Annotated in this window: 53 protein-coding genes and 1 pseudogene (2 of these 54 running past the window's edge); 10 read left to right on the forward strand and 44 right to left on the reverse strand. The window is 57.1% G+C overall.

From position 1 onward, the window contains the following. Together NH14_RS27635 and NH14_RS34175 are read left to right on the forward strand one after the other, a co-directional pair. Positions 1-472, forward strand: partial view of a flavin reductase gene (locus NH14_RS27635; protein WP_035530742.1) — the 3' end only. 509 nt of this gene lie to the left of the window's left edge; 472 of the gene's 981 nt are visible here — the last part of the coding sequence; its start codon lies off the left edge, out of view; its stop codon occupies positions 470-472. A gap of 15 nt (positions 473-487) precedes the next feature. After that, positions 488-982 carry a nuclear transport factor 2 family protein gene (locus tag NH14_RS34175; protein ID WP_084225792.1) on the forward strand — a complete coding sequence of 165 codons (495 nt, stop codon included), beginning with the start codon at positions 488-490 and terminating at the stop codon, positions 980-982. A gap of 220 nt (positions 983-1,202) precedes the next feature. On the opposite strand, the gene NH14_RS27645 is transcribed toward NH14_RS34175, so the two are convergent. The 28 genes from NH14_RS27645 to NH14_RS27775 all read right to left on the reverse strand — a co-directional run bounded on the left by NH14_RS27645 (position 1,203) and on the right by NH14_RS27775 (position 32,799). Then, positions 1,203-2,591 carry an FAD/NAD(P)-binding protein gene (locus tag NH14_RS27645; RefSeq protein WP_035530740.1) on the reverse strand — a complete coding sequence of 463 codons (1,389 nt, stop codon included), beginning with the start codon at positions 2,589-2,591 and terminating at the stop codon, positions 1,203-1,205. Then, positions 2,588-3,214 (reverse strand): transferase hexapeptide repeat family protein, encoded by a 627-nt coding sequence (locus NH14_RS27650; RefSeq protein ID WP_035530738.1) that lies wholly within the window; start codon positions 3,212-3,214, stop codon positions 2,588-2,590. Before NH14_RS27650 ends, NH14_RS27645 begins: the two co-directional genes overlap by 4 nt. A gap of 13 nt (positions 3,215-3,227) precedes the next feature. Beyond that, positions 3,228-3,689, reverse strand: coding sequence for a nuclear transport factor 2 family protein (locus NH14_RS27655; protein ID WP_052148337.1), 462 nt, complete (start codon positions 3,687-3,689; stop codon positions 3,228-3,230). A 12-nt stretch (positions 3,690-3,701) separates the two neighbouring features. Continuing rightward, positions 3,702-5,834 (reverse strand): oxidoreductase, encoded by a 2,133-nt coding sequence (locus tag NH14_RS27660; protein ID WP_035530736.1) that lies wholly within the window; start codon positions 5,832-5,834, stop codon positions 3,702-3,704. Positions 5,835-5,875: 41 nt separating this feature from the next. After that, a complete protein-coding gene (locus NH14_RS27665; protein ID WP_035530734.1) occupies positions 5,876-6,631 on the reverse strand; it encodes an SDR family NAD(P)-dependent oxidoreductase in 756 nt (251 codons plus the stop codon). A gap of 552 nt (positions 6,632-7,183) precedes the next feature. Then, on the reverse strand, positions 7,184-9,094 hold the full coding sequence (cysN, locus tag NH14_RS27670; RefSeq protein ID WP_035530732.1) for a sulfate adenylyltransferase subunit CysN: 1,911 nt from the start codon (positions 9,092-9,094) through the stop codon (positions 7,184-7,186). Then, positions 9,094-10,059: a sulfate adenylyltransferase subunit CysD gene (cysD, locus tag NH14_RS27675; RefSeq protein ID WP_084225791.1), complete on the reverse strand. Its 966-nt coding sequence runs from the start codon at positions 10,057-10,059 to the stop codon at positions 9,094-9,096. Before cysD ends, cysN begins: the two co-directional genes overlap by 1 nt. A gap of 480 nt (positions 10,060-10,539) precedes the next feature. Then, the gene (locus NH14_RS27680; protein WP_035530731.1) at positions 10,540-10,998 is read right to left on the reverse strand and encodes a MaoC family dehydratase; all 459 of its coding nucleotides are present in this window, start codon (positions 10,996-10,998) and stop codon (positions 10,540-10,542) included. 12 nt (positions 10,999-11,010) lie between these two features. Continuing rightward, entirely contained in the window at positions 11,011-11,802 is a 792-nt protein-coding gene (locus NH14_RS27685; RefSeq protein ID WP_035530729.1) for an SDR family oxidoreductase, read from the reverse strand. A 19-nt stretch (positions 11,803-11,821) separates the two neighbouring features. Then, on the reverse strand, positions 11,822-13,012 hold the full coding sequence (locus tag NH14_RS33250) for an acyl-CoA dehydrogenase family protein (protein WP_035530726.1): 1,191 nt from the start codon (positions 13,010-13,012) through the stop codon (positions 11,822-11,824). A 45-nt stretch (positions 13,013-13,057) separates the two neighbouring features. Beyond that, on the reverse strand, positions 13,058-14,206 hold the full coding sequence (locus NH14_RS33255; RefSeq protein ID WP_084225790.1) for an acyl-CoA dehydrogenase family protein: 1,149 nt from the start codon (positions 14,204-14,206) through the stop codon (positions 13,058-13,060). Beyond that, complete coding sequence (locus NH14_RS27695) at positions 14,203-15,081, reverse strand: SDR family oxidoreductase (RefSeq protein WP_035530724.1); 879 nt, start codon at positions 15,079-15,081, stop codon at positions 14,203-14,205. Before NH14_RS27695 ends, NH14_RS33255 begins: the two co-directional genes overlap by 4 nt. Before the next feature lie 11 nt (positions 15,082-15,092). Further along, on the reverse strand, positions 15,093-16,247 hold the full coding sequence (locus NH14_RS27700) for an acetyl-CoA C-acetyltransferase (protein ID WP_035530723.1): 1,155 nt from the start codon (positions 16,245-16,247) through the stop codon (positions 15,093-15,095). 7 nt (positions 16,248-16,254) lie between these two features. After that, positions 16,255-17,316, reverse strand: a complete 1,062-nt coding sequence (locus tag NH14_RS27705) for an acyl-CoA dehydrogenase family protein (RefSeq protein WP_035530721.1) — start codon at positions 17,314-17,316, stop codon at positions 16,255-16,257. A gap of 10 nt (positions 17,317-17,326) precedes the next feature. Then, positions 17,327-18,493 (reverse strand): acyl-CoA dehydrogenase, encoded by a 1,167-nt coding sequence (locus NH14_RS27710; protein ID WP_035530719.1) that lies wholly within the window; start codon positions 18,491-18,493, stop codon positions 17,327-17,329. Between the two features lie 18 nt (positions 18,494-18,511). After that, positions 18,512-19,321, reverse strand: a complete 810-nt coding sequence (locus NH14_RS27715) for an enoyl-CoA hydratase family protein (RefSeq protein WP_237179789.1) — start codon at positions 19,319-19,321, stop codon at positions 18,512-18,514. After that, positions 19,288-20,382 carry an NAD(P)H-dependent flavin oxidoreductase gene (locus tag NH14_RS27720; protein ID WP_407947193.1) on the reverse strand — a complete coding sequence of 365 codons (1,095 nt, stop codon included), beginning with the start codon at positions 20,380-20,382 and terminating at the stop codon, positions 19,288-19,290. Before NH14_RS27720 ends, NH14_RS27715 begins: the two co-directional genes overlap by 34 nt. Positions 20,383-20,390: 8 nt before the next feature. Next, positions 20,391-21,260 (reverse strand): enoyl-CoA hydratase, encoded by an 870-nt coding sequence (locus NH14_RS27725; protein ID WP_035530717.1) that lies wholly within the window; start codon positions 21,258-21,260, stop codon positions 20,391-20,393. A 42-nt stretch (positions 21,261-21,302) separates the two neighbouring features. After that, complete coding sequence (locus NH14_RS27730) at positions 21,303-22,124, reverse strand: CoA-transferase subunit beta (RefSeq protein WP_052148333.1); 822 nt, start codon at positions 22,122-22,124, stop codon at positions 21,303-21,305. A 13-nt stretch (positions 22,125-22,137) separates the two neighbouring features. Then, the gene (locus NH14_RS27735) at positions 22,138-23,013 is read right to left on the reverse strand and encodes a CoA transferase subunit A (RefSeq protein ID WP_035530715.1); all 876 of its coding nucleotides are present in this window, start codon (positions 23,011-23,013) and stop codon (positions 22,138-22,140) included. Positions 23,014-23,028: 15 nt separating this feature from the next. Continuing rightward, on the reverse strand, positions 23,029-23,934 hold the full coding sequence (locus tag NH14_RS27740) for a VOC family protein (protein ID WP_035530713.1): 906 nt from the start codon (positions 23,932-23,934) through the stop codon (positions 23,029-23,031). Between the two features lie 150 nt (positions 23,935-24,084). After that, positions 24,085-25,197 (reverse strand): 3-ketosteroid-9-alpha-monooxygenase, oxygenase component, encoded by a 1,113-nt coding sequence (locus NH14_RS27745; protein WP_052148332.1) that lies wholly within the window; start codon positions 25,195-25,197, stop codon positions 24,085-24,087. Positions 25,198-25,546: 349 nt separating this feature from the next. Beyond that, positions 25,547-27,121: a FadD3 family acyl-CoA ligase gene (locus NH14_RS27750; protein WP_035530711.1), complete on the reverse strand. Its 1,575-nt coding sequence runs from the start codon at positions 27,119-27,121 to the stop codon at positions 25,547-25,549. Between the two features lie 33 nt (positions 27,122-27,154). Then, positions 27,155-28,189: a ferredoxin--NADP reductase gene (locus NH14_RS27755; RefSeq protein WP_035530709.1), complete on the reverse strand. Its 1,035-nt coding sequence runs from the start codon at positions 28,187-28,189 to the stop codon at positions 27,155-27,157. A gap of 12 nt (positions 28,190-28,201) precedes the next feature. Beyond that, entirely contained in the window at positions 28,202-28,957 is a 756-nt protein-coding gene (locus tag NH14_RS27760) for an SDR family oxidoreductase (protein ID WP_035530707.1), read from the reverse strand. 74 nt (positions 28,958-29,031) lie between these two features. Continuing rightward, the gene (locus NH14_RS27765) at positions 29,032-29,889 is read right to left on the reverse strand and encodes an SDR family NAD(P)-dependent oxidoreductase (RefSeq protein ID WP_035530705.1); all 858 of its coding nucleotides are present in this window, start codon (positions 29,887-29,889) and stop codon (positions 29,032-29,034) included. 1 nt (position 29,890) lies between these two features. Continuing rightward, entirely contained in the window at positions 29,891-31,585 is a 1,695-nt protein-coding gene (locus NH14_RS27770) for an FAD-binding protein (RefSeq protein WP_035530703.1), read from the reverse strand. A gap of 11 nt (positions 31,586-31,596) precedes the next feature. Further along, positions 31,597-32,799, reverse strand: coding sequence for an acyl-CoA dehydrogenase family protein (locus tag NH14_RS27775; RefSeq protein ID WP_052148331.1), 1,203 nt, complete (start codon positions 32,797-32,799; stop codon positions 31,597-31,599). Between the two features lie 384 nt (positions 32,800-33,183). On the opposite strand from NH14_RS27775, the gene NH14_RS27780 reads away from it, so the two are divergent. Together NH14_RS27780 and lipP1 are read left to right on the forward strand one after the other, a co-directional pair. Then, entirely contained in the window at positions 33,184-33,972 is a 789-nt protein-coding gene (locus NH14_RS27780) for an SDR family NAD(P)-dependent oxidoreductase (protein ID WP_035530701.1), read from the forward strand. Positions 33,973-34,054: 82 nt separating this feature from the next. Continuing rightward, on the forward strand, positions 34,055-34,990 hold the full coding sequence (lipP1, locus tag NH14_RS27785; protein ID WP_035530699.1) for a LipP1 family hormone-sensitive lipase: 936 nt from the start codon (positions 34,055-34,057) through the stop codon (positions 34,988-34,990). 518 nt (positions 34,991-35,508) lie between these two features. Here lipP1 and NH14_RS27790 read toward each other — a convergent pair. The 10 genes from NH14_RS27790 to NH14_RS27835 all read right to left on the reverse strand — a co-directional run bounded on the left by NH14_RS27790 (position 35,509) and on the right by NH14_RS27835 (position 45,055). After that, on the reverse strand, positions 35,509-37,446 hold the full coding sequence (locus tag NH14_RS27790; protein WP_176329295.1) for a flavin-containing monooxygenase: 1,938 nt from the start codon (positions 37,444-37,446) through the stop codon (positions 35,509-35,511). A 237-nt stretch (positions 37,447-37,683) separates the two neighbouring features. Next, positions 37,684-38,469, reverse strand: a complete 786-nt coding sequence (locus NH14_RS27795) for an SDR family oxidoreductase (protein ID WP_035530698.1) — start codon at positions 38,467-38,469, stop codon at positions 37,684-37,686. Positions 38,470-38,589: 120 nt separating this feature from the next. After that, a complete protein-coding gene (locus NH14_RS27800; RefSeq protein WP_152617233.1) occupies positions 38,590-38,805 on the reverse strand; it encodes a hypothetical protein in 216 nt (71 codons plus the stop codon). Between the two features lie 9 nt (positions 38,806-38,814). Further along, positions 38,815-40,269, reverse strand: a complete 1,455-nt coding sequence (locus NH14_RS27805; RefSeq protein ID WP_035530857.1) for an NAD(P)(+) transhydrogenase (Re/Si-specific) subunit beta — start codon at positions 40,267-40,269, stop codon at positions 38,815-38,817. Between the two features lie 14 nt (positions 40,270-40,283). Continuing rightward, entirely contained in the window at positions 40,284-40,604 is a 321-nt protein-coding gene (locus tag NH14_RS27810; RefSeq protein WP_035530697.1) for an NAD(P) transhydrogenase subunit alpha part 2, read from the reverse strand. Positions 40,605-40,617: 13 nt separating this feature from the next. Next, on the reverse strand, positions 40,618-41,772 hold the full coding sequence (locus tag NH14_RS27815) for a Re/Si-specific NAD(P)(+) transhydrogenase subunit alpha (RefSeq protein WP_035530695.1): 1,155 nt from the start codon (positions 41,770-41,772) through the stop codon (positions 40,618-40,620). Between the two features lie 273 nt (positions 41,773-42,045). Further along, positions 42,046-42,867: an enoyl-CoA hydratase/isomerase family protein gene (locus tag NH14_RS27820; protein WP_052148330.1), complete on the reverse strand. Its 822-nt coding sequence runs from the start codon at positions 42,865-42,867 to the stop codon at positions 42,046-42,048. Positions 42,868-42,875: 8 nt separating this feature from the next. Then, positions 42,876-43,301, reverse strand: a complete 426-nt coding sequence (locus NH14_RS27825; RefSeq protein ID WP_084225788.1) for a MaoC family dehydratase — start codon at positions 43,299-43,301, stop codon at positions 42,876-42,878. Then, positions 43,298-43,840: an FAS1-like dehydratase domain-containing protein gene (locus NH14_RS27830; protein WP_084225787.1), complete on the reverse strand. Its 543-nt coding sequence runs from the start codon at positions 43,838-43,840 to the stop codon at positions 43,298-43,300. Before NH14_RS27830 ends, NH14_RS27825 begins: the two co-directional genes overlap by 4 nt. Before the next feature lie 12 nt (positions 43,841-43,852). Next, the gene (locus tag NH14_RS27835; protein ID WP_035530692.1) at positions 43,853-45,055 is read right to left on the reverse strand and encodes an acetyl-CoA C-acyltransferase; all 1,203 of its coding nucleotides are present in this window, start codon (positions 45,053-45,055) and stop codon (positions 43,853-43,855) included. Between the two features lie 549 nt (positions 45,056-45,604). Here NH14_RS27835 and NH14_RS27840 point away from each other — a divergent pair. Continuing rightward, positions 45,605-46,872: pseudogene (locus NH14_RS27840) on the forward strand (IS256 family transposase). A 130-nt stretch (positions 46,873-47,002) separates the two neighbouring features. Here NH14_RS27840 and NH14_RS27845 read toward each other — a convergent pair. Then, entirely contained in the window at positions 47,003-47,290 is a 288-nt protein-coding gene (locus tag NH14_RS27845; protein WP_152617232.1) for a hypothetical protein, read from the reverse strand. Positions 47,291-47,519: 229 nt separating this feature from the next. After that, positions 47,520-48,701 carry an MFS transporter gene (locus tag NH14_RS27850; protein ID WP_035530688.1) on the reverse strand — a complete coding sequence of 394 codons (1,182 nt, stop codon included), beginning with the start codon at positions 48,699-48,701 and terminating at the stop codon, positions 47,520-47,522. A gap of 505 nt (positions 48,702-49,206) precedes the next feature. On the opposite strand from NH14_RS27850, the gene NH14_RS27855 reads away from it, so the two are divergent. From NH14_RS27855 to NH14_RS27865, 3 genes are all read left to right on the forward strand, one after another. Continuing rightward, positions 49,207-49,956, forward strand: coding sequence for an electron transfer flavoprotein subunit beta/FixA family protein (locus NH14_RS27855; protein WP_035530686.1), 750 nt, complete (start codon positions 49,207-49,209; stop codon positions 49,954-49,956). A 23-nt stretch (positions 49,957-49,979) separates the two neighbouring features. Further along, positions 49,980-50,918, forward strand: a complete 939-nt coding sequence (locus NH14_RS27860; RefSeq protein ID WP_035530853.1) for an electron transfer flavoprotein subunit alpha/FixB family protein — start codon at positions 49,980-49,982, stop codon at positions 50,916-50,918. A 379-nt stretch (positions 50,919-51,297) separates the two neighbouring features. Continuing rightward, entirely contained in the window at positions 51,298-52,020 is a 723-nt protein-coding gene (locus NH14_RS27865; protein WP_168727162.1) for a TetR family transcriptional regulator, read from the forward strand. A 57-nt stretch (positions 52,021-52,077) separates the two neighbouring features. On the opposite strand, the gene NH14_RS27870 is transcribed toward NH14_RS27865, so the two are convergent. Continuing rightward, a complete protein-coding gene (locus NH14_RS27870; RefSeq protein ID WP_152617231.1) occupies positions 52,078-53,067 on the reverse strand; it encodes a helix-turn-helix domain-containing protein in 990 nt (329 codons plus the stop codon). 162 nt (positions 53,068-53,229) lie between these two features. Between NH14_RS27870 and NH14_RS27875 the strand changes: the two genes are divergently transcribed. Together NH14_RS27875 and NH14_RS27880 are read left to right on the forward strand one after the other, a co-directional pair. Beyond that, complete coding sequence (locus NH14_RS27875; RefSeq protein ID WP_052148329.1) at positions 53,230-54,096, forward strand: phytanoyl-CoA dioxygenase family protein; 867 nt, start codon at positions 53,230-53,232, stop codon at positions 54,094-54,096. A 39-nt stretch (positions 54,097-54,135) separates the two neighbouring features. Beyond that, positions 54,136-54,885, forward strand: coding sequence for an SDR family NAD(P)-dependent oxidoreductase (locus NH14_RS27880; protein WP_035530683.1), 750 nt, complete (start codon positions 54,136-54,138; stop codon positions 54,883-54,885). Positions 54,886-55,081: 196 nt separating this feature from the next. Here NH14_RS27880 and NH14_RS27885 read toward each other — a convergent pair whose 3' ends face one another. The 3 genes from NH14_RS27885 to NH14_RS27895 all read right to left on the reverse strand — a co-directional run. Next, on the reverse strand, positions 55,082-56,269 hold the full coding sequence (locus NH14_RS27885) for an acetyl-CoA C-acyltransferase family protein (protein ID WP_035530681.1): 1,188 nt from the start codon (positions 56,267-56,269) through the stop codon (positions 55,082-55,084). Positions 56,270-56,367: 98 nt separating this feature from the next. Then, the gene (locus tag NH14_RS27890) at positions 56,368-56,970 is read right to left on the reverse strand and encodes a lytic transglycosylase domain-containing protein (protein WP_052148328.1); all 603 of its coding nucleotides are present in this window, start codon (positions 56,968-56,970) and stop codon (positions 56,368-56,370) included. Between the two features lie 224 nt (positions 56,971-57,194). Then, positions 57,195-57,671, reverse strand: partial view of an SDR family NAD(P)-dependent oxidoreductase gene (locus NH14_RS27895; RefSeq protein WP_035530679.1) — the 3' portion only. The gene runs 312 nt beyond the window's last position; the window shows 477 of its 789 coding nt (coding positions 313-789); its start codon lies beyond the right edge, outside the window — the gene reads right to left on this strand; it ends in the stop codon at positions 57,195-57,197.

Here is a 57,671-nt window from a genome sequence, read left to right on the forward strand (position 1 = left end):
GTCAATGCAGCATGATGAGCCCGAGCTTACGTTCGGGGAAGACTTCATCGGCTATCTTTTGGCACGCGCCCACTTCCAGTTCTACGCGCAGGTGATGCAGCATGCGGCCGCCTACGGTCTGACTGATTCGGAATATTTCCTCCTGACTATCCTCGCGATGCGAGATACGCAAACTATCGAGGAAGTAAGCGCACTGTTCTCATACACGGGCTATCACATCACAAGGGCGATGGCAACCGATCTCCAGCAGCGCGGGCTGTTGGCCGCGCATGAACGGGACTCAAACGTAGAATACGGCCTCACCGATGCGGGACGTGAGGTGACCCTTCGCGTGTTGTCTGCAGCAAAGGCGTTGGAGATCGATATTGAGAGCAAGCTCGGTGCGAACGAATCATTCGCGCTTAAGCATCTCCTCAAGACGCTGATTGCAAAGACCGACCCTGGTTTTGCGCATCCGTGGAATCGCGCATAATCGATAGAGGAACGAATGTGCCGGCAAGATCAACTTGCCATACCAAACAGGAGGGACACAGTGACACAAGACTCATCGTCTGCCGAGCGCGAGATTGCTCGAGCCCATTACGGCTACGCGTACGCCCTTGACACTCGTGACTGGGCGCAGCTCGACGCGGTCTTTGACGAATCAGCGCAGGCGCACTACGGCCCGGGAATCGACCTTAGCGGCCGCGAAGCGATTGTGAGGAGCATACGCAGCTTTCTGGACCACTGCGGGCCCACGCAACATTTGATTGGCAATCTCGATATTAATATCCAAGGCGAACGAGCCAACGCGCGCTGTTACATCCGTGCTCATCATCTAGAACGGGATAGCGCATCTCCGAAATCATACGAAGCATTTGGACGTTATGAGAGCGTTTGGCTTCAAGGGCCAGCGGGATGGCGAGTCACTGACTGGACGATGACCGTTACGCACGAAGTCGGTAGCCGCGAGGTGCTTGGGCTGCGAGCGACCGAAGCGTAGCCACCAACAGTTTCACTTGCTTCTCGAAATAGCGTTCGGGGCGTATCGCCTCGAACGCCAGCCCACCGTAGAACGTCGCCTACCTCAGAGAGCGCCATCGCTGACGCGAACTCGTCGCGATCCGCGTGTTGGCGTGCTATCGTTGCATCGACGCACCGCGCAATCGAAATCCGCTTCAACGCTCGACCACGGCGTTGTAAAAATCGGGCGGTAGGGCATTTTACGGTAGTAGGAATTCCGCCAGTTTGCGCGCGTGTACTCGAAGCTCAGGCACCGCAGTGGCTTCCCAATACGTCGCACGAAGCAAGGGGCCAATGTATCGTAGCGATTCATTAGCACGCCCCGCCCCGTCAACCACCCGATATTGTGCGTCCACTTCGATTCCGAGTCCGAGCGGATCCACGCGTAACATTCCCTCTTCCAGAAGGCGCCGGGGGAACACTTCGTTTACTCGATGAAGGTTTGCCCCTGGGCCGGTACAGTTGACTACACGATCAACTTCGAGCGTCGTGATCTCATCGGCGCTCCGCTTACGCACGTCCACCTCGATGGCATCGCTCGTGCGAAGCGCGACAAGCCTGCCAGCGAGAATCTGAAGTGTCCCTGCGCTTAGGAGGCCGTGAAGATACAAATTCGCCTCAGGGGCCAGCCGGTGACGGTGGACGTCCCAGTAGGGCTGAATATGTCGCAGAAAGCGCCGGCGCTCACGCTGATTCAGGCGCCGCCAGAGTTCTGGAATATGAGGGCGGAGTAAGGAGATTACGTCTCGCCAATCTTTTCCCGCCTCCGCTTGACTACGCGCGCACCTCCGCAGCACACGAACATACCTTCGTACGTTACGTCCCATTTGGTCCAGAATGCCACGGACATCGATGTGGGTCGGCTGCTCCGTGCGAGTGCAACGATGCGGCTGCGGCAATAGCCCGCGCCTCGAAACAGCGATACATTGCCGTTCGGGATTATTCACGGCAAGCGTCGCTGCGACGTCGATCGCCGTTAGGCCTGACCCTATCAGTAGAACGCGTTCGCTCCCCCCAATCTGGTCCAATGCTCCAGGCGCCCAAGGATCGCGAATGTAACGGTTTTCCGAAAACGACAAGCTACCGGGCACCGCCGGGTCAAGCGGCGAAAAATGTCCGAATGCAAGGACAGCGCGATCAGCAATGATGGCCGCACCGCCGCGCATCTGAATCGTCACGTTTGAGGAGGCATCGTCCGAGAGCCCACCGAAGTCAATTCCGATCACCTCGGCATCGACTCTAGTTAGCCGTTTTTTCTCACCGCTCTCTTCTTCAGCTTGCTCTAGCAAGTAGTCGAGATAGCGCCCATAGAGATGTCTGGATACGAATGACGAGGGCGTAACGAGCGGATTATGCCAGCGACAAAAGCGCACGAAATGGTCAACATCCTCGGGAAAAACGCTCATATTCCCGGCAGGAACGTTGAGGATATGCCTATTGCTGCGCGTTCCGTATGCAACCCCTCTAGCCATGCGACCCGAGCGATTGATCAGAATGACATGCAGGCCATTCGGTGCTGGTCGACGCAGGAGCTGAAGCACGGTAGCTGTTCCGCTGAAACCGCTCCCGATAACCGCAATCGTCTTCAAAACGACTCCCCGCTTCTTCGCATCGCCCGGATAAGGTGAAGCGGAACGGCGTTACCGACGGTGACGCGCCGCCTACCCGGCTCACGTTCCGTCAGTGCTTCGGTCGTCTTCAAAGTACTTATCGACAGCTCAGCAAGGTCCCGGTAGTGCGTCGAGCCGGTCGCTTTCCATGACACTTCATCATCGGAAAGCTCGCGCACGATCCTCGCCGGCATCCCTGCTACCAGCGTCCGGGGCGGAACGACAACCCCTTCCTTTACAAGGCTCATCGCTGCAACGATACTCGATTCACCAAGCACGGCTCCATCCATAACGACGGAGTTCATTCCAACGAGAGCATTACGCCCAACCCTGCAACCGTGCAAGACCGCCCCATGGCCAATGTGTCCATCCACTTCCACCACAGTATCGATTTCCGGATAGCCGTGCAAAACACAAGTGTCTTGAATATTTGCCCCGGTTTCGACGATCAGGCGCCCGAAATCACCTCTTAAGCAGGCAGCAGGACCAATATAGCAGTGCGCCCCGATTTCAACGTCACCAATCAACACTGCTGACGGATGGACATACGCCTCGGGGTGTACTATTGGCGTAACGCCGTCGATGGAATAAACGGTCACCATAGCTCAAGGAACATCAGCGCTGGTCAATCGCTTTGTCGAAGTCGCCGAGGAGCGACTCCTTGACGATGAGCGGGTTCAAATACTCCCGCCAGTAGACAATCTTCCCATCCTTAAATCGCAGAATGCCGAGGTACTTGTTTGAATACGGTTGGCCTGTAGGGTGATACACGGTGTTAGAGCTGTACTCGACAACCAGCGCGTTCTCATCGAGCATGTCGTAAAACTCGCTGATTTGATACGAATACGGATCGAAGGGTTGCGTTCCGGCTTCAATGAACTCGCGCAACTCTCTACGCCCGGTGATCGTTCCAGGCATATTGGGGATCGGAAGGTAAGGCCAATCCTGAAAGATATCCTCCGCGAGGCACGCTTCGAACTCGTCGAATTCCTTGCGACCCAGATGCTTGAGCGCACGCCCAAATGCGGCCTTGTTTATGTTCCGTACGTCCTGCGCCATCTCGCTGTCCTCGTCCATGCAATTTTCTTACTAGATTTCGCGCCCGACGCGGTGACCGCTCCGGATAGCCCCTTCGATGTACCCAAGTTCGTTCGCATCGCCGATGCAATACACTTCGTCACACACTTGCTTGATGCGGTCTGAAAGCTCTGCGCCGTTCGGCGCCGCGCCGAGCGCCATGATGACCGAGTCAGCCTTAATGGCTTGAACCTGCCCTGTGGACGTGCGATATGCAACTCGATCCGGCTTGATCTCCACCAGATCCGTCTCCTTCAAAAGCCGCACACCAAGCTTTCTCAGATGATCCATGATTCTCCATCGACGAACCAGCATCAGATCCTTCCCGAAAGCGGGCCCCGGTTCAATCAGTACGACCTTACGCTGGCGCTCCGCCAGGAACTCGGCAAGCTCTACACCGACGAGGCCACCGCCGTAAATTACAACGCTTTGACCGAGCGGGAGAAAGCGTTTGCTCAAACGGTTAATTCGTTTATTGTCATTCAGCATCCCGGAACATTTTCCGGCGTGAATCATCATCCGCCAGTGTGCTGGGAGCTTGCGCTTCAATGACGAGCTCATCCGACCGGTGATCATCTCGCGCATTTCGTCGCCGCTAAACACGTGAGGCAATTCGTATCCAGGTACCTTCACCAGTGCGCGGCTCGCTCCGGTCGCTACCACGACGGTATCCGGCTTCAGCTTCTGGACCAATTCGGGCGTAACCTTTGCATTCAAATGGCAATTGACACGCAACTCGCCCAGTTGAGCTTTCAGGTAGTCGATAAGACGCCCGTTTTCCGGATAAACGATCGACGAGAAAAAGGCCGTGCCACCCAACCGATCCGACGCATCGTACAGATTCACCTCGTGGCCGCGCAGAGCGGCTACCCGGGCCGCCTCCATTCCTGCAGGACCACCGCCCACCACCAAGACCTTCTTCCGTCGGCTCGTCGGCTCCACAGCAGTCGTGAGCTCAAAACCGGTACGGGCGTTGACCGCGCACCGGGAGTGCGTGCCAAGGAAAATCTGGCTGATGCATGTGTAGCAATAGATACACGGACGGATAAGATCAGGCCGTCCAGCCATGAGCTTGTTCGGTAGTTCGTCGTCCGCCAGCAACTTTCTAGCCATCGCCAAAAAGTCGAACTTCCCTTCTGCAATAAATCGGTCCGCCTGATCAGGTTCAACACGACCGACCGTAATGACCGGTACAGAAATAGCGGCCTTAATCGCGGCTGCGTACGGCACATATTTGCAGGGTTGCTGAACCGTGTGTGCCTCGGTGAAGCTGATCCCTTTACTTGCATCCGCGTACATCGTCACATGGACCGCGTCGGCTCCGGCCGCTACGCCGAGCTTCGTCGCCTCGATCGCATCCTCGACAGTGATGCCATCGTTCTTTAGATGCTCGATGCCATCGATCCGGAACCACACCGGATAGTCCGGCCCTACAGCAGCACGTACGCGCTTGACGATCTCGACCAGGAGCCGGGCACGGTTCTCCAGCGTGCCGCCCCACCGGTCCGCTCGCTTGTTGCTCGACGGCGACAAGAAAGCAGACACGATATAGCCATGACCTGCGTGGATCTCAACGCCGTCAATTCCCGCTTGCTTCGCACGTACCGCTGCTTTTGCAAAACTATCGATGAGCCATTCAAGCTGCTCCTCGTCAGCGACCTGATACTCGATCTTGACGCCAGGCTTGAAGAACGCCTCAAACATGTCCTTGTTTTCTTGAGGCGTCAAGTCAGCGGTCCAGTCCATCTCCTTTTGCGTCGGGACAGACGGAACCAGAAGCGGAAGGCCGCGTAGCGGCTCATTCACAGCAATTGCGCCGGCATGCTGAAGTTGCAGTGCGATCTTGCAGCCGTGCTCATGCACCGCGTCGGCAACGAGTTTCAGCCCTGGAATAAATTTGTCGTCAGACGCAGCGACCTGCATCTGATTCCCGGACCCGCGAGGATAAGCAACACCAACGGAGCCCATGATCACCATCGCGGCCCCGCCTTTCGCGCGGGCCGCGTAGTAGCGCGCGATCCGCTCGCCGCAATAGCCGTCGGGTTCTGCCAGGTTTGACCCCATGGGCGACATCAGGATGCGATTCCTGAGCTTCATCGACCCGATTTGACCCGGCGCAAGCAAATGATTGAATGATGTCGTCATACCAACTTATTCCGAAAGCGCAGTGATTAAGAAAAAGTCACTCAGGAGACGGTCTGACCGCCGTCGATCGAGAAATCGATGCCGGTGACGTATCGCGCTTCATCTGATGCCAGATACGCGACCGCTGCGGCGATCTCTTCTGGCTCAGCAATTGGAAACAGCGGGTACAGTTTATCCATCAGCTTCGGATCGATGTCCTTTGGAAACTGGATGGTCTGGTGGATATTGGTATTGACACCGCCAGGGCAGATTGCGTTTGCTCGAACGCCGTTGTTGGCGTACTCAACAGCAAAACATCGCGTGAACGCGACGACGGCTGCCTTGCTCGCGGAATACGCGGCGGTATAAGGTTGCCCCTGCTTCGCAGAAGCAGACGACATATTAATGATGTTCCCTCGAGTCTCGATCAGATGCGGAATGGCCTCTTGAGAAACGGCGAAGACGCTGTCGACGTTGATAGCCATCATCCGCCGATAGTCCGCTTCGGGCATCTCATGCGTATGCCATCCACCTGCGATGCCTGCGATATTGCAAAGAACATCGAGTTTGCCAAAGTGGGCGACCGCACGGCGAACCATTTCCCGACTGTCAGACATGCTTGTGGCGTCAAACTTGAAGCAGGCATATGACGTACCAAAGCCAGTCTTAAGCTCTTCACCGAGTACCTGGAGCGCTTCCAGATTGATATCGGCCAGCAACAAACGCGCCCCTTCCTTCGCCAGACGCTGCGCAGTAGCTCGCCCAATACCGGAAGCAGCACCAGTTACAAGTGCAACCTTATTCTTGAATCGCTCCATGTCTCGTCTCGTTATACTAGTCAGTTATTGAGTACCGATCGGCACAGCATAGTGCGATCGGTGGTAACGCTCGCCACTTGCGAGCTTGGGAACAAGCCCGCGCCGGTACTCTCGCCGGGGGGAACGCCACAGGATCATCCGAAGTGCGCGCCATTCCCAACCGTGGCCATCCAGATGTCGCGACGTTATTCCGCCGAAATCGGCTCCGGTGCCGCTGCATCAACCCGTATGCTCTCCTCTTCCCACGCGGCTGTATGCAACGTGATATAAGTGCGGGCCCTCCGAAGCGGGAAGTTGGCGCGACTCTGCCGACGACGCTTCACCAGCAATCAACCTAGCCATCATACTTCGCGCATTGTTCGCCGACACGTCCAGATTACGGACACAGGCCTCGCGGATTCTAGCCTCGCGTTCGCGCCCCACTTCCTTCATCGAAATCAAATCCGTCTATCAGGGTTCGCCCTGAATAGGCTCGTACCTGGCGCGTTGGGGCGAAGCGACACATGAACTGCATTTATCGAAGTCGCTTCGCCCCGGCGCCACACTACTGCGTCACAACACTTCAAGAATCCCGTTCGCGCGGAGGTACTCGACAATCTGTTCCGCTGCGTCAGCAGCGGTTACTGCCGTCGTATCGATCCGCAGTTCAGGGTTGTCCGGGGCCTCATAAGGCGAGTCGATACCGGTGAAGTTCTTCAGATCACCACGTCGCGCCTTCTTGTAGAGCCCCTTCGGATCGCGCTTCTCCGCCACGCCCAACGGCGTATCAACGAACACCTCAATAAACTCGCCGGAGCCAACCAGACTGCGAGCCATTTCCCGTTCCGCACGGAAGGGGGAAATGAATGACACGAGCGTAATGAGACCTGCATCGACCATCAAACGCGACACCTCGCCGACGCGACGAATGTTTTCGACGCGGTCTGCTTCGGTGAAGCCCAGATCCTTGTTCAGCCCGTGGCGAACATTGTCGCCATCGAGCAGATACGTGTGACGCCCAAGCGTGTGCAGCTTTTTCTCGACAAGATTGGCGATCGTCGATTTGCCTGCACCAGAGAGCCCCGTGAACCAAAGGACTGCCGGCTTCTGGCCCTTGAGACTCGCGTGCGCGTCCCGGTTGACCTCGATTGCCTGCCAATGGATGTTCTGCGAGCGACGCAGTGCAAAGTGAAGCATCCCTGCGCCAACCGTCGCGTTCGTCAGGCGGTCGATGACGACAAATCCACCTGTATCACGATTCGCCTCGTAGGGGTCAAATGCAACCGCCTGATCGAGATGCAGATTGCAGACGCCGATTTCGTTGAGTTCGAGCGTCTTGGCTGCCAAATGCTCCATCGTGTTGACATTGACTTTGTACTTCGGAGCTGAAACGGTCAAGCCAACGGTCCTCGCCCCGAGCTTCATCAGATAGGGACGACCGGGCAGCATCGGCTCATCGCTCATCCAGACGATGTTCGCTTCGAACTGGTCGGCGACAGGTGCCGGCTCCTCCGATGTGCTCAGAACATCACCGCGACTGATGTCAATCTCGTCGCGCAGCGTGATCGTGATCGACTGCCCGGCCACAGCTTTATCGAGGTCGCCGTCGAACGTTACAATGCGATCGACCGTACTCTCCCTGCCCGAGGGCAGCACACGGATCCGCTGTCCCGGTTTGATGCTGCCGCCCACAACGCGACCCGAAAAGCCCCGGAAATCCAGGTTAGGACGATTCACCCACTGCACGGGCATTCGGAACGCACCACGCTGAACGACGTCATTGTCGATTTCGACCGTCTCCAGAAATCCCATGAGCGTCGGACCGTGATACCACGGCGTATTCTCACTTGGTGCGGTAATGTTATCGCCTTTTAGCGCCGACATGGGAATTGCTACAAACTGCTCGATTCCGATTTGCTTGGCGAACGCTCGATACTCTTCAACGATACGGTCAAAGACTTCCTTCGAGTATCCAACCATGTCCAGCTTGTTAATTGCCAGGACAACCTGACGGATTCCAATCAAGGAAACCAGGTAGCTGTGTCGACAGGTCTGCGTAAGCACGCCCTTTCGGGCGTCAATCATAAGAATCGCCACGTCTGCGGTCGAAGCGCCGGTAACCATATTGCGCGTGTACTGCTCGTGGCCCGGCGTATCCGCCACGATGAATTTTCGCCGATCAGTCGAGAAGAAACGATAAGCGACGTCGATCGTAATACCCTGCTCGCGTTCGGCAGCAAGTCCGTCCACGAGAAGCGCAAAATCGAGCTCTCCGCCTTGCGTTCCCACTTTCTTCGAATCCGACTCGAGCGCCGCGAGCTGGTCCTCGAACAACATCTTCGACTCGTATAGCAGACGGCCGATGAGGGTACTCTTGCCATCGTCGACACTGCCGCACGTAATGAAACGCAGCAGGCTCTTGTGCTGGTGAGCTTTGAGATACTGCTCAATATCCTCGGAAATGAGGTCAGAAACGTGTGCCATTAGAAGTATCCCTCCTGCTTCTTCTTTTCCATCGAGCCACTAGAATCGTGATCGATCAGACGACCCTGCCGCTCTGAAGTCTTCGTCAGAAGCATCTCCTGAATGATCTGGGTCAGTGTCGTAGCCTCGCTTTCCACCGCGCCTGTGAGGGGATAGCATCCCAAAGTCCGGAAACGGACACTCTTCATCATTGGCTTTTCACCGGCACGCAGCGGCATGCGTTCGTCGTCGACCATGATGAGCATGCCGTCTCGCTCGACCACGGGACGCTCCGCTGCATAATAAAGTGGTACGAGCGGAATTTTCTCGAGGTAGATGTATTGCCAGATATCGAGTTCCGTCCAGTTCGAGATGGGGAACACTCGCATGCTCTCGCCTTTGCTCTTGCGCGCGTTATAGAGGCGCCAGAGTTCGGGGCGTTGCATCTTCGGGTCCCAACGATGTTGTGCAGAGCGAAACGAAAAAATTCGTTCTTTCGCGCGCGATTTTTCCTCGTCCCGGCGGGCTCCGCCGAAGGCGGTGTCGAAGCCGTATTTGTCCAACGCTTGCTTCAGACCTTGGGTCTTCCAGATATCGGTATGCACCGCTGATCCATGATCGAACGGATTGATACCCTTCGCCACAGCCTCGGGATTCTGATACGTCAGGAGATCGAGGCCATGCTTCGAAACCATCTCGTCCCGGAACTTGTACATCTCCTGAAACTTCCAGGTAGTATCGACATGCAGCAGGCGGAACGGTGGCTTGGATGGATAGAACGCCTTCATCGCCAAATGAAGGAGCACAGAGCTATCCTTGCCGATCGAGTAAAGCATCACGGGATTCTCGGAATCCGATACCGCCTCGCGCATAATATCAATCGCTTCGGCCTCGAGGCGTTGCAGGTGGGTGAGCGTAGTCGTCTCTGATTCTTTGCTTCGCGACGGCTCCGGCTCACCGATGACCTTTTCGCTCTCAATTAGCATAACTAATCCTTGTTCAAGTTAATGCCATTTCCTCGATTCTCGAATTCCCATCGAGCCCGGCGTATATCAACCATTTGACGACGACATACAGTTCCCTGAAGGACACATGCACATCACAAACATTTGTCGCTTATGGGTAAGTTACGAGATAGTTGCTATTAGCTCATCGTCCGACCGGACTATGAACGGCGCTTTTTGTCACGAGCTAAAAGTGAGTGTCGAACGTCGGCATCGATGCCTATGGAGTGCCCCCCGAGCAGTCGGATAGCACGGCCGTCGCTGCCTCCAGGAACCGCGCGACCCTTTAGCGACTGAATTTGAACGTGATCCGGGGGTTGCGGTTGAATACCGTTATCGGGTAAACACGGACTCGGATCTACAATGCATGGTGATTTGCCGAGGCCCACCATGGTGGGCCGACGGCGGATACCGACGTGGTATCCAGCAGGAAGGGAAATAGCGCTTTGGAACCGCCGCGCTTCAATCGAAATAGTATCGGCTGATGGTATCTGCAACGCAGGCTGGCCGTTCATTCCCCTCGATTTCGATCGTCACACGGATAGTTGCCTGGACGCCGCCATCAAATCGCTCGGCGCGTGTAATTTCGCCCCGTGCACGCACTCGCGCACCGACCGGCACAGCGGCCGGAAAGCGCACACGGTCGCAACCGTAATTGATCCCCATGCGCATACGGACGTCGACCAGTTGGGAAAGGAAATAGCTGCCTGCCAACGAAAGGGTAAGGTAACCGTGCGCGATACATCCTCCGAACGGTCCTTCAGCTGCACGCTCTGGGTCCACGTGTATCCACTGATGATCGTTTGTGGCTCCCGCGAACTCGGTGACACGGCCTTGCTCCATCTCGAGCCACGCCGTCACGCCAAGGTCCTTGCCAACCGCCTCGACAATTTCGTCAGCAGAATGGAAAACCATAGTCATATCACTGACTCCTCAAGCCCGTTGACTGCTTGCCGAGATCACTTCACCGACAAGATAAGATGCGTAGTCGCTGGCGAGAAACACCGCAATATTCGCCATTTCCCACACTTCGGCGGGTCGCCCGAATGCCTCGTTGGAGGCCAATGCCGAAAGCAGCTGCTCGTCTGCGGTCTTCTTCAGGAACGCGTGCATAGCGATGCTTGGGGAGATGGCATTTATCCGAATTCCATATTCCGCCGCTTCGAGTGCACTGCACCTTGTGAGCGCCATGACCCCAGCCTTGGCCGCCGCGTAGTGCGCCTGTTCCCTTTGTGCACGCCACCCGAGAACAGACGCATTATTAATAATGGCTCCCTTGCCGCGAGGCTGCATCAACTTCAGCATGGCTCTCGTCATCCGGAAGGTGCCGTTAAGCGAAACGTCGATCACCTTGAGCCACTCCTCGTCGCTCATCTCGGTCACACGCTTCTGCCCACCCAGGCCCGCGTTATTGAAGAGAATATCCGTTCCACCCAGTTTCTCCTCCGCTTCGTTCACCAAGGCCTGCACCTGATCCTCCTGCGTCACGTCGCATACCAGGGTGTAGATACGGTCAAAACCCGTTTCCTCTCGCAAGCGACCGGCAGCCTCGTCCAACCGACGTGCATGGACATCCGACAAAAATAGCGCCCGCACGCCTTCCTCTGCGAAGCGCCTCGCGGTTGCATATCCAATACCGCCACCCGCTGCGGCCGTTACCAGCGCGGACTTTCCTTGCAGCAAATTGTGACCAGAGACATAAGCCGGAATCGAACTGGCATTCATATTGCACTCTCCACCTTGCTTAACGGGACGGGCGCGGCTCCTTGGGCATACCCAGCGCGCGTTCCGAGATAATGTTCAGTTGCACTTCGTTGGTACCTGCGACAATCGTGTCTGATCGACTGAACAGGAAAACCTGCTGCAGCCGCGTTCGCGAGAAATCGTCAATCAGGATGTCGCCCTCCGGTCCGAGCGCATCCATCGCAAGCTTTCCGAGGTCGCGATGCCAGTTTGACCAGTAATACTTGATGATGTAGCCCTCCCTCGAGAGGCTGCCATCAGCTCCGCCGGACAGTGTGCGCAGCGTGTTGTAATGCATAACCTTCAGGCCCATCCACGCCTGTGCGATGCGCGTGCGAATCGACGGGTCTCGATCAGAACCCGTCTCTCGCGCTGCCTTGCAGACCAACTCGAGCTGGTGTTCAAAATGCATCTGCATGCCGATCCAGGACAACCCGCGCTCAAATCCGAGCAGCGCCATCGCGACCTTCCAACCCTCACCGGGTTGCCCGACGACGTTTTTCGCAGGTGCTCGCGCGCCGTTGAAAAACACCTCATTAAATTCGCTGGTACCGGTCATTTGCCGGATCGGACGCACTTCGACCCCGTCCTGATTGAGATCGACCAGCAGGAAAATGAGACCGTGGTGCCCCTTTGAGCCAGGTTCACAGCGCGCGACAACAAAAATCCATTGCGACTCGTGTGCGAGCGATGTCCAGACCTTCTGGCCGTCGATAATCCAATCGCCGGTGGAGGGATCTTGGCGCGCCCTCGTCTGAACGTTAGCGAGATCTGAGCCGGCGCCAGGTTCAGAATAACCTTGGCACCAGTATTCCGATCCGTTAACGATTCCTGGGAGAAAACGCTTCTTTTGTTCCTCTGTTCCGTACGCGATGAGCGTAGGACCAAGCAACGTCTCCCCAAGATGCCCGATGTGGCCCGGGCCACCGGCACGCGCGTACTCCTCGTGAAAGATGATCTGCTGGGCGACCGTCAAGCCCCTGCCGCCGTATTCCTGCGGCCATCCCACGCATGTCCAGTTCCCGCGCGCGAGTTCCTGCTCCCACTCCTTGCGCAGTTCCGGATATGCGTCCTCATCGCCCGCACCACCACGATGGCGCAAGCATTCGAATTTACCCGTCAAATGCTCGCGCATCCATTCGGCGACCTCCGTTCTGAACACGTGGTCCTGATCTGTGATTCCGATTTGCATGACTGTTCCTGTGAATATCACCCGAGCATCAGGTATGCGCCAGAGTCAGTTGACGCCCAGCAGCGTATCGGCAACCCTCTGCCTCCATCGATCCGGCGAGCCGAACCAATGAGACGAGGCTTGCGCCCGTTTGAAATACAGATGCGGGTCGTATTCCCAAGTAAAGCCTACGCCGCCGTGCAGCTGAATGGCCTCCTGCGCGCAAAAGTATGCGGTGTCGGACGCAAACGTCTTTACGCACGCGGCCTCCATAAGCAAGTCGTCGGTCGCAATACTCTCGGCAGCGGCACGCGAAGCACCGAAGACAGCGGAGCGAGTTGCTTCGATTTTCACCATCATTTCCGCACAACGGTGCTTCACAGCCTGGAAAGCGTTGATGGTCCGACCGAACTGAACTCGCTCGGATGCGTACGTCAGCGTCAAATCGAGACACTGCTGCGCAACCCCAAGCTGCTCCGCCGCCAATGCAATCGCACAGAGCGCATGGACACGCGACAACGACTGCTCGAGATCGGCGCCGACTGCGATCAGTGCATCGGCGGGCACGGGCACGTCATCGAGATCAACTTGCGCTACACGCCGCGTACGGTCGATCGAATCGTGCTCAGTGGCACGGAGTCCTTGTCGATCGCGAGGAACAGCGAACAGGGCGAGTTCGCCACCAAGGCGCGCAACAAGGAGCAGTAACGACGCTGAGGCGCCATCTGGCACATGACGAAAGCTGCCCTTGATGCTGTATCCGCTAGCATTGCCTGACGCAATCGCAGTCACCCGAGCCGGATCCCATTCAATGCCAGATCCACCGAGCCCAACGGTAACCGTTAGCTCCCCAGACGCGATCCTTGGCAGATACGAATCCTTCGCTTGCGGGCTGCCACACTCAATGAGTGTTGTCGCCCCCATCACAGCGGTGCTGAAGAATGGTGAGCACAAAAGCCGGCGCCCCATTTGTTCAAGGATGAGCGTCAGTTCGATCCATCCGAGCCCGATACCGCCGTTTGCTTCCGGCACGTGCGTCGCCGCCCACCCGAGTTCAGCCGCGATTGCCTTCCAGATCGATTCGTCGTATCCATTCGCGGTCTCCAATGCCTTGCGAACCGCTTCCGACGTGCAACGTTCCGTCAGATACGCCTCAGCAGCATCACGTACCATCTGCTGGTCGGCAGTCAGCGCGAAATCAGCTCTGGTATTCATGTGCCATAAACCTTTTGCGCGGGGACCGAACGGTCGACGAGCGTGCTGACCACAGCGTTCAGCTCTTCCGGCGTCCAGCGAGCTCGCTTGTCCTCGACTGGCCCCGTACGCCATCCGTCGGCGACCGAGATTTTGCCGCCCGACGCCTCAAAGACACGACCTGTCACGTGCTTCGACAACGAGCTCGCCAGCCACACGACGAGCGGCGCAACGTTGGCCGGATCCCAGAAGTCAAAACTGCCGTCTTCGGGCTTTTTGACAACATCCGGCATCGCGCTTTCCGTCATCGAGGTGCGCGCAGCTGGAGCAACAGCGTTGGAAGTGATTCCATATCGCCCCAGCTCTGCGGACTGAACGAGAGTCAGTGCGCAAATGCCTGCCTTGGCCGTCGAATAGTTTGATTGACCAATGGATCCTTGCAGACCGGCCCCAGAGCTCGTGTTAATCAGTCGAGCATCGACCTGATGCCCCGCTTTGGAGAGGTCGCGCCACCTGCGGGCGAGCACATTAGAGAGGCAGAAGTGGCCCTTAAGGTGTACACGCATTACCTCGTCCCAGTCGTCTTCCGAGAGGCTGACGAACATCCGGTCCCGAAGGTTACCCGCGTTGTTCACGAGCGCGTGGACTTCGCCGAATTTCTCCACAGCTTCGTTCACGATTCGATCGGCACCCGCGATACTCGTAATGTCGTCCGAGTTGGCGATCGCTACACCTCCACGCGCGCTAATCTCGTTCACCACGGAGTCCGCCGCGTCGCTTCGGATGTCGTTGACAACAACCTTGGCGCCCGCTTCTGCAAGAGCCAACGCATATGCCCGTCCCAAGCCGCCACCGGAACCCGTAATAATCACAGTCCGCTGTTCACAAATTGCCATAATTCTTACCCTCACCCAAGGCGTTCGATAATGGTTACATTGGCTTGGCCGCCGCCTTCGCACATCGTCTGCATGCCGTAGCGCCCGCCGGTCCGCTCGAGTTCGTGGAGCAACGTCGTCATCAGCTTCGCGCCAGTCGCGCCCAACGGATGACCAAGTGCGATGGCACCACCGTTGACATTCGTCTTTTCATGGGGGAAGCCGGTCTCTTTCAACCAAGCCTGAACGACTGACGCAAAAGCTTCATTGATCTCCACGAGGTCAATGTCCTGCAGGCTAAGCCCCGCCTTCTTGAGCGCAGCCGCTGTCGCGGGAATCGGCGCAGTAAGATGCCAAATCGGGTCATCCGCGAGGACACTCATGTGCCTGATTCGCGCGCGGGGCTTGAGGTCATAGCGCTTGAGCGCCGCCTCTGACACGATCAACACTGCCGACGCTGCATCGCACGTTTGGCTCGATACTGCAGCAGTGATCTTGCTAAATTCTGGCGCCACCGGCTGAAGCGTCGCCATTTTTTCAAGCGTGGTCTGGCGTGGCGTCTCATCCTTCGAAAGGCCGGCGATAGGAGAGATCTCGCGATCAAAGCGTCCTTCGTCAATCGCTTGCAGCGCGCGCCGATGACTTTCGAGCGCGAACGCCTCCATGTCAGAGCGAGACAACTCCCACTTGTCGGCAATGATCTGAGCGGCGTAGAACTGATTCACCGGTTGATCGCCAAAACGTGCTTTCCAACCCTGACTGCCCGAGAACGGATCAGTGAAGCCAAGCGGCTGTGCTGCCGTCATCGCATAGGCGATCGGGACAAGGCTCATGTTCTGCACGCCGCCAACGGCGACGACGTCCTGCGTCCCGCTCATCACAGCCTGGGCTGCGAAATGTAGCGCCTGCTGCGACGACCCACACGCGCGATCAATCACCGTACCGGGCACATGGACCGGCAAGCCCGCAGCAAGCCACGACGATCGACTGATAACCCCGGCGTTTGGCCCGACAGCATCGACGCAACCAAACACTACGTCGTCGTAGTCTTCGGCCGGAATCGAATTCCGCTCAACCAGGGTCTTCAGAACATGTGCACCCAGGTCGGCAGGGTGAACTTGCGACAGGCTACCGCCGCGTTTTCCCGTCGGGGTGCGCAATGCGTCTACGATATACGCTTCCGGCATTGTTACCTCAGTCGTTAAAGTTGAAAGTGTTACCAGGGCCAAGGGGCGCCGACTCGCGGAACACAAATTCGGCCACGCGATTTTTATGGAAGGCGCGATCGCCCCAAGACGCGCTGAGTGCCAATGCACGCTTCATGTACATTTGCAGGTCGAGTTCCCAGGTGTAACCCATCGCACCGTGAACCTGAATTCCGTTTCGGGACGCGAGCGAGGCAGCCTCCGATGCTGCCAGCTTCGCGGACGACAGATACGTACCCCGTTCAGCGTGTCCATGAGCTAGAGCATGCGCAGCTCGAAACACGTGAGGTTTAGCGAACTCGATCTTGACTGCGACATCGGCAAGCAAGTGTTTGATTGCCTGAAACGACCCGATTGGCTTGCCGAACTGCTTTCTCTGAGCGGTATAGTCAATCGCGAGATCCAGCATGCGGCTGGCCAAACCCACGAGTTGAGCCGCTGTCGCCAGCGTTCCCCTGTCAAGTGCAGCGAGCCATAGGTCGCCACCAATCGTCGAATTTGCTAAACAAGTCGACGACTTCGGGATCCAGTCAACGCCATAGAGGCGACGCGAAGGATCAACGCTCGTATTTGCCACGAGCGTGACTTCGTCTCGTCGAACCGCGTGGACCTCGTTTTGATGACCCAATAGAAGTAGATCGGCCAGATGAGCGTCGGCTACCAAACGGTTTTCGGGGTGGCCTACTGCAATTCGAGCCGAACCCTCGGCGATGCGAGGCAGCCACTCGGCCTTAAAGGACTCATGCTCAGGGAGCGCGGAGATCAACCCGGCCGCGATATATGCCGTATCGCACAGCGAGTCCGGAATAGCGAAGTATCCCAACTCTTCAAGGATGAGCACCCAATCAACGTCGCCAAGACCCAGCCCCCCGAAGCTCTCACCCACTGACAAACCAGTAATGCCTTGTTGAGCACATTTTGCGGTCAGCTCGGGCGCGCTCCCATCCGTGTCCCACATCTCTCGCAGCAACTCAGGTGCGGCTTCGACCAAAAAGAAGCTTCGCATTGCGTCGCGGAATGCCGTCTGGTCGCGTGTGAACGTGAAATCCATTTTTATCTCCTCACGAACGCGGCATTCCGAGCATCCGCTCGGCGATGATGTTCCGCTGAATCTCATTCGTGCCCGCGTAGATTGAGCCAGCCAGTGAAAACAGATATCCGTCGAGCCAATGACCCACTGCGCCCGCATTCGGCGAATCCGGGAGCAATTCCGCTCGGGCGCCAAGAATCTGGAGTGCCGTGTCGTGCATTCTCTGATCAAGTTCGGACCAGAAAATCTTGTTCGTACTCGACTCGGCGCCGATATGTCCACCGTTCATCAGACTGGATGCCGTCTTGTACGTCGAAAGCGTGTAGGCTTCCGCCTCCATCCACGCGCGCAAAACCGCGTCTCGAATCGCCGGATCTCGATCCGCTTCCGCTCGATTTTGCTTATAGAGGTTCACAAGCGCCTTTGCCGTCGCCTGAAAGCGCGCAGGAGAACGCAACATGAGCCCTCGTTCGAATCCAGCCGTCGACATTGCGACCTGCCAGCCGGCGCCATCATTCCCGATTCGGTTTTCGACGGGAACGCGTACGTCATCGAAAAATATCTCGGCGAAACCTGGCAAGCCGTTGAGTTGTCGAATCGGTCGGACCGTGATGCCGGGCGTCCTGAGCGGTACCAACAGGAACGTCAAACCGTGATGGCGCTGCGATTCTGGTTCGCTACGAAACAAGCCGAATAGCCAGTCGGCCCATACGGCACGCGTTGACCAGGTCTTCTGCCCGTTTATTAAATAGTGGTCTCCCACGCGCGTCGCGGTCGTCCGGATAGCCGCCATGTCCGAACCCGCACCCGGTTCTGACCAACCTTGCGCCCAAATCTCTTCACCGGACGCCATGCCGGGGAGAAAGCGCTTCTTCTGCGCTTCGGACCCAAATTCCATCAGTGTCGGACCGAGAAGAAACACCCCATTCTGGTTCACACGCATCGGTGCCCCAGCACGCCAATATTCCTCCTCGAAGATCAGCCATTCGACGAGGTCACAGCCACGGCCTCCCAATTCCACCGGCCATGTCACGCTGCTCCATCGGCCGGTGTTGAGCCGACGTTCCCATTGCCTGTGTTGCTGGAACCCCTTCTCAGTATCGAAGCTCTCCAACGGCTCAGTCGGCACGTGCTCCTTCAGCCACTGGCGCACCTCGAGCCGGAAGGATTTTTGCTTATCGGTATACTCAAGTTTCATTCTGCCCTCACCGTACAGTCAACGTTCCTCAGCGGCGCTGAAACTTGCATCGCGCTTTTCGACAAACGCCTTCCTCGTCTCATCCGAGTCCGGACTCATATACGCCTGCAAGGTGAACCCCTGTTCCCATCGGTACTTATCCTCGAGATTGCCATCTTCGACACCGTTGAGAGATTCCTTCGCGATTCGGATCATCGCCGGACTCTTCTTCGCAATCTTTCGGGCAATGGCAAGTGCCGTATCCCTGAGCTCCGATATCGGCACAACCTTTTCCACCGCGCCAAGACGCCAAGCTTCGGCCGCGTTAATGGAATCGCCGGTAAAGTACATGTAGCGCACCTTCTGCACTGGAAAGAGGCGTTGCAGATGTGCACCGCCACCCATAGCACCACGATCAACTTCCGGCACACCAAACGTTGCGCATTCCGACGCAACTACAATGTCAGCTGCTCCGGCGATTCCAATGCCTCCACCCAATACGAACCCGTGTACCGCCGCAATGACCGGCACCGGGCACCGGTGAACTGCACGAAATGTCGCGTAGTTGCCAGCGTTGACCTTCTGAATCAGCGAGGAATCGGCCGCCAGTTCTTTGATATCGACTCCGGCGCAAAAGCCTTTTCCCTCAGCTCGGACTATGATTACGTTCACATCTACGTCCGAACCCAAAGCCTCAATAGCAAGAGCAAGGCTTGCCCACCCTTCACTATTGAGTGCATTCACCGGCGGGTTGCAGATTGTCAATTCAGCGACCCCGTCGATAACCGCAATCTCAAACGGCTTGCCAGTTTTACCTAACACACGGCCTCCCTCGCCTCGCATCGCCATGAGGTTCTCTCCAACATCCGATTAAGGCACTCACATGCCTCTTCAATAATCTCGTTCACAAGGTCAGAGCAACTTGGCAAGCTTTCTATCCGGGACGCAACTTGCCCGCTGGGTAGGACTCCTGCCTCAGGCATTCCGTCTACCATGGCTTTTTGGATCAGCTGCACGGCGTTCGCTGCTTGCAGCGCCTCATTTATTGAAATCTCCCCACGCCTCGTTGCACGCAATGCTTCAGACGCAACGGATATCCATTCACGCCACGTTAAACCGCCTCGAACTTTCCACCGAACCGAACTTTCGATGGCGTGCCAAACTCCCATAATTCTGTTCTTGCGCTCCAGCTCGAGTAGCAGCGGATTTTCGATGACGCGCTGGGGTAACCCGTCTATCGCCCGTGACACGCGAATGCTTGCTGCGTCGCTTACCGCGAGATAGCGGCCAAGCGTCGCAGGTGGAACCGGTGACTCTTCGGTCATGAGGAACCGTGTGCCCATAGCAACACCAACCGCACCAGCGGCAAGTGCCGATGCCAGCCCCCTACCATCACAATAGCCACCTGCTGCAACCACTGGTACGGCCACTGCATCCAGCACCTGCGGGAGCAGGATGGTCGTGGGGACGCCTCCCGTATGGCCACCGCCTTCCGCGCCCTGAACCGTCACGACGTCGGCTCCCAACTCAACCGCCTTGATGGCATGTCTTACACCGCCGACAGTCGGCATACAGACGATGCCCGCAGCTTTGAACCGCTCAATCGTTGCCCTATCAGGGCCCCGTCCGTAGCTAACCGCTCGCACCTTGTACCGAATGGCAAGCTCCACGACCTCAGCTGCGTTCGGTTGAAACATATGAAAGTTCAAGCCAAACGGTTGATCTGTTTGCAGAAGAACTTTCTGTATTTCTGATTCAAGCCGTGCGGAGGGAATCGTGGCGGCGGCGAGAAAGCCAAAACCTCCTGCGTTGCAAGTCGCAGCGACGAGATTCGCGTCCGCCACCCAACCCATCGCCGTCTGAACAATGGGAAACCGGCAACCAAGCTTGTCACACAGCGGCGTACGCATCGCAGGACTCATTTTTCAACCACTTTTTTGTCTCGCTGCGAATTGGCCATCGCTTTAGCGTCATATCCACCGAGCTTGTCGCCGGAAACCAATTCGTTATGTGCGTGTGCGAAGTGGTGCCAGGCGAATACGGCATCCATCGCTGTCCGCTTTCCGCGCAGATCTTCGGTATGGTTGACGGCCTGTTTCGTTAGCGCCAGACCCAAACGCGGCATCTTTCCGATGCGTCCCGCGATGGCATACGTTTCGTCTTCGAGGCGTTCACGCGGGACCACTCGGTTTACCATTCCGACCTCATACCCACGCTGCGCCCCCATGCGCTCGCCGAGAAACAGGAACTCTTTTGCGATACGCGAGTGCATTTCGAAGGGATGCGCGAAGTACTCGACACCTGGGATGCCCATGCGAACGACGGGATCCGCGAAGTATGCGTCGTCCGAAGCGACGATCAAATCGCACACCCATGCGAGCATGAGGCCGCCGGCAATACAGGCCCCGTGAACCATCGCAATGGTCGGCTTCGGCAACTCTCGCCAGCGGCGACACATACCGAGATAGACCTCTTGCTCACGCGCGTACAGGAATTCACCGCCCGGTTTGCCCACATGGTCGTACCAAAGCGATTCACGCTCGAAGCTGATCCCGACATCGCGTCCCGGGGTACCGATATCGTGCCCGGCCGAAAAGTGTTTTCCGGAACCCCGCAGGACGATCACCTTCACTTCATCGTCATAGGCGGCCTGCTTAAATGCCTGATCAAGCGCATAAGTCATGCGGGAGTTTTGGGCGTTATGAAACTCCGGACGATGCATCGTTATCGTCGCGATGCCGTCCTTCGTCTCGTACAACACCACGTCGTCAATTTGCTGAATCGTCATAACGTACAGTCCGAAATTTTGAAGTGAATTACGCTTCCGCGCTTACGCGCGAATTCCTGCCGGATTACCCTTGATTGCCGTCGCACGAAGATTGTGGGGGTCAAGGCGTCGGATAATATCGAGTTGCTCTGATGTGGGGGCTGGGGTCTCCATGCAATCTCCTGCCCGAAGAACCGGGAATCCAGTCGCAGATTCCACGTCCTCAAATTTCACGCCCGGGTGCAGGGACTTCACCCTGATTCCATGTTCCGGTCCGAGGAAGTCCATTACGCAGAGATCCGTCACGATGAACTTGAGGTCGACAAAATCGCTTCTGACGCCCACTGGCCAACGTTCCTTGTTGTAGCCAACTCCACATACCACGTCCACTTCGTCCGAGACGAACACCCGTGGGTTGTGATTAGGAATAAAGAACGAATTGGCGTGGTTAATGCTGTTTCCCGGCAATCCACGCATTCCGAGAATCGCACTTTTCGGCTTGTCATAGTCGCCAACCGCAGACAAATTGGTCTGGCCGTAACGGTCGATCTGGGTAGGACCAATCATGGCGTGTCGACGCCCTCCCCAAACGCATTCGAAGACACGCTCGAACGACATATAGCCCGAATATTTGGCTCGATAGTCACCACGCGGCCCGAGTGGAATCGGCTCTTCAACCAGAAATGTCTCACTGTCAGTCATCAACAGTTCTGGGCTGTGAGTCACCTTCGCCAAACTTGCACCGAGTCTCGGAATGACCCCGATTCCGGAGGCGAGGACCTCGCCGTTTTCGCGCCATGCCTCGGACGCTGCGACAATTAGCAGTTCCGCGAGCGAAAATGCGCAATCCACGACCGCGTCCGTTTGTGATTCGATTGGTGTCATTAGTGCGTCTCGCTTAAAAGATCGGAAGCGGCAACTGAGCGATCTTTTCTGCTCCGCCGACTTTCTTCAGGTATTCCGCTTCGCCACATTCAATGTACTCGCCGCGATAGGCATCCCATCCACCAGATTCCGAGGCGGACGCACTGTAGCGTTTAAGGTGCGCGATGTCCCAGCCATAGTCAGGACCGCTGTAAGTGGGGTGCGCGCCGTACTGCGCATGCACAACACCTTTCACCAGATACCGCTCGAAGAAGTTGCGTCGCGCCGAATCCTCGTCCAACTCCAGGCGATCGTGGAGAATATCCGTGCTGATGAAGCACTGGTCTGCGGCCCGCGCGAACAGATGGTCAAAGAGCGGGTCAGCACTATTGATCAGGGTATTTCCAAGACGGTCTGATTCGTTGACGTGCAACAGAGCAACGTCGAGCTTTAGCGCTGGCATCGCGACGTATACTTCACCGTCTTCATATGGAGACCTGATTGTTTTCAACTCCACGTTTCGCGCAATAACGTCGGTCGCCAATCCACAACGCGTCGGAAGGAACGACATTCTCATCCCGGCCGCACGCAGCCCCCACTCGAACATACCTTCGTCATATTCCGTGACTTTGATTTCGCCAGCTTCACGCGCCTTCCGGAAATAAGGTTCGAGTGGAATTGCATCCATTGTGACGAAGCCGTACACGAGTTCGCGCACCTTACGTGCGGCACACAGCATCCCTACTTCCGGACCGCCGTACGACACAATCTTCAGATCGCGGAGATCGGAGCGTAGGATTTCGCGTACCAGCGACATCGGCTTGCGGCGCGGGCCCCAGCCGCCAATACCGATAGTCATCCCATCGCACAACTGCGCGACAACCTGCTCTGCTGAAATCTGCTTGTTCATGTTGGATACGTCGGGTTAGTGAGCGGAATCTGCGAGACCGAGGCTCCAATCGTGGCCCCAGTGGCTAATAGAGGTCGCCTCAAACACAGAGTGCTTCTCCCAATCGACGACCAAGCCACCGTAGCCATACTCCAGAGCGAATCCGCCAGGTGTGAGCACGTAGAATGAAATCACTTCATCGTTAACGTGCTGCCCAAGACTCGCCATGAGCTTGACGCCGTGACGCGCACAGCGATCGAGCGCACGACCAACTTCTGTCATCGAACTGACCTCGGCCATCACATGCACACAACCGCTTGGCGGATGCGGTGCCTCAAATAATGCGAGGCTGTGTTGCCGCCCGTTATTGCAGTGTGTGAAGTGGAGGCGCTGGACTTCTTTGTCGGCGCCGGCTTGGTGTCGATAGATATCCGAAAGCCCGAATCCCATGACATCTCGAAAAAAAGTCCACGTTTCATCGAACTTCGGCGCGGACAGAACGGTATGACCCAATCCGAGTTCGCCAGTGACAAACTCTGGGACGCCGACAGGTGAATCGAATCGAACGAAATCCGATTGACATCCCCAAACGATTTCGTGGCGGTTCCCCGACGGGTCGAAAAACCACACCATGTTCTGAAATTTACGTGCGGCGAGTTCCTCCGGCGAGGCTGGCATGATTTCGACTCCGGCACGATTCAGTTCGACCACCGCTTCATCGAACGCACATTGAGTTAAAACCTCCCAACCCGATGCGAGGTATTTGTCGTGTTGTCCGTGTACAATCAAATACCGATAAGGCCGGGCATCCATTTTTAGATATAGCCCGCGATCAGGCGCATCAGTTGCCATGCATCCCATGACCTGTTCGCCAAAATGCTTCCACTTATCGGTGTCCGATGCTTCTACAACGATATAGGCCAGCCCTCGAATATCAATCATTCGCCTTCCCCAGCTAAATCTTTGGTTGAATCCATTATCTGCCGCCCGGTGGTGTACCACATCGTCCAATGAGACTACCGGTGTACAGCAAGATGAGGTTAGGACGCACCCTTGCCCGCCGCCGGCTACGGCGGCGGCAGTAAGGCGCTCTCAGATCTGGTAGAGTTGGCTTTCTGCTTCCGGCGGCATATCTTCGCGTTGCCGCCATACACCTTCGCTGCGACGCCATTCGAAGATTTTCCGGGGAACGGGCTTCACATTTTCAACGTCCGTGTAAAACTGCGAATACCATTCACGCAATTGATACACCGGTCCGTCTCCATCGCACAGGAGCGGATTATCGACACGCGTCTTGCTATCCCAAATCTCGACATCCTGTCGAAACGCGTTTTGAGTTAGCTCGATATATCCGTCTGCGATCTTTTCGTTTTCCTCGTCGCTGAGATCGGGATTCTTCTCGACGATGACGCCAAATCGTAGTTCGAAATTATTCTGGTCGATGGGGACGTGACAGTTCAGCAGAATCGAGTTGAGCACGTTGCCGCCGACGTTCGCGCTCATCCGGGTGATGTGATACGCAGGGCCAAAATACGCATCATCGGCCACAAGCTCACCGTCGGACAACGTTTCATGACCGCCCCGCGCCATCTGGTAGCCGACGTGGCCGTCAAATACATTTGCAAAATAATCGATTTTCTGGCCGTGAACCGGGCCGAAGTGCGCCATGTCAGCCAGGTTGTCGACGAGTTCCCGGACATTCGTGGCGATCCGCCAGTTCACGATTTTCCAGTCAGTCCATTGGTCGGAGAAGCACGCGTTAATGCGAGGAATCTCGACGCGCGGGTCCGGCGGATTACCTTCTGGGTCGTTCCACACGAACAGGAGCTGGTTCTGCTCCAATACCGGCCAAACCTTGAGGCGCGCTTTGGGCGGAATGCGTTTGGCGTACGGAATTTCGGTGCACGCGCCATCACTGGCCCACTTCCAGTGGTGAAACGCACACGTGACGGTGTTGCCCTCTACGCAGCCGAGACTGAGATCCGCCCCCATATGAGGGCAATAGCCGTCCAGCACGCTGATTTTCCCGTCCTCGCCTCGGAAGGCAATTAGCTTCGTCCCGAACGCCTTGATCGAATGAACCTTTCCGTCGGCGTATTGCTTCGCCAATCCGAGGCAGTGCCAGCCTCGCGCATACCGGTCCGGCAACGGGCCAGCCTTAATCTTTTGAAGTGGCAACTTCTCGAGTTGATGCACAGCTGTCATGAGTCGCTCCTTGCGTTGGTCTTGTGTTTGGCGCCCGCCGGCGCGGGCTGGGCGACAACGGGCTCAGCGCCGCTCCTCTTTGACGCCATGCGGCGCTGCGAGCGTCCGTCATCTACACGCAAGGAATTGTTCGCTGGCTCGGCCAATCCAGCATCGTCACTTTGGACTAGGGCGGGACGCTACCTACTGGTGAAATGGCAGGACTAAGCCACGGGAATACCCTAGCTTTTGCAACGCAACGTCCGTTCGACACACAACATAGCAACCCGCGTAGCGGGCGCGAAGGCTTCTCGCTTGAATGAGGACAGCCCATCACAGGCGGAGTGATGAGTACCTACCCCAATTAGTGCTAGCTAGTCAGCGGAAGCAATCTTAAATCGCGTTTAAGAACCTTCCCCGATGGATTGGTTGGCAGGGCATCAACAAATGAAACGTGGCGCGGGACTTTGTAATTGGCCATGTTGTCCCTGCACCAAGCGATGAATTCCGTGGCGGACACGTCATTTTCAGGTCGCAATACGACGAACGCGCGGCCGACCTCGCCCATTCTTTCATCCGGAACGCCGACAATTGCAATCTGAGAAATCGCCGGATGCGAAGAAGCGATCCTCTCGATCTCAGCCGGATAACAATTGAATCCGCCGACGATAAACATGTCCTTCAGGCGATCCGTGATCCTCAAGTAACCCCGCTCGTCGAGGATACCAACGTCGCCCGTATGCAGCCATCCCTCGTCATCGACCGCTTCAGCCGTAGCAGTCGTGTTGTTCTGATACCCCTTCATTACGTTGTAGCCTCGTAGACACACCTCGCCCTCCGAGCCTGGAGGCACGACATTTCCAAGTGCATCGACAAGTTTGAGTTCCATACCCGGCATAACGCGCCCGCACGTGCTCGCCACTGTCTCGGGTGGATCCGTTGATTGGCTCAAGGTCGCGAATCCGCACGACTCTGTCAAGCCATATCCTGTCAACACGATAGAAAATCCGAGTTCGCTTCGCATCCGCTCGATCAACGTCGGTGGAATGGTCGTGGATCCGGTAATCGTGGCACGCAAGCTCGACAAATCGATGTTGGACAAGCGCGGATCGGCGAGCAAGCTATGGAAAATGGTCGGCGGCCCGGGAAACACCGTAATCCGTTCCTGCTCGATTGTTTCCAGCACTTTGGACGTATCGAACACCTGTTGTGGAAGAATCGTGGCCCCTCGCATCAAAGCTGCGAGCCAGCCCGCCTTGTAGCCCATCGCATGGAAGAACGGATTGACGATCAGGTAGCGGTCGCTTTCCGTGAGTTCCATTGCGTCGGCCCAGCCGGCGATGGCACGCAAATTCTGCGAGTGCCCTGTCATTACCCCTTTAGGGTGTCCCGTGGTGCCCGACGTAAACATGATGTCCGACAGGTCATCCGGCAATACCGCTTCCGCACGTGCAGTCGCCTCACCAATCGACACCCGCTCGGCCGACTCAAGGAAACGCTGCCAACTGACGTCCTCTTCTCGAGCTTCGTCGAGCACGACGATTCGCTCAAGAGTTTCTGGCTCGTGCCCTTTGAGCAGACTTGGATAGTAGCTGCCGAGGAAATTTCCCACACTAAACAGAACACGCGCGCCGCTCGAGGCAAGAACATAACCCGCTTCCGAACCGCGCATCCGCGTATTGAGCGGCACAAGCGCGCCGCCTGCACAGTGAATAGCCAGCGCCGCGACGATCCACGTCGAGGTGTTCGGGGCCCAGATCGCTACCCGATCGCCTTTTTCTACTCCGCTTGCCATCAACGCGCGACACGCCGTGAGCGCCTGCTGGTGCAGCGCTTCATACGTTACGCTTATTTCATTCTCCTTGATCGCAATGCGATCGGGATAACGACTGGCCGTTGACGCCAGGAGGCGCGGAATCGTGATGATGGGCGGAAGACTGGTCATTCTCGTATCGATCCTAAGGCAATTCTGTATGACTTATTCCGGAAAACGTACTACGACGTCTTCGCTTTCCGCCACGGCCTGACAGGCCAATGTCCAACCTTGCTCGATCTCGCGGTCGTCGAGCACCTCGTTGCGTTTCATACGCACTGCTCCGCTCGCGACCACGCACATGCAGGTCGCACAGGCGCCTGATCGGCACGAATATGGCGCATCGACCCCACCGCGCAACATCGCATCAAGAATCGTCTCGTCACTGCCACAGGCCACTGTGTAAGCGACGCCGTCGAGATGCACTTTGACCTCTAGTGATGCCGCGTCGTCGGAGACTACGCTGGCTGCCTGCTCTTCCGATGTCTCATCTGGCAGCGAAACGAAGCGCTCCACATGGACGCGCGCAGGGTCAGCGTCGATCGACTCCATGGCTTGAACCGCCGCGTCCATAAAAGAAGCTGGGCCGCAAATGAAGCAGTTGGCGCGTCGCCACGGTTGCGCAATATTCGCGAGCTGCTCTACAGCAGGGATCCCTTGCACCGAATCAAGCCAATGCACGACTTGAAGCCGTGACGGATATCGTCGCGCCAACGACTGCAACTCTTCGCGGAAGATAATCGACCGTTCGTCGCGGTTCGCGTAGAGCAAGCAGATTCTGCCGTTGCCCGCACTCAACACGGAACGTACGATCGACATCAGGGGTGTGATACCGCTTCCGCCGCCGAACATCAAAAAGTCGCCCTCAAGCGATTTTGGCGAAAAGATGCCCGCCGGTTTCATTACGTTGAGTTGGTCGCCGGCGCGCACGTTATCGCACAGCCAGTTAGATGCACGGCCGCCCGCTACGCGCTTTACTGTAATCCGTAACGGTTCGTCCTCAAGAGGCGAACTTGCCAAGGAATAGCAACGCAGTACATTGCGGTCGTCGATAGGCAATCGCAACGTGAGAAATTGCCCCATGCGATACTGGAACGCAGTTGATTTCTCTGCCGGAACTTCCAGCACGAACGATTTAGCGTCCGGAGTTTCCTCAACGACTGCGCTTACGCGCAACGAATGGTAAGCCGAAGCATTCATCACAAAACGTACTCAAGCGATGGAAATCAAAAAGGCGTTGTCTACCCGCAGCTCGGCGCCGTTGATAAAACGCGACTCGTCGGAAAGCAGGAAAAGGATGACGCTCGCAACGTCGCCCGGTTCGCAAATGCTCGACTGGGGGTTATCGTCGAGGTTGGTGAGCGTCGGATCGATGTCGCCGAAAATGTCGACCGTCATCGGCGTCCGAATGCCCGCTGGATGAACGGAATTACAGCGAATCCGGTACCCCTTTTGGCGACAATTCGTCGCGACGTTGCGCGTTAACGCCGTCACCGCACCCTTCGATGCCGTATAGGCGGCCATGCCACTGTGCCCAACCAACGCAGCGGTGGAAGACAGATTCACGATGGCGCCGCCACCCGTCTGCTTCATGTGCGCAATACCATATTTGCAGCCGAGAAACGTCCCCTCAGCGTTGATCTGCATGGTCTTGCGAAACAGTTCAAGCGTCGTGTCTTCGATCGATTCCGTTCGGCAGATGCCTGCGTTGTTCACGAGGCCGTCAATGCGCCCAAAATGATCAACAGCTGCCGCCAGTGCCGTTTGCCAATTTGCGTCGTCTGAGACGTCAAGCTTGACGAAGTGAGCCGCCGCTCCAAGCTCTTCAGCGACCGCACGGCCAGCCTCCTCATTGACATCAGCGACAACCGCTTTGCCGCCGTTCTCCACCACCTTGCGGGCGGTCTCGCGCCCGACTCCGCTAGCAGCGCCGGTGATAAACACCACTTTGCCCACTACCCGATCCATTCTGGCTGTCTCCTTAATATTCTGTTCACCGCCAATCATCGGTCGACGGCCTGCGTCGCGATCAAGCCCGAAAGCTATTCGACGACGGCCGATGAAAACACCGGCGGGTCTCCGAGCATCGGCCGGTGCGAAGGCGGCGTGCGCCCGTCTACGTCCCTGACATCGTACTCGAGCGCGAGCTCTGCGCCGTAGAACACGTTGCCGGAACGCACCATACGTTCTGCATCGGCAAACAAGGCGGCAATCACGCGCCCCTGGAACTCCGGAGATTCACCGTGCTCGAGCCAAGCGCCGTACTTTTCCGGTTCTGCGGTGCAGACTGCCATTGTCCGCTCCGTCTTCACGAGACCAGGCCACAACGCCACAACTGCCACATTGCTAGTACGCAAATCGTGGGCCATATCGAACGACATCTTGTCCGTGGCGGCCTTCGCCGCACCATAAGCGGGGCCATGCATATAGCAGCGGCCGCCAGCCGACGAGATGTTCACGATCAGGCCGCCGCCAGACTTCACCATGAGAGGAGCGCCGTAATAGCTCGCCACATACGTCGAACGCATGCCGACACCAAACAGGTCGGTCATCTTCAACGACTTTTTCCAGAATGGCGCGACATCGGTCAGTCCATCCGGTATAGCGATGGCGCAATTGACAAGCACGTCGAGGCGGCCAGATTCACTTGCGACACGATCGAACAACGCACGTACCTGTTCGTCGTCGCCGTGATCGCAGAGAACTGGAATGCCCTTCCCGCCTGCGAGCGTCACCGCCTCCGCTGTCTCATAGACGGTACCAGGCAACGGATTTCCACCATGGTTGGCGGTACGGCCTGTCACGTAAACCGTCGCACCCGCCCGGCCTAATCCCAGTGCTACGCCACGCCCTACACCCCGGCTCGCACCGGTAACTACACATACGCGTCCCGTCAGCATTTCAAATCCCCGCTATGTGATTTGCAGCGATAAACCCGAAGGTCATCGCCGGCCCGAGTGTTGCACCTGCGCCCGGATACGACGGCCCCGTGACCGACGCCGTGGTGTTACCGATCGCGTACATCCCACGGATGGGCTCACCGCGCTCGTCCAGTACCCTCGCCTGGCCGTCGGTCAACAGTCCGCCCTTAGTACCGATATCCCCCGCGTCGAGCGGCAACGCGTAATACGGTCCTTGACTCAGCGGGCCGAGACACGGATTCGGCTTGACCGAAGGATCGCCGTAAAAGGTGTCGTAGGCGTTTCCACCCTTGTTGAATTCGAGATCGATTCCCGTGGAGGCGTAGCCGTTGAAACGCTGAACCGTCTGCACCAGTGTCGCCGCGTCGACATTAATCTGCTCCGCCAGAGCTTCCAGCGTATCGCCCCGAAAATAGACCTTGTTGCGCCAACTGCGCGGATGGCAGATGTCGGGCATCACCGAGCTCGACACCAGCGGTCCGGCGTTGTATTTGCGACGGAATCGGGCGTCGAAGATCATCCAGGCAGGCAGGTTTGCACCGGTGTTCTTATGGTCCTCGTACATCGCGAGAACAAAGTCCAGATAATCCTGAGCCTCGTTGGCGAATCGCTTCCCGAGCCGGTTCACGACAATGCAGCCTGGCAATGCGCGCTCGGAAAACAGTCCGCGCTGCTTCTCCTCGCCCGGAACCCGCACCGTCGGAGTCCACCATGCGTGCTGCATGTTGCCAACGGCAGCGCCAATATCCATGCCGGCAATAATCGCATCGCCGGTATTACATGGTGGAGCGCCGGTCCACTCGCTCTGGGTCGGCTGCGGGAGATACTTTTCACGCATCTGCTGATTGCGCTCGAATCCCCCCGATGCCAGAACGACTGCCTTTCTTGCGCGAATGCGAACGTCTCTGCCTTCTCGCTGCACTACGATCCCGGCTACCCCGCTCGCAGTGCTAATCAGCGAGCGCATCGGCGCATTCAGCCAAAGCGGAATGTTGCGATCCATCATCGACAGACGCAGCGCACCGATCAGCGCAGCCCCCATGTTCAGACGCCGGTCTCGGCGACTGCGCAACCGCCATGGCAGATCCAGCGCATAGCGCTTGAACAGGCGAAGCGCTTCCTTCTTCCAGCCTGGCGCGCGTGAGAGCAGCACGATCGCTTCCGGGGTACTCATACTGACGCGGCCCAACGCCAACATGGTCGGTGACGTCTCACGCATCTTCAGGATGTCGTCGCCCAGTCGTCGTCCGTCGAAAGTCGAGACATCGAGCGAACGGAATCCCAACTTCGCCCCTGGGAGATTCTGATAGTAGTCTGCGTAGTACGGGTTCGCGGTGTACTTCACGTGCGTCGAGGCCTCCGCGTAGCGCAGCATCTTCGGCGCCTCGTCGACGTATGCAGCAAGGCGTGCCTCATCCACTTCACCGAGAGTCGCAGCCCGCAAATAGGCCAGCGCCTCCTCCCGACTGTCTTGCCCCCCACCTGCTGCGACGTGATCGTTATTCGGTATCCAGATGCCACCACCTGATACGGCCGACGTTCCCCCGTAGAGTCCGGTCTTCTCGACGATGAGGACGGATAGTCCATTGTCGCGTGCGCGGCAAGCCGTCATCATCGCCCCGGCGCCCGAGCCAACTATGACAACGTCGTAATCGTGGTTAAAGTTTCCAGTCATGGCTTGGCGCGTCACACCGTCATGTCTTTGTTCTCGAGGCCGCAGAGGAACCCACCGTAGTTGCGCCCGACCGGGTCGGCGTAATTGGCTACGTGGGCGCGACCTGCATGAATGTCCAGGAAATATCGCAATACGGGGTGTCCCGAGTAGATGCCCGACCCACCACACGATTTCAGAAGACGGCTGACATGATGGGCGCAGATTTCCGGCGCCTGTGAAGACTGGAATCGATAGAGCAGGCGATCGTCCACGGTTGCCTGCTCGCCCGCTTCGGCGGCATCCATCATCGCTTCGAAATTTCGGAACAAGGTTGTCTTCAATTGGTCGACGGCCGACGCGGCCTCGGCCGCAACAAGTTGCGCCGTCGGATCGTTGGCAGTCGCACCAAGGAAATTGCGGCTGACTTGACTCGCCGCAGTACGGCGAAACGCGTTCAGTGCGCCCTGAAGGCCACCGATACACGAAGTCGAAACGGCGCGCGTAAACACCTGTGCGAAAGGCAGTCGATAGAGCGGACCGCTATTGAGTCCGGCGCCGGGTCGCGCCGCTGGCGAATCGTCGCGGGTTCGATGCGTCCGGTATTCTGGCACGAATACATCTGCGACGACGATGTCGTGGCTACCAGTCCCTTTGAGACCGAACGTGTTCCAGTTGCGGACGATCTCATAGTCTTTTCGAGGCAGCAGGAAGGTCCGATATTCGGGTGCACCACCTTCGGCTTGCGGGGGAACCATCCCGCCCAAGAAAATCCAGCTTGCGTGCTCACAGCCGCTCGAAAAGCTCCAGCGCCCGCTAATCCGGAAGCCGCCAGCTTCCGGCGTAACTTTCGCGACTGGCATATAGGTCGAAGCGACGAGCGTGTCGGCATCCTTGCCCCAGACGTCAGATTGCGCTTTGGGATCGAAAAGCGCGAGCTGCCACGGATGCACGCCGAGCACGCCGTAAACCCAGGCGGTGGACATGCAACCTTCGGCCAACGTCATCTGCACCGCGTAGAAGGTGCGCGGGGACATCTCGAAGCCACCGTGACTCCTCGGCTGCAGGACTCTGAAGAAGCCGGCGTCGGTCATCTCGCGGATCGTCTCGTCAGGCACCTTTGCATCCAGTTCAGCCCATTCCGCGCGCTCAATCAACTTCGGCACCATATCGCGTGCGCGCTGAACGAGTTCCGCCTCGGTAACAATAACGCTCTTCGTCGCGGCCTGAGTGGACATCTCGTGTCTCCAATGTCATTGCTTGAATGGAAATGCGGGCTTGTGAGCTCCGCGCTGAAACGGATGGTTGCACTGACCGCACATTCCAGCATCGTCCAAAAAGACTAAGAAAAATACCAATGGCGGAAAGTTCTACATGGTCTTTTTAATCGATTGATTCTCGAACTCCCTCGAAGTCACCATCTTCTTCCGCGTTACTGAACTGGGATGCGACGAAACGGCGTTCAAAATCGACCGTTGACGATGCCGGCCTCCGATAGTCCAGTTGGACGATGCTAACTGCAGACATTTGCGCGAACGTCCCGAAATTCGAGGTCACATCATGTATTAGCGTTCTCCCGTCTGGAGACAATGCGTTCGATATACGCGAATAGGGGTTAACCCATGAAAAAAGACGAACAGAGCGTCGCCGTGGTCACGGGTGCCGCACGCGGAATAGGACGCGGCTTCGCACGCTCGCTCGCGCGAAGAGGATATGCCGTCGTCATTGTCGATATCGACGCCGTCGCTTTGGGTAGTCTTCAGTCCGAGCTCGAATCACTCGGGGTTCAAGTATTCACCGTTGTGCAGGATGTCGCCGATCCAGGTGCCTTCAACCGTCTTCGAGACCATATTCTGAGCCGCTTTGGGAAGCTAGATCTGGTCGTCAATAACGCGGGCATTTTGACCTCGGGCCGCAGCTGGGAAATCGAGCCCGAGGCGTGGCAACGGGTGGCGAATATCAATCTTTGGAGTGCAGTCAACTCATCCCGGGCATTTGTGCCGTGCATGGCCAAATCGGGCGGCCGGATAGTCAATGTCGCCTCGATGGGCGGGCTTGCAGCCGGACCATGGCTTGCCCCTTACTGCGTTACGAAGTATGGCGTCGTTGCCTTCAGCGAGTGCCTTTCGGCTGAACTCGAAGCTGAAGGCATTCCGATTCGCATATCCGTTGTTTGTCCAAGTGCGGTCCGCACCGGCATCGCCGACTCGCTGGACGCCTCGTCCGGAGAAAGCCCCTGCGAATCGATGGACACAGCACTCACAAAGATGATTTCCGAAGGAACCGACCCGGACGCGTTTGCTGATCGTGTCATGGACGAGGTTCAGCAGGGGAAATTCTGGATTCTCATTCATGACGATGTCCACGAAGCTGTCAAATCGCGGACGGCTGATATCCTCGCGAACGCCTGAAGCCTGGTCCATCGCTCGTCGAGCGTCTCACTACTCTTATCTATTTTCATCCACTAGCCGATTGCCGCCAGGAATTCTCGATATGAGCCTCGATCCGCAAGCTAAAACCGCCCTTGAAATGCTAGCCATGGTGCCACCAATCGATTTCAGCAAGAGTGGATCGGAGGTTCGCGCTGAGCGAGCCGCCGTTCAAGCGGGAGAATCACCGTTCGCACCTGGCGATGACGTTGAACGTATCGAAGACCGCTCAATCGTCGGCCCAGGCGGTGCGATGGGCCTGCGTATCTATTGGCCACTGAATCGTGTGACGCCGACACCGGCTCTCGTGTACTTCCACGGTGGTGGTTTTGTATTCGGCACCCCCCCCGAGCACGACAACGTCTGCCGATGCATTGCCAACCGCGCCCGGGTCGTCGTCGTGTCGGTGGATTATCGGCTCGCTCCGGAAGCCAAGTTTCCCGCAGCCGTCGATGACGGGTGGTCCGCGCTCCAATGGGTCCGCACAAGCGCGAATGAACTCGGCATCGATGCGTCTAGAGTCGCAGTGGGCGGCGATAGTGCGGGAGGTAATCTTGCCGCCGTGGTCGCACAAAAGGCGAGAGACAACGAAGTACCCATCAAGCATCAGTTGCTTCTCTATCCGGTTACCGATAGTCGGTTCGAAACAACGTCCTATCGGGAAAACGGCCAAGGCTACTTCTTGACGACCGAAATGATGCGCTGGTTCTGGCGTCAATACCTACCCGACATGGACGCGGGAAGCAATCCACTCGCCTCCCCGCTGCGCCATTCCGATCTCGCAGGCCTCGCAAGCGCAACGATTGTCACAGCCGAGTACGATCCTTTGCGAGATGAAGGGGAAGCGTACGCGCACGCGCTGGACGCGGCCGGCGTGCGCGTTACCTTGCAGCGCTACCCGGGTCAGATTCACGGATTTGCCAGCATGCTCGGCATAATCGACGCTGCAGACGCCGCCCTCCACCTCTCGGCAGAACGGCTGCGCGCGGCTTTTGAATAGAGAGCAAAGGTCTCCCCAACGTGATTGGCGTTGGGGATTCCGTTTGGCTAATTCCTGATCGCAGCCACCGACCGTCCCACCAAGCGCACAGGGCGTTTCCATCAATCGCCTCGTTAAGCCGCGACTGTGATTCGCTTGAGACACCACCGACCGCTTGGGCGACCGCGAGCCACTGTTGAACCACAGCCGCTTTCACCTGAACGATTTCTGCACGGCTGAGGACCTGGATGGCCAGCCGTTCGGCCGCTAGCTAGTCCGAGGTGAGAAATTCCTCCAGGATTCAGCGAACGTTCCTCTCTCAGAAAAATACCCATCGCATTCAAGTACCGGCGTCAAATGCCATGTGGGATACGCCGACGAGCATCAAGACGGTACCCATGTAGGCACTTGTGGTTCAGCCTGAGGAGGCCGGAACAGACAGCGACAGCAGCGCGTCAATCGCCTCGTTCTGTCAACGAGCGTGAAATTTGCATAGGCAGATTTAAGCACGCCCGGGATTCCCGGGCGTGAACATGTCGCTACAGAAGGTGGTAGTCGGCTACGGCCGGCTCACGCGTCCATTTCCAGTAGTCTGCCAGTGACCAGGGCGACGTATTCACGACTCGCCCACGGCTGTTCTTGTACCAGTTGTTGACAGACGGATGGGACCATACGAGTTGATCAAGTTCCGCTACCAAGCGCTCATTGAATTCATCGTAGACCTCCGTCTTGACGTCAATCGCTTTATAGCCGTTCTCTACCATCAATTTGATGGCGCCGATTACGTATTGAACCTGACACTCGGAGTGGAAAATGATGCTGCCCGCGTGCGCGAGATTTGTACCCGGACCGTAAAGAGTAAACAGGTTCGGGAAGCCGGGCACCGTGATCCCAAGATAGCCGCGAGGCTCATCGCCCCAAAAGTCGTTGAGGCGAATGCCATCGCGGCCTACAACCTCCATCGGCCAGAGGAACTTGTTCGCATGGAATCCCGTGGCGTAGACGATCAGGTCGACCGGATAATGTCGCCCGTCTTGATCATAGATGCCAGTCTCATCGATGCGGCTCGGCGCCTGAGTGACGAGCTCGACGTTCGGCTGCTTCAGCGCGCGCAGCCAACTGCCGTTATCTTGGAGCATCCGCTTTCCGCCGACTGGGTACTGCGGGATAACCTTCTTCAGCAGATCTGGGTTGTCACCGACCTGATTGGCGATCCATGCCGTGAGTTTGACGCGCTCTTCGTCATTTGCCGCGTTGACCGCACGCTCCGGATGCGGCCATGCCGGATCAATTCGCCAATTGCTTAGCGCCATTCCGCTGCCAGGCCAGAAGACCAAGAAACGGTACCAGCGCGCGTAGTAGGGAACATGCTTTAGAAGCCACTTTTTGCTTTCCCCAACTTCCGCATGGTAGTCCGGGTTAGGGAACATCCAGATTGGCGAGCGCTGAAAGACGGTCAACTCGCTGGCCTGCTTCGCCAACTCAGGCACAACTTGAAATGCGCTAGCGCCGGTCCCGACCACCGCCACGCGCTTGCCGACGACGTCGATCTCAGCGTCCCACTGCGCAGTATGGACCTGCATTCCTTTGAAGCGGTCTTGGCCGTCGATCTTAGGAATCATCGGGCGATTCAGTTGTCCCACGGCACTGATGATTGAGTTGGCCGTTACGCTGCGCCGATCCCCCTTCTTGTCCCTAATGGAAACGACCCACTTCCCGTCTTCGTCGTCGAATTTTGCCGACTCGACTTCAACATTAAATTGAATATATTCGAGCAACCCGTGTTTTCTGGCGAAATCCAGGAAATAACGATGAAGCTCGTTCTGGCGAGAGAAATATTCCGTCCAATCGTGATTCGGGTGGAAAGAATAGGAGTAGAAGTGGTTCGGGATGTCGACACGGCATCCGGGATATCGATTCTCGTACCACGTCCCGCCGACCGAATCATTCTTTTCAAAGACGGTGAACGGGATTCCGGCTTCCTTCAGTTTATATGCGGTAAGCAACCCCGACATACCGGCCCCGATGATAACGGCATGATGCTTTGCTTTATCCTCAGCAGAAACCGATTTCGACCATTTCGCCACACGAGCGTCTTCGCCGTCCAACGCAAGCTCTTCAAGTACCAACGGAAGATAGTCCGCCGGCACGTCCATACCGACGATAAAGTTCATCATCTCCCGAATCGTCTCCGCCGACGGCGGCGCAGGCAGTTTGCAACCACCGTCTCGGTACTTTTTCAAGGCCTCGAGCGCCAACGCACGAATAGGGGCACGCTCATCCTCCGAGAGTCCGCCCTGGACTTCGCCCATCACCGGCGTTTTGGGTCGAATCGCACCCTTCAGGATGCTGGTATCGCCGGTGAGATGGACAATTGACATCATGAGTGTTGGAATGCTCGCATCGGCTAGCATCCTTTCAATGACGGCGTCGTCTTGCGTAATCAATTCTTCGGCAGGTTGAAGATGCTTGCTCATCGGATGTCTCTGTCTATATGTTCTCTGGTGGAATGCGGTCAGCAGACCGCGTGCGCGCTCCATGTCTCCTCAAAGCCTTCAGCGTTCTCGTGCCATCGAGTGTCAACTGACTGGGCGGGAGCGTGCCGTGAAAAGCTGCTTCCAGAATACTGCCACGTTGCCTGTTTGTCCTAGTCCGGAAGGACTAGAGCGCGCCCGGGCCAGAACATTTACTGGCGGCGGGCGATGATGGTCGCACTAGGCGCGTTGCTGATTGACATTTGCGGCTTCAAGAAAGGCAGGCCGCTCTCCTCCGCCGTGAACCAGCAGATCGACACCGCTCACATACGCCGCCTGTTCCGAGGCCATAAACACGCACGCGTCGCCAATGTCTTGCGGCATACCCATTCTGCCAAGGGGAATTGTGCGGGCTACCGCTTCGATGCCGTCACTGTCGCCGTAGTGTAGGTGCGACTGCTCCGTCTGTATGAGCCCGGGGCTGACGCTGACCACTCGTACCTTCGGCGCCCACTCAACGGCCAACGATTTCGTAAGGCTGAGAATAGCCGCCTTGGCTGCTGCGTAAGTTGCGCTGCCAGGGCGCGCCGTCACTGCGCTAATGCTACCGATGAAGACGATTACGCCCCCGTTCGGCTGAGATTGCATAATCGCGTTCGCCTTCAACGCTGCGCATAGCGGCGCGGTCAGGTTCAACGCCAGAATTGACTCGTGATAGCGGGTCGAGGCGTCAGCAGCCATAGCGAAAGGAGTACCACCGACGTTATTAACGAGCACGTCAAGACGACCATGTCTTTCCCGCACGTTCGAGAACAGACGTTCGACAGCATCGAGATCCCGCACATCGGCAGGAATGAACGTCGCGCTTCTGCCGCTAACCTCAGGCAGTGACTCCGGCTCAGTACGACCACAAATGACCACCTCCGCGCCACTTCGGAGGAAGCTCTCTGAGATTCCGCGCCCCACCCCTTTCCCGCCACCGGTGACCAAAACAACCCGGTTCGCCTTACCATTTACATCGACCATTGCCCCTCCCAACGTGAAATCCCAAAAAGCGACACCGCCCTCGAAACTCTTCAGTCACACCCAAACCAAGAGTCGCTGAATGAGCACAATCGCGCTGCCGGAAACAATGCGTCGCACGACCTATTCAGCTAAATTGAAAGGACTATGCCAATCCATCCAGTCGAAATCCGGAATACAAGGTGACCAAGCCCACAACTGGCGTGGCTGCGATCGGTGGTCCGTCTGCAAAGTGCCGCCGCTCAAACGTCCTCCAGCGGCACCCGAACCTTCTTCCCGCCGCAATGCAGATTGCCCATCAGAATCCTTGCTCCACTTCGATAACGCCTTGTCGGTCATTGCATCCTCCTAGGCTGCCGCCTTGACCATGTCTTCGATGACCTTCTTGGCGTCGCCGAACACCATCATCGTTTTGTCCATGTAGAACAGCTCGTTGTCGAGCCCGGCGTAGCCCGCCGCCATCGAACGCTTGTTCACGATGATCGTGCGCGCCTTGTACGCCTCGATGATCGGCATGCCTGCGATCGGCGACTTCGGATCGTTCTTCGCCGCCGGATTCACCACGTCGTTCGCGCCGAGCACGAGCACCACATCGGTCTGCCCGAACTCGTTGTTGATGTCTTCCATCTCGAACACGAGGTCATAGGGCACTTCGGCTTCGGCGAGCAGCACGTTCATGTGGCCCGGCATGCGGCCCGCCACGGGGTGGATCGCGTAGCGGACGTCCACCCCCCTTTCGACAAGCTTGTCCGTGAGTTCCTTAAGCGCGTGCTGCGCCCGCGCGACTGCGAGCCCGTATCCCGGCACGATAACAACCGATTCCGCGTTGCCAAGCAAGAATGATGCATCGTCCGCCGAGCCCGACTTCACCGGCCGCTGCTCCTGCGCACCGCCCGAAGCCAAAGCACCCGCCTCTGCGCCAAAGCCACCGAGCAGAACGTTCAAGAATGAGCGATTCATTGCGTGGCACATGATGTACGACAGAATCGCACCCGACGAGCCCACCAGCGAGCCCGCGATGATCAGCATGGCGTTGTTCAGCGAGAAGCCGATGCCCGCCGCCGCCCAGCCCGAGTACGAGTTCAGCATCGAGACGACCACGGGCATATCCGCGCCGCCGATCGGGATGATGATGAGCACGCCCAGCGCGAACGCGATCAGCGTCATGATGATGAACGGCAGCCACGACTGCGTAATGAAGAACAGGATGCCGAAGCCGATCATGCCGAGCGCGAGCATCAGGTTGATGAGATGCTGGCCTCGGTAGACCACAGGTGCCCCTTGGAAGAGGCGGAATTTATACTTGCCTGAGAGCTTTCCGAACGCGATCACCGAACCGCTGAACGTGATTGCGCCGACGAATGTGCCGATGAAAAGTTCGACGCGGTTGCCATACGGAATGAAACCCGGATACGGTGCACCCTCTGTTACCAACCCGAACGCTGCCGGCTCAGACACTACCGCGTAGGCAATGCAAACCGCCGCGAGACCAATCAGAGAGTGCATAGCCGCGACCAGTTCGGGCATCTTGGTCATCTCGACGCGCGACGCAACGAGTGCGCCAAGTCCGCCACCGACCACTACAGCCGCAAACAACAACGCCAAACCCACACCCAAATCGGCCCCCAAGATTGCCGCTTCCTTAAGAATGAGGGCGGTGGTCGTTAGTATCGCGACCGCCATCCCGACCATACCGAACGCGTTACCAGCGCGTGCTCTTTTCGGATTCGAGAGTCCCTTTAGCGCTTGAATAAAGCAGACTGACGCAACGAGATATAGAAGCGTCACGACGTTCATGCTCACGAAGCTCATTCCCATCATGCGCCCCCCTTCACGATCGCTTTTTTAGACTCTTTCTTACGGAACATCTCAAGCATTCGGCGCGTAACGAGGAACCCGCCAAACACATTGACCGCCGCCAGCATCACCGCGAGCGTGCCGAAAAATTTTCCCGCGCCACCGACCGTAAGCGTCGTCGCCAACATCGCGCCGACAATGACAATCGCCGATATTGCGTTCGTCACTGCCATAAGCGGTGTATGCAGAGCCGGGGTAACATTCCAGACCACGTGGTAGCCAACATAGATTGCCAGCACAAAGATGATCAGGTTGATCATCGTATGGTTGATGATTTCCATTGCCAGCCTCTTTTTATGCAGCCTTACGCGTGATTTCGCCGTCGCGTGCCAGCAATGTGGCCGCGACAATGTCGTCTGCGGGATCAATGTTGAGTGTGCCTTCCTTCGTTACGATGAGCTTAAGGAAGTCGAAAAGGTTTCGCGCGTAGAGGGACGACGCGTCTGCCGCAACCATTGCCGCGAGGCTGGTGTACCCGCAGACCTGCACACCGTTGCAGCTCACAACTCGGTCGGGCTCCGTGAGCGGACAGTTACCGCCACGACGACCGGTATTAGCATCGACAACCGGGCCGCGCCCAGCTGCGAGGTCGACTACCACCGAACCGGGCTTCATCGCTCGAACGGTTTCCGCTGACAGCAGCGTGGGCGCATCACGACCGGGAATCAATGCCGTCGTGATGATGATGTCCGCCTGCTTTGCGCGCTCGTGAACCAAAGCAGACTGCCTGTGAAGCCACGATGCCGGCATGGGACGAGCATAACCACCTACACCCTGAGCTGCGTCTCGTTCCTCGTCAGTCTCGTAGGGCACCTCCAGAAACTTAGCCCCTAGCGATTCGATTTGCTCCTTCACGGCAGGCCGCACATCCGAGGCTTCAGTCACCGCGCCCAGGCGCTTCGCAGTAGCAATCGCCTGAAGACCAGCAACGCCGGCTCCGAGAATCAGGACCCGCGCTGCCTTGACTGTACCAGCGGCAGTCATCAGCATCGGCATGAAGCGAGGATAGAGATTCGCGGCCACTAGCACAGCCTTGTATCCTGCGATGTTTGCTTGTGATGAAAGCACGTCCAGGCTTTGCGCGCGAGTTGTGCGGGGAGCTGCCTCGAGCGAAAACGCCGTAATGCCGGCACTCGCGAGTCGCGCAGAATTGGCGATGTTGAACGGATCCAGCATCCCAACAAGCACCGAACCCGATTTCATCTTGCCGAGTTCGAGTGCAGTCGGCGAATGAACCTTGAGAACGATCTCCGCGCCGAGCGCATCGGCGTCGTCGGAAATCCGTGCACCCGCAGTTGCATACATGTCATCCGTAAAACTCGACGCCAGACCTGCGCTTTGACCGACGACAACCTGGTGACCCTGTCCCACGAGTTTTTTCACGGTTTCTGGAGTCGCCGCAACCCTAGTTTCCGTCGCGCTGCTTTCTTTTGGTATTCCGATGTGCAAGGGCGTCTCCCCTGTGATTAAGATGCCAAAGCGATCTTTGATAACCTGTACCCCTCTATCGCAAAGAGGTAGCTTTCTGGCGTGACTTGCTCTACGCTTCACGTAAGCTTATTGCCGTCCGAAGGAGATTACATCGTCCACACAGACTAACATTTCGTTATTATATTTTATTCGTACTACTACTTTTATACGACCATCTCTCTTTGACTTAACGGACAAACGATGACTTGTTGGCGCTCAGTCCGGAGAATTCTGTGGCGCCCCCACCAGCGGTTATCGCTTCGATCCGAAGAACGTTTTCCGCGCCAAAAAGTCGCGCACAGACTGCGCAAACTCCACTCTTTTGGCGCATTCAATGAATGCAAACTTCTCCGCCTCCAACTGATCAGGAAGATTCGCTTCATAGCTATCTCTGATCAAAAACTTGGTCCTGGCGATCACAGATGGGGAGACCTTCAGCAAGCCCAGGATGAGCGACTGCAACTCAAACTCCAATTCATCATCGCGTACCGCTCGATTGATGATCCCCAGTGACGCAGCCTCTCCGGCCCCGATGGGAGCCGACATCCAAGTTAGCTCAAGTGCGCGCTTAATACCGAGCAGACGAGGTAACGCGTATGTAGCGCCACCATCCGGGGTGGCGTTGATCAAACTGTATGCTAGTTTGAAGCTTGCGCCGTCGGACGCTAGTGCCAAGTCACACGCGGCGACCAAGCCAATGCCAAATCCTGCCACAGGACCCCGAATACACGCGATGAATGGTTTTGGCGATTCCTTAATTGCACGAATCGCAGCGTGCGCGTCGTCAATTAAGTTGCCAAACCAATGCTCTTGCGCTTGCTGTGACGTTTCCAGCGCCGTGGAGAACTCGTAGAGATCTCCTCCCGCCATAAAGCAGGTTCCGGAACCTTTCAGAACGATCAGTCGCACTTCATCGCTCATGGTTGCGAGATTGATCGCACCAAGCAGCATTCGAGCAAGATCTGCATTGAGGGAATTCAACCTTTCGGGTCGATTGAGCGTGATCGTTGCAACCGCTCCATTCTCTTCGTATAGGACTTCCTCAGGGCCAGCAGCGTTCGGATTGTTGTCCATTCCTTTCCTCATTCGAGTGCGATTCGAACGCTACCGAGAACATGTGCACCACGAGAGTTGGCACCGCGCACCGCAACATCAACCCATCGTTCATCACCCTCAGAACGTGCCGTAACCGAACCGGTCAATTTCATTACGTCGCCGGGGTAGTTAGGCTCACCAAGTCGTATTTGAATTGACAGCGGCCTTGAGCCAGGGCCGCCCCACTCACGCACGTAACGCTCTACATACCCGTTTGTAGTGAGGATGTTCATGAAGATGCTTTTAGATCCAGCGGCGCGGGCGTAGTCAACATCATGGTGGACAGGATGAAAGTCGCGTGTGGCAATCGCAGAGGCGACAATACTCGTCACCGAGACAGGAACATTCAACTCGGGAAGATCGTCGCCGATAGCGACATCCTCAAATTTCCGTGTTTGCTCAAGGCCGGTCATTGCGCCACCTGTTCAAACTGTTCCTTTCGATGTGCGAGCATGCAGAAGTCCATTGTTCCGACCAGATCGCGTCCTTCAGACAGAAAGGTATAGCGCACTGTAATGAAATAGCCGGACCCAAGTCCGGTCTTCTTCAATGAGCTGATAGCACTTACATGCGACATATACGCGATTCGCTCCCCCTCTCGAATTGTCCTGGCGTAATGCTGATCGGAGCTAGTTCCGACGATCGACGAATAGCCTCCATCTGCAAAGAGTCGGAGTACCTTCCACGCATCATCGGTAGCTCCTCCGGGGAGCGCGGCCTCGCCCCTATTGCCCATCATCGTCCATACCTGCATCATCGATGACGGAACAGGCAGAGACTCTCCGGACTCTGAACCGGAACTTGTCGAAACCGCTAGATCGCAAGGAAATCCGAGCGCTTCGCACCAGTGCCTCACCATCGCTCGATTGACGCGATCAGGACCATAGACCGGACCAAATTCTTGTCCGACCATCGCTCGGGCCTGGCTCTCCCAGCCGTCATTAATATCCATCACCACAGGCTGTTAATTGAGTTCGAAGAGCGCTGCCGCGCCCATACCGCCGCCAACGCACATCGAAACAACTACGAACCTGACACCTCGGCGACGCCCCTCAAGCAACGCGTGCCCCGTCAGGCGGCTTCCAGTCATCCCAAACGGGTGACCGATTGCAATAGCGCCGCCGTTCACGTTCAAATGAGACTCAGGTATACCAAGCGTGTCACGGCAGTAGATGACCTGGCATGCAAACGCTTCATTGATCTCCCAAAGGCCGATATCGGAAACGCTGAGACCGTGACGTCGAAGAAGTTTTGGGATAGCGAATACGGGGCCAATGCCCATCTCCTCAGATTTGCATCCCGCGACAGCGAATCCGCGATAGGTACCAAGCGGCTTGAGGCCACGATGCTCTGCCTCATCTTTGCTCATCAACAAGCAAGCGGACGCACCATCAGAGAGTTGGCTCGCATTGCCTGCGGTAATGAACTCCCCGTTCTTAACCCATTGACCGTCCTTCCAAACTGGCTTCAGACCGCTAAGACTCTCCAGGGTGGTGTCCGGACGATTGCCCTCGTCCATCTCCAATGTAACTGTCGAACGCCCGCTCGGCTGACCTTCCCGGTCAAACAGTACCTTCTCGGCCGTAACCGGAATCACCTCGTCTGCGAATAGTCCAGCGCGCTGCGCATTCGCGACGCGCTGTTGACTAAGGAATGCATACTCATCTTGAGCAACACGCGAGATTTCGTAGCGGCGAGAGACAATCTCCGCCGTCTCGATCATCGGAATATAGGCGTAGGGATCCTGTTCGATCACCGCATCGGACCGCGCACGGTGGCTATTTTTGTATTTGTTTTGCGTGAGGGACACGGACTCGACACCGCCGGCAATTGCGATGTCGATTTCATTACACATAATGCCTTTTGCGACCATCGAGATCGCCATTAGGCCCGATGAACACATCCGATCAACCGATGCACCCGGCACTGACTCCGGCAGTCCCGCCGCGCGCGCGGTAAGGCGGCCCAAGTTATATCCTTGCGTACCCTGCTGGGCCGCAACGCCAAGAACGACGTCATCGATCAGACTCGATTCGACACCGGCGCGGTCAATGACAGCCTGCGCAACTTGAGCACCGAGCCATGGAGCCTCAGTATCGTTAAACGCCCCCCGGTAAGCCTTTCCAATCGGGGTTCTGGCCGTTGCGACGATGACTGCTTCCCTCATGTGATTTCCCTCATGCGTTGTGTATTGACTGCGGCGTGCGCGCAGAGTGCTACGGTATATTCGCTCCCTTGCCTTCCTGAATCATCGTCCATAAGGACTACCGCACGTACCGCAGTTCGTAGTTTTTGACGCGGCACTGCAGTGGTCGCCTAGATCAAGGCGACCACTGCATTAGGAGGAGGATTCGATCCGACGCGAACGACGCGTACTCTGGCTGAGCTGTCAGCACCGGTGACGCAACGATCAGGTCTATGTTGGCGACGATTGTCTTTTTGGCAGACGACTCGGCTTTGACGGGGGCTGCGATGCGGCCGCGCGAGAGTCCAGTTATATCGTAGCTGCATTCGGCAGAGTCAGCGATAGATGGGTCGTACAAAGTCGACTTCTTGTTGGCCCGCGCGCGGGAGATTTTCGCTTAGACGAGGAATAAATCCTTCAGACAACCGAAAGCAGATTGACCAGCCTGCAAAGAAGCCTTTACTTCTCGCTCGAGGGACCTATCCGTGATTTCGTGGGCGAGGCATATCATGAGGTGTAAAGGCCATGGATATGCCGATGAAAAAGAAAAGACAAACCGTAGCGCGTCAGGCAGCGGCCCGAGGGCCGCTGCCTGAACTGCCCAAGGAACTGCTGGACCAGTTGGTCAAGGGGCCGATGACGCCGACCGAGGTGCAGGATCTGATGCTGGCGTTCAACAAGGCGGTCATCGAACGGGCAATGGGCGCCGAGATGAATCTGCATCTGGGCTACCCGCCGGGTCAGTCCAAGCCGCCCGGTCAGGCCAACGAGCGCAACGGCGCCAGCGGCAAGACGGTCATCACCGATCGTGGCCCAGTCCGGGGCGACGTGCCTCGTGACCGTGACGGCAGCTTCGAGCCGATCCTGATCCCCAAGCACGAGCGCCGTTTCACCGGCTTCGACGAACGGATCATCGCGATGTACGCCCGCGGCATGAGTGTGCGCGAGATCCAAGGATTTCTGGCCGAGCACTATGGCACCGAGGTCTCGCCCGACTTCATCAGCTCGGTCACCGACGAGGTGATGGCCGAAGCGCTGAGCTGGCAGAGCCGCCCGCTCGAGACGATGTATCCGGTGGTGTTCTTCGATGCGCTGCGGGTCAAGATCCGCCACGATGGCGTGGTCAGCAACAAGGCCGTCTATCTGGCGCTGGGGCCGACGGCCAGCGCGACGTGCTGGGCCTTTGGATCGAGCAGACCGAGGGCGCCAAGTTCTGGCTCAAGGTGTTCAACGAACTGAAGACGCGCGGCTGTCAGGACATCCTGATCGTCGTGGTGGACGGCTTGAAGGGGTTGACCGAGGCCATCAGCGCGGCCTATCCGCGGACCATCGTTCAGACCTGCATCGTGCATCTGATCCGCAACAGTCTGGAGTACGCCAGCTACAAGGACCGTAAGGTGCTTGCCGCCGCGCTGCGCCCGATCTACGCGGCTGTCAGCGAGGAGGCGGCAAGGCAGGCGCTGCAAGACTTTGCCGACGGACCTTGGGGCGCGAAGTACCCAACGATCGTGCAATCATGGCAACGCGCGTGGGAGCACGTCGTGCCGTTCTACGTGTTCCCGCCGGAGATTAGACGGGTCGTATATACGACAAACGCCATAGAAAGTCTGAACATGCAGTTGCGCAAGATCATCAAGACGCGCGGCCACTTCCCGAATGACGAGGCGGCGATCAAGCTGCTCTGGCTGGCGCTGCGCAATGTGCTGGCCAAGACTGTGCGGTCCGCCTTCGACTGGAAATCGGCGATGAACCAGTTTGCTATCCTGTTCGGAGACCGATTTATGCAGGCGCGCGGATAACGTGCTGTTCAACCGCCTCGCCCACAAAAATGCGGACAGGTTCCGCTCGAGACGCCACTTGCGCATCGATGAATTGCGTATCGATATCCGCGCCTAACAACGTATAACGTGCCAGTGCAATCTACTCTATTTAAACCTGCGTACCCAGCGTGAACATCGCAATGCATCCCAAGATCGCTCCAATGAAGGCTGCGAGCTCACCTCCCGAAACCTCCGACCGGCGGAACAATCGCGTAGATGCCCAACCAAATGAGCCACTCATTCCGAGCACCACCAGGACGTTCGCGATCATCGACAGAGTCAGCGCGAGAAGAGGATCAATATCCGCATACGACAACCACCAGAGGAACAATGCCCCCGATACGCCGATGACAGTAAGAGCCTTGAAAAGAAAGCACTCGTTGACCGGTTGTTCCATCTTAGTCTCCATAGCAGCGCAAGCTTCTTGCGCCACTCGTCTCCTACCGAGAAAATAATTCTCGAGAGAGCCCTCATCGCGCATCGTTTGTCGACGATAGGCCCCGTTTTAATTGGATAGGAGAGTAGTACCCGCACTATCACAACACATCGTCCAACCGGACTAAGTGGTTTCGCTCCCCGCCGCGCATCAGCCCTGGCAGCTAAAACATCACGTGCTCAGGCGCACCTTAACCAGGGGCCTGGTCAGTAGGTCGCCCCGAATACATGACCATGATCAACGCCAGCATGACGAAGCTCGTTCCCACAATCACGAACATATCTGGCGCACCATATTTGCCCCGCAGCGGCCCAAGAAAGAGCGGATTGAAGAATTCGCCCAAGAATACGGAACCGATTAGGTATCCTGCCGCGCGGCCAAGATGTGCTTCGCCGGCACGCCCAAGTACAATCGTGCTCGCAACCGGTCCAACGAGACCGGCTCCAAAGCCGACAACGAGAGCGCCGCCGGTTGCCAGCCCCGCCGATGGGGCCATCCCCATGGCGGCTGTACCGCCGCCAAGCATCAATGCGGCGACAGCGAGTAATGGCAGCGGGTCAACGAGGCAGCGCACCCGCGAGTACAAAATCCCTGCGATTGCTGCAGCAAGCGAGGAACTCGCAACAATCACGCTCCTTGACGTAGCGCTTGAAATACCAAGATCTTCTAAGAGAAACGGCCCCTGGACTCCGGGAACAAACAAGGCAATCCCGAGCCCACCAGTAAGTACATACAGAATAATTTGAGGCTCGAACGGCCGGGTAGGTTTGTGCTCTACGTGGTCACGAACGTCGTCTTCATCCAGTGCGCAAATTGCCACCACCCAGACGACTAGAGCACTGAGATACAAGGTGAATGGCGCGCGCCAGCCGCCGCAATCAACCAAGACGCCGGCCATGACAAGTGCGACCATGGCCAAGCTTGCCTCACCCGCGCCAACCATGCCCAGGAGTTGCTCGCGTTCGCCACCGCGACGGTACTGGCCTGCGAGGGCCATGCTGACCGTCAAAATTCCGCCACCGACGCCCCCAAGAACTAGTCGAGTAGCGATCAGTATCACTGCGTCCGGCGCGACCGCCCCCGCGACGCCAAAGACCGCGAACGCGACTAGCAGGCTCAACAGGCATCGACGCCGGCCAAACTTCTCGGAAAGGTAACCGAATGCAACCGCGCCGATCGCCAACATCAGCGCGGGACAGGTCATCACAAATTGAGCGAGGAATATCCCGTCTTCACTACCTCCAAAACGGCTTGCGATACTAGGCATTGCAGACGACGTAGCCATCGGAATTAAGGTAATTAACGATGGCGCCGCCACGAGGACAAACGTAACCCCAAGCCTACCTTTTTGCGCCCTTCCGTTGCGCACCATTGGCTGTCTCCTCGTGTTTTTCCTGAAAGCGTGCCATGGGGAATTGCATACCGCTTTCGCCCGATCGACATCGTCCATTTGAAGTAGAAAACCCCTCTAAAACCGGGCATTTGCATGCCGGATGATTTTCACCAAAGTCACCCGATTGATATGCCAATTAGTGACCCTGGATTCTCCTCGTGTATCGGTGCGCGTAGCTTTTTAAGCTAGTCCGTCAGGACGATGCGGAGCGGTCGCCGCAAAGCTAGACTCAAATCGAAAATGGTGCATTAGCAGTTCGACCCCGGTTGAACGAAGCGTTGGCTTCGACCTGGCGCTGTCGGCAGCACGATTCGCGCTGACCAGGCGAACTAATGCGTGCAGCGCTGGCTATACGTGGACCGTTTGACGAAGATCGGTCGGTGCAAAAATCAAGTATCAAATGCGCACGAGCGCTCACTCGCAATAACCACCGCCGACGAGCAGAGCAGCTCTCCAAGCGAAACTCGAATACGAAGGAGTAGAAGTGAAGGTAATCGTCGCAGTAAAGCGGGTAGTCGATGCGAACGTCAAAGTTGGAGTTAAATCTGACCGTACCGACGTAGACATCGCGAACGTGAAGATGTCGATGAACCCGTTCGACGAAATCGCCGTGGAAGAGGCGGTGCGTCTGAAGGAAGCGGGCGTGGCGACGGAAGTCATCGCCGTTTCGGCCGGTGTCGCGCAGGCGCAGGAAACGCTGCGCACGGCGCTCGCGATCGGCGCGGACCGCGCGATCCTCATCGAATCGAACGAAGACCTGCAGCCGCTGGCTGTCGCGAAGCTGCTCAAGGCGCTCGTCGACAAGGAGCAGCCGCAGCTCGTGATCCTCGGCAAGCAGGCCATCGACGACGATTCGAACCAGACCGGCCAGATGCTCGCCGCGCTGGCGAACCTGCCGCAAGCGACGTTCGCTTCGAAGCTCACGGTCGCCGACGGCAAGGCCACGGTCGCGCGTGAAGTCGATGGCGGCGCCGAAACGCTGTCGCTGACACTGCCCGCCGTGGTCACGACGGACCTGCGCCTGAACGAGCCGCGCTACGTCACGCTGCCGAACATCATGAAGGCGAAGAAGAAGCCGCTGGAGACGCTCAAGCCCGAGGACCTCGGTGTCGATGTCACGCCGCGTCTGAAGACGCTGAAGGTTGCCGAGCCGCCCAAGCGTAGCGCAGGGGTGAAGGTGCCGGACGTGAAGACGCTGGTCGAGAAGCTGAAGACGGAAGCCAAGGTGCTGTAAGGAGCGAGACGAAAATGACGAATCTGGTGAATCTGGTAATAGCTGAACACGACAATCACTCGATCAAGGCCGCGACGCTGAACACCGTCGCCGCAGCACAGAAAATCGGTGGCGATGTGCACGTGCTGGTCGCGGGCCACAATGCACAAGCGGCTGCGGACGCAGCCGCGAAGATCGCAGGCGTTGCGAAGGTGATGCTGGCCGATGCGCCGCAACTCCAACAAGGCCTTGCCGAGAACGTCGAGGCGACGGTCCTGAGCATTGCAAAGAACTACTCGCACATTCTGGCTCCGGCCACGGCAGCGGGCAAGAACGTCACGCCGCGTATCGCAGCGAAGCTCGACGTCGCGCAGATCAGCGACATCACCGCTGTGGGTTCGCCGGACACGTTCGAGCGTCCGATCTACGCGGGCAACGCGATCGCGACGGTGCAATCGGTCGACCCGATCAAAGTCATCACCGTTCGTACGACGGCATTCGATGCGGTTGCGGCCGAAGGCGGCGGCGCAGCGGTCGAGAAGCTCGAAGCGGCAGCCGACAGCGGTCTCACGCAGTTCGTTGGCCGTAAAGTCACGAAGCTCGACCGTCCGGAACTCACGAGCGCGAAGATCATCGTCTCGGGTGGTCGAGGTCTCGGCAGCGGCGAGAACTACACGAAGGTTCTGGAGCCGCTCGCCGACAAGCTCAACGCAGCACTCGGCGCATCGCGCGCGGCAGTCGACGCCGGCTACGTGCCGAACGACTACCAGGTCGGCCAGACAGGCAAGATCGTCGCACCACAACTGTACGTGGCCGTCGGCATCTCGGGCGCGATCCAGCATCTGGCCGGCATGAAGGACTCGAAGGTCATCGTCGCGATCAACAAGGACGAAGAAGCACCGATCTTCAGCGTGGCCGATTACGGCCTCGTGGGCGATTTGTTCAATGTTGTACCCGAGCTTGCGGGGACTGTCGACTTGTAGTCCAGAAGCTTCTGCAAGGAGCCACGTGAATTTTTGACTTTCGATATCACGTTCGATCAGGAGATTGAAATGACGAACCGGGAAAGGTCACTAAGGGTGCTCGTTGACAAGTGGTTAGGCGACGCTAGCTCAAGCAATCGCAGAATCACGCGCTTTAGCCATAGCCGGACGAAACAGTGGCGTTACGTTTGTGTCGAGACGCAGCGTATCACTGGCGCATTTTCCGTCGTCTTCTTTCGCCATGACGACGGCTCGTGGTGCGTATTCCCTCCGGCTGGGCGCCGCGCCTCAATGCAATATAGTTCAATGCACGGCGCCGACGCGTTTCTTTCCCGACGTACCACTACGTCAAATAGATAGCCCAGCGACAAATGCATGCATGCGTCGTACGGAGATCGCGCAAGCTCGACTACAGAATGGGCAAAACCAAATGCCGCGAAAATCAAAACAAGAATCCCTGAAAACGCGGAATAAAGTCCTCGACAGCGCCGAGCGACGATTTTCCGAATTTGGTTTTGCCTACACCACGCTCACACAAATTGCACAAGATGCTGGAGTCACACGTGGCGGTGTATACACACATTTCAAGAACAAAAGTGAACTATTCCGAGCCATACTTGAGCGTTCGCTATCACCACTCGCAGCACTGATTCAAAAATTCGAAATTCACAATAGCTCGGACCCACTCCTTGAATTTCGTGAATCGCTTGTGGAATGCGTGCGTCTCGTAGCAAGCAATGAACGAGTTCGTCGCGTACTCGCATTGCTGTGGAACCAGCCTGCACCAATGGAACGACAGGAGTGCATCGATATATCCCACCTCGCCCAGATATCGCAAATCTTCTCTGATATGAGACTTACTCTGGAGCGTGCTCGAAAAATCGGCAAGTTGCCTGAGAAGTTCGATATCGATTTCGCCGCGTCAATGCTGCAACACATATTCATCGGACTGCTCCGTTCGCTGGTCGCATTACCCAGAGCGTTCCCTACAGAGCCGAATCTGGAGCGGACCGTCTCGGCGTTGTTCGACATGATTTCGTGTAGCAAGGCACTCCTCCACCCCGACGGAGCGTCGTTATCGCACACCGCTTTGTGCGGTTGATGCGCCTCTGCGAGCTGCGTACTCCAGCCCGCGCTACAAGTTGGCACACCATCCGCACTACTCCGCCTCGAAGGTTCGGCGGTACTCGGTCGGCGAGCAGTTACCCCAACAAGCAAAGGCGCGTCGAAAAGCTGCCGCGCTACTGAATCCAAGCCGTCCTGATATCTCGTCAATCGTCCACTTCGTATTCCTTAGATAGTGCTTTGCGGCTTCTCCGAGGCAACGGCTTCGCAATTCGTTATAGCTCGTTCCTTCGCTTGCCAGCCTCCGACGCAGAGTCACAGAACTCATATCGAACATCACGGCTAGCTCCGCTAGACCGGGCAACGGGTCGCCATTCGATATCGAAGCCTCGATCGCGCCAGTAATCTTTTCGGTCACCGAGCTGCTACCGGATGACCGAGTAACCAATCCGAACGGCAAATCCTCCAAAAATTTCCCGAGTTCGACGGGCTGGCGAACCACGCGACGGCTAAGCAAAGCGGCATCAAAAGTGAATCCCGACGCGAACGCGCCAAATTGAACAAAGGCGCCGAAAAGTCCAACAAACGGCCCGGCATCGTCTCTGCGTGGATGTGCCAGGAATACGCTTTTCGGACGAAGAGGGCGTCCAATCAGCCACCCAAACAAATGCATGAAGCAAAGGAGTCCGGTTAGATCAAGAAGGCATCCGGCGGACGAACTCTGCCGGCGGACCGTCTTCATGCTAAACGTCGCTACATCGGCGCTAACCTCAAGGCAAAGCCCCGCTGCACGTGGTTGAAGCATTAAGCAGAAGTCCCGTGCACAGAAAATTGCTTGCTCAAGCGTCTGGCAAGTTATTGTGCACCGGCACATCATGTCCACTTCCTGCTTCGTCATAGGCGGATAGCCGTTGTCGCGCGAGACCTGTTCGCAGAGATGATCCGCAACCGACCGATAGAGATCCGCGAATTCAGTTCGTGGGTTGCTCCCTACGAATAGACCACTTTTGCGAAACTCCGTAAGCAAGCGGGTTCTCAGCGCGTGCTGCACCTCCTCCATCCTGCCCTTCTCTCGCACACCCATCGTAGGTCCTCAAGTGATCATCGCGGTAGCTATCCGTGATCGTCTGTGTAACGATTGGGTTACGATCCGCAGGCTACATTTAGTCCGTATCGTCCGGAAAAGATACCGTCCTTTTTACCGTCGACACGACTTAATTCTAAGGCATACATAGGAGACACTGCCATGCAAGTATTGAACCTCAAAGACCACGAATCACTGCCGATGTTTGCTGTTTCGCCTGAGCTCGCCACGCGGATTCGCGAATACGGCCTCGAACAAAATATTAGGGACATGGAGGAGCACGGCTACACGGTCGTGAAAGATGTCGCCTCGTCGGACTTCTTCGCGAGTCTGCGTAGTGCAATCATGAACTGTTGTCTCGAAGACAAAGGCCAATACTTCGGGATGACCCGTAAAGGCATTTCCAGCGATATGCTCCTTACCCGAGACTCGACCATTGCGGAGGCAACGATCAATCCGAAGATCCTGACGATGATCGAGTATATGTGTGGGCGCGGCGCACAAATAAGTCAGGTAAGCGGCAGCGTACGATACGAGGGAGCAAATGCGATGGGCCTGCATTGCGATCAGTCTTGGTTGCCGGCGCCGTTCCCTGAGCACAATGCGCTGATGACCGCGTGCTGGTATTGCGACGACACGCTCGACGAGGCTTCCGGTGCAACCAAGGTCGTGCCGGGGTCACACCGGAAGATGCGCCATCCGAATCCCGACGAAGTACAAGCCTCGGAAGGCGCGGTCCCGCTCGTCAGTCCGCGAGGTTCTGTAGGCATGTGGGATGGTCGCCTTTGGCACGCAAATTATCCCCGCACGCGCGAAGGTGAGCGCGTCATGCTTCACGCCACGTACTGTCGTCTTGCCTATCGACCGCTGGAAGACTACGGTCCCGATAGCGAAGGTCTGATCGCAAAGTACGGCCCTGTCATGGAGGACCTGCTCGGTCGAAATCAATGGTGGGGTAATCGCAATTGGAACGACGGCAGCGTCGATATGCAGAAGTACCTCCGCACCGAGCGAGATTCGCGTCGCTAATCGCGCGCGTGCGCAGACCCCCTTTGGGAGAGGCCATCAATGAGCAGATTTGCGAACAAAGTGGTAATCGTAACGGGGGGCGCGTCAGGGTTGGGCAAGGCAACTGCAACCCGATTCGCTCTGGAAGGTGCAAAAATTGTGGTAGCCGATGTACAAGGTCCTGCCGGACACCGGTTTGCCGAAGACATCGGCGGCATCTTTGTCGAGACGGATGTGCGTGACTCGGGCGCCGTTGACCATCTCGTAGACGTCGCCGTCAAAGAATACGGCACGCTCGATGTGATGTTTAACAACGCTGGCGTCCGTGGGCCTGCCGCGCCCGTGTCCGAGATGAGCAACGAAGACTTTGACCAGCTGGTCAGCGTCAACCTCGCTGGAGTCTTCTACGGTGTCCGTGCGGCCGCACGGGTAATGACGCCAAAGGGGCAAGGCGTGATTATCAATACTGCGTCTATTGGTGGGGTTCTCCCAACTGCCGAAATCGCGGCATACTGCGCGACAAAAGCAGCGGTGGTTACCCTCACCCAAGCGACAGCGGTCGAGTTGGCGCCATCGGGTGTCCGTGTGAACTGCATATGTCCCGGAGTGATGCTTACGGGCATGACAGACGGACTGCCCGCTGAAACGATCAAACGGCTGGACAGGCTGCAACCTATCGGACGCCCCGGTGACCTCACAGAAATGGCCGAAGGCGTACTCTTCCTCGCGTCCGACGCCGCTTCTTATGTGGTCGGACATGCACTGGTCGTAGATGGCGGTGCTGTTGCTGGCAGACCCCTCGGCATCTGACCCGCCGACAACGGTGCATCTTCAGTTGCGCACCCGAGATATCGCCCGCATTCATAGTACCTTCCTCGATTGCGCGAGACGTCACCGATGGAGAAAGGAGAATGCGGGCGAGTGCCTCACCAGGGTTTCCCGTACGTCGCTTTATGTCATCCGAAGACAACCAATGCACTGATACTGACGACAGCTTAGGTTGAGTTCAAAGTCGTTCGAAGACAGCAGAAATTCCCTGCCCGCCCCCGATACACATAGTCACAAGCGCATATCGCGCACCCGTACGCTGGAGTTCCGAGACTGCCTCGACCACGAGAATTGCGCCCGTGGCCCCTACCGAATAACCCAGCGAGATACCTGATCCATGCATGTTGACCCTCTCCGGATCGAGGTCAAGTTGTTGCATGACGGCGCACGCCTGTGCAGCAAACGCCTCATCCGCCTCGACGACTTCGATGTCGGCAAGTTTCAGCCCCGTCCGTTCCATTAATGGCCGGGTAGATGCAACAGGGCCGACACCCATATACTCTGGAGAGACCCCGACGTGTGCGTAGCCCACCAAGCGCGCAAGCGGCATCAATCCTTGCTCCGTCGCACGTTGCATATCTCCAAGTACGACAGCCGCCGCCCCATCGTTAATACCTGAAGCGTTGCCTGCCGTTACCGTTCCACCGTCGCGCTTGAAGACCGGCTTCATTCGAGATAGAGCATCCAGGGTAACGTCTGCTCTCACGTGCTCGTCGGTGTCAAAAACAACCTTACCCTTTCGCGTTTCAATCTCGATCGGGACAATTTCATCCTTGAACAACCCATCGGCTACCGCACGTGACGCGCGCTGCTGGCTCTTCAGCGCCAACTCGTCCTGCATTTCCCGCGAGATCTGAAAGCGCTCTGCCACGTTCTCTGCTGTGACACCCATATGAACGCGCCGCCACGGATCATGAAGAATCCCGCTCATGTAATCGATGAGCGCTGCATCTCCCATGCGCTGCCCCCAGCGCGCCGCCGGGACAAGGTATGTGCCGAGACTCATCGACTCTGCACCGCCGCCAATTGCGAAATCCGTGTCACCAAGCAGGATAGTCTGCGACGCCGAAATGATTGCTTGTAGGTCTGCTCCACACAGGCGGTTTACATTGAAGGCTGGTGCCTTCTCCGGGATACCTGAGTCGACTGCAACGACACGACTTAGGTAGGCATCAGCTGGTTCGGTGGGAACGACGTTTCCCACAACAACGTGCCCTATATCATCCGCTGCGACACCGGATCGCACAAGAGAAGCGCGCACGACGGCCGTCCCGAGTTGACGCATAGGAACATCTTTCAAAGCGCCACCGAACGTGCCGATCGCCGATCGAGCCACGCCCAAAACAACAACTTCACGCTGCGCCAACACACCTCCATGGTTCGCGGACTACCCCTTCACTTAACTACAGGTTAATGGCCAGCCCGAGATTCTTGGACATTACCAGCTAATTCAAGCAACGGAACCTACAAACCGAATTCCGCTTTCATCATGCTCATGTGATCAACTACGCGCCGCGCATAGCCCTTAGCGCCCCCGCTATAGCGATATAATGCGTCTTCGAGGTTGCCATCTGACGCTCGAATGTAATCTTGTAGAATTGCAGATCCGATACGGACGTTCGTACGTGCGTCAGTCAAATCGGAACTGCGAAGGACGCGGTCTCTATGCTGAGACGGAAGCACTTGCATGAGTCCCCTGGCACCAACCACACTGACTGCGAACCGATCAAAACTAGATTCGACCGCTATCACCGCAAGCAATAACAACGGCGACATTGTGTAGCGTCTGGCTGCGTTGAGAACCGCATAACTAATATCCAACGCATCGGGCAGTCCTATATGGAAACGCTCGCTCACCACACTTGCGATTTCGTCTGCAGTGAGTGCTCCCCCTCGCGGCTCGTCAACCGTTTGAATTGGTGTCGGCCAAAAGGGCGAATCGGCGCTGTAACACTGTCCCGTTAGCGAACCCAAGATCAAAATCGCCGCTGCGAAGACAATGCGCCGGACGCGGTACGCATGAACGCGTGGCCAAAAAATAAAATCTCCGCTCAATATCGCAAACATGATCTACGTTCCTGACAATCAATAACGAACACCAAATACACTCTCTGGATTGAGAATGCACACCAATTCGGCTACGTTGCGTTCGACCTTACGTTTCGACGGCGGATTGGTCGGCGCTCGTGATCTTTTGTCCCCACGAGCTGGGATGGGCCAGTGATCGGACACCAGGCCAAAAGAATTTCCTGCGCTAGTCCAGAACTTCACCTTCTCAAAACGATTGAACTCTAAAACCTCTGCGACGATATATTTCCGCCGTCCACGACGATCTCAGCTGCGGTGATATAACTCGCCTCGTCTGACATCAAAAAGCGAACCACGCGCGCCACCTCGTCGGCGGAACCGAGGCGCCCAAGCAAAATCCGTTCGCGCCACTTTTCCGCAAGTGACTCTGGCACACTTGCACCGCCACCACCCGACAGCATCGGCGTATCGATCATCCCGGGCGAAACCGAATTCACGCGGATCCCATCGCGCCCGAGTTCATCCGCCATCGATCTCACCAATGACAGGACACCACCCTTCGCGGCAGTGTAGATTGGGATCAAACCATTCCCGAGTGTCGCGTTCATCGACGATATCGCAACGATCGCCGACCCGTCGTTTCGCTTGAGGTCAGTGAGAATCGCCTGCGTAATTAGCACTAGCGGTCGAAGGTGTACGTTGAGCCCGGCGTCCCAGTTTTCCACCGTGACGCCCTCTAG

The organism is Paraburkholderia sacchari, assembly GCF_000785435.2.
GTDB classification, from domain to species: Bacteria; Pseudomonadota; Gammaproteobacteria; order Burkholderiales; family Burkholderiaceae; genus Paraburkholderia; species Paraburkholderia sacchari.

Bases quoted from the DNA above. Each gene is read 5' to 3' on its own strand.
- NH14_RS34175 (WP_084225792.1), top strand. From the start codon at position 488: ATGTGCCGGCAAGATCAACTTGCCATACCAAACAGGAGGGACACAGTG.
- NH14_RS27650 (WP_035530738.1), bottom strand. From the start codon at position 3,214: ATGGTGACCGTTTATTCCATCGACGGCGTTACGCCAATAGTACACCCC.
- NH14_RS27655 (WP_052148337.1), bottom strand. From the start codon at position 3,689: ATGGACGAGGACAGCGAGATGGCGCAGGACGTACGGAACATAAACAAG.
- NH14_RS27660 (WP_035530736.1), bottom strand. From the start codon at position 5,834: ATGACGACATCATTCAATCATTTGCTTGCGCCGGGTCAAATCGGGTCG.
- NH14_RS27665 (WP_035530734.1), bottom strand. From the start codon at position 6,631: ATGGAGCGATTCAAGAATAAGGTTGCACTTGTAACTGGTGCTGCTTCC.
- cysN (WP_035530732.1), bottom strand. From the start codon at position 9,094: ATGGCACACGTTTCTGACCTCATTTCCGAGGATATTGAGCAGTATCTC.
- cysD (WP_084225791.1), bottom strand. From the start codon at position 10,059: ATGCTAATTGAGAGCGAAAAGGTCATCGGTGAGCCGGAGCCGTCGCGA.
- NH14_RS27680 (WP_035530731.1), bottom strand. From the start codon at position 10,998: ATGACTATGGTTTTCCATTCTGCTGACGAAATTGTCGAGGCGGTTGGC.
- NH14_RS27685 (WP_035530729.1), bottom strand. From the start codon at position 11,802: ATGAATGCCAGTTCGATTCCGGCTTATGTCTCTGGTCACAATTTGCTG.
- NH14_RS33250 (WP_035530726.1), bottom strand. From the start codon at position 13,012: ATGCAAATCGGAATCACAGATCAGGACCACGTGTTCAGAACGGAGGTC.
- NH14_RS33255 (WP_084225790.1), bottom strand. From the start codon at position 14,206: ATGAATACCAGAGCTGATTTCGCGCTGACTGCCGACCAGCAGATGGTA.
- NH14_RS27695 (WP_035530724.1), bottom strand. From the start codon at position 15,081: ATGGCAATTTGTGAACAGCGGACTGTGATTATTACGGGTTCCGGTGGC.
- NH14_RS27700 (WP_035530723.1), bottom strand. From the start codon at position 16,247: ATGCCGGAAGCGTATATCGTAGACGCATTGCGCACCCCGACGGGAAAA.
- NH14_RS27705 (WP_035530721.1), bottom strand. From the start codon at position 17,316: ATGGATTTCACGTTCACACGCGACCAGACGGCATTCCGCGACGCAATG.
- NH14_RS27710 (WP_035530719.1), bottom strand. From the start codon at position 18,493: ATGAAACTTGAGTATACCGATAAGCAAAAATCCTTCCGGCTCGAGGTG.
- NH14_RS27715 (WP_237179789.1), bottom strand. From the start codon at position 19,321: ATGGCGATGCGAGGCGAGGGAGGCCGTGTGTTAGGTAAAACTGGCAAG.
- NH14_RS27720 (WP_407947193.1), bottom strand. From the start codon at position 20,382: ATGCGTACGCCGCTGTGTGACAAGCTTGGTTGCCGGTTTCCCATTGTT.
- NH14_RS27725 (WP_035530717.1), bottom strand. From the start codon at position 21,260: ATGACGATTCAGCAAATTGACGACGTGGTGTTGTACGAGACGAAGGAC.
- NH14_RS27730 (WP_052148333.1), bottom strand. From the start codon at position 22,124: ATGACACCAATCGAATCACAAACGGACGCGGTCGTGGATTGCGCATTT.
- NH14_RS27735 (WP_035530715.1), bottom strand. From the start codon at position 23,013: ATGAACAAGCAGATTTCAGCAGAGCAGGTTGTCGCGCAGTTGTGCGAT.
- NH14_RS27740 (WP_035530713.1), bottom strand. From the start codon at position 23,934: ATGATTGATATTCGAGGGCTGGCCTATATCGTTGTAGAAGCATCGGAC.
- NH14_RS27745 (WP_052148332.1), bottom strand. From the start codon at position 25,197: ATGACAGCTGTGCATCAACTCGAGAAGTTGCCACTTCAAAAGATTAAG.
- NH14_RS27750 (WP_035530711.1), bottom strand. From the start codon at position 27,121: ATGACCAGTCTTCCGCCCATCATCACGATTCCGCGCCTCCTGGCGTCA.
- NH14_RS27755 (WP_035530709.1), bottom strand. From the start codon at position 28,189: ATGAATGCTTCGGCTTACCATTCGTTGCGCGTAAGCGCAGTCGTTGAG.
- NH14_RS27760 (WP_035530707.1), bottom strand. From the start codon at position 28,957: ATGGATCGGGTAGTGGGCAAAGTGGTGTTTATCACCGGCGCTGCTAGC.
- NH14_RS27765 (WP_035530705.1), bottom strand. From the start codon at position 29,889: ATGCTGACGGGACGCGTATGTGTAGTTACCGGTGCGAGCCGGGGTGTA.
- NH14_RS27770 (WP_035530703.1), bottom strand. From the start codon at position 31,585: ATGACTGGAAACTTTAACCACGATTACGACGTTGTCATAGTTGGCTCG.
- NH14_RS27775 (WP_052148331.1), bottom strand. From the start codon at position 32,799: ATGTCCACTCAGGCCGCGACGAAGAGCGTTATTGTTACCGAGGCGGAA.
- NH14_RS27780 (WP_035530701.1), top strand. From the start codon at position 33,184: ATGAAAAAAGACGAACAGAGCGTCGCCGTGGTCACGGGTGCCGCACGC.
- lipP1 (WP_035530699.1), top strand. From the start codon at position 34,055: ATGAGCCTCGATCCGCAAGCTAAAACCGCCCTTGAAATGCTAGCCATG.
- NH14_RS27790 (WP_176329295.1), bottom strand. From the start codon at position 37,446: ATGAGCAAGCATCTTCAACCTGCCGAAGAATTGATTACGCAAGACGAC.
- NH14_RS27795 (WP_035530698.1), bottom strand. From the start codon at position 38,469: ATGGTCGATGTAAATGGTAAGGCGAACCGGGTTGTTTTGGTCACCGGT.
- NH14_RS27800 (WP_152617233.1), bottom strand. From the start codon at position 38,805: ATGACCGACAAGGCGTTATCGAAGTGGAGCAAGGATTCTGATGGGCAA.
- NH14_RS27810 (WP_035530697.1), bottom strand. From the start codon at position 40,604: ATGGAAATCATCAACCATACGATGATCAACCTGATCATCTTTGTGCTG.
- NH14_RS27820 (WP_052148330.1), bottom strand. From the start codon at position 42,867: ATGGACAACAATCCGAACGCTGCTGGCCCTGAGGAAGTCCTATACGAA.
- NH14_RS27825 (WP_084225788.1), bottom strand. From the start codon at position 43,301: ATGACCGGCCTTGAGCAAACACGGAAATTTGAGGATGTCGCTATCGGC.
- NH14_RS27830 (WP_084225787.1), bottom strand. From the start codon at position 43,840: ATGGATATTAATGACGGCTGGGAGAGCCAGGCCCGAGCGATGGTCGGA.
- NH14_RS27835 (WP_035530692.1), bottom strand. From the start codon at position 45,055: ATGAGGGAAGCAGTCATCGTCGCAACGGCCAGAACCCCGATTGGAAAG.
- NH14_RS27845 (WP_152617232.1), bottom strand. From the start codon at position 47,290: ATGGAACAACCGGTCAACGAGTGCTTTCTTTTCAAGGCTCTTACTGTC.
- NH14_RS27850 (WP_035530688.1), bottom strand. From the start codon at position 48,701: ATGGTGCGCAACGGAAGGGCGCAAAAAGGTAGGCTTGGGGTTACGTTT.
- NH14_RS27865 (WP_168727162.1), top strand. From the start codon at position 51,298: ATGCGTCGTACGGAGATCGCGCAAGCTCGACTACAGAATGGGCAAAAC.
- NH14_RS27870 (WP_152617231.1), bottom strand. From the start codon at position 53,067: ATGGGTGTGCGAGAGAAGGGCAGGATGGAGGAGGTGCAGCACGCGCTG.
- NH14_RS27875 (WP_052148329.1), top strand. From the start codon at position 53,230: ATGCAAGTATTGAACCTCAAAGACCACGAATCACTGCCGATGTTTGCT.
- NH14_RS27880 (WP_035530683.1), top strand. From the start codon at position 54,136: ATGAGCAGATTTGCGAACAAAGTGGTAATCGTAACGGGGGGCGCGTCA.
- NH14_RS27890 (WP_052148328.1), bottom strand. From the start codon at position 56,970: ATGTTTGCGATATTGAGCGGAGATTTTATTTTTTGGCCACGCGTTCAT.